The 57671-nt window shown below is 67.8% G+C and carries 42 protein-coding genes and 1 tRNA gene (1 of these 43 running past the window's edge); 27 read left to right on the top strand and 16 right to left on the bottom strand.

Going from position 1 to position 57671, the window contains the following annotated elements; genetic code table 11:
• The 4 genes from SPR02S_RS45625 to SPR02S_RS45610 all read left to right on the top strand — a co-directional run.
• A protein-coding gene (locus SPR02S_RS45625) for a metallophosphoesterase (protein ID WP_019063742.1) crosses the window boundary here: on the top strand, nucleotides 1–129 show its end. 798 nt of this gene lie to the left of the window's left edge; 129 of the gene's 927 nt are visible here — the last part of the coding sequence; its start codon lies off the left edge, out of view; the stop codon is at nucleotides 127–129.
• A gap of 144 nt (nucleotides 130–273) precedes the next feature.
• On the top strand, nucleotides 274–1053 hold the full coding sequence (locus tag SPR02S_RS45620) for a Pr6Pr family membrane protein (RefSeq protein ID WP_019063741.1): 780 nt from the start codon (nucleotides 274–276) through the stop codon (nucleotides 1051–1053).
• Nucleotides 1054–1107: 54 nt separating this feature from the next.
• Nucleotides 1108–1181 (top strand) — tRNA-Pro (locus SPR02S_RS45615).
• Between the two features lie 501 nt (nucleotides 1182–1682).
• The gene (locus SPR02S_RS45610) at nucleotides 1683–5003 is read left to right on the top strand and encodes a type ISP restriction/modification enzyme (protein ID WP_019063740.1); all 3321 of its coding nucleotides are present in this window, start codon (nucleotides 1683–1685) and stop codon (nucleotides 5001–5003) included.
• Between the two features lie 84 nt (nucleotides 5004–5087).
• Here SPR02S_RS45610 and SPR02S_RS45605 read toward each other — a convergent pair whose 3' ends face one another.
• Nucleotides 5088–6230 (bottom strand): hypothetical protein, encoded by a 1143-nt coding sequence (locus SPR02S_RS45605; protein ID WP_019063739.1) that lies wholly within the window; start codon nucleotides 6228–6230, stop codon nucleotides 5088–5090.
• A gap of 700 nt (nucleotides 6231–6930) precedes the next feature.
• On the opposite strand from SPR02S_RS45605, the gene SPR02S_RS45600 reads away from it, so the two are divergent.
• Nucleotides 6931–8154 (top strand): helix-turn-helix domain-containing protein, encoded by a 1224-nt coding sequence (locus SPR02S_RS45600; protein ID WP_019063738.1) that lies wholly within the window; start codon nucleotides 6931–6933, stop codon nucleotides 8152–8154.
• Between the two features lie 173 nt (nucleotides 8155–8327).
• On the opposite strand, the gene SPR02S_RS65355 is transcribed toward SPR02S_RS45600, so the two are convergent.
• From SPR02S_RS65355 to SPR02S_RS57850, 4 genes are read right to left on the bottom strand one after another with little or no spacing between them, the layout of a single operon-like run.
• A complete protein-coding gene (locus SPR02S_RS65355) occupies nucleotides 8328–8486 on the bottom strand; it encodes a DUF433 domain-containing protein (protein ID WP_245607741.1) in 159 nt (52 codons plus the stop codon).
• Between the two features lie 30 nt (nucleotides 8487–8516).
• Nucleotides 8517–10034, bottom strand: coding sequence for a LacI family DNA-binding transcriptional regulator (locus SPR02S_RS45595; protein WP_019063737.1), 1518 nt, complete (start codon nucleotides 10032–10034; stop codon nucleotides 8517–8519).
• Between the two features lie 39 nt (nucleotides 10035–10073).
• Nucleotides 10074–10466 carry a helix-turn-helix domain-containing protein gene (locus tag SPR02S_RS65350; protein WP_078623193.1) on the bottom strand — a complete coding sequence of 131 codons (393 nt, stop codon included), beginning with the start codon at nucleotides 10464–10466 and terminating at the stop codon, nucleotides 10074–10076.
• A 38-nt stretch (nucleotides 10467–10504) separates the two neighbouring features.
• Nucleotides 10505–10765, bottom strand: coding sequence for a helix-turn-helix domain-containing protein (locus SPR02S_RS57850; RefSeq protein WP_043258942.1), 261 nt, complete (start codon nucleotides 10763–10765; stop codon nucleotides 10505–10507).
• Nucleotides 10766–11243: 478 nt separating this feature from the next.
• On the opposite strand from SPR02S_RS57850, the gene SPR02S_RS45585 reads away from it, so the two are divergent.
• The 8 genes from SPR02S_RS45585 to SPR02S_RS45550 all read left to right on the top strand — a co-directional run bounded on the left by SPR02S_RS45585 (nucleotide 11244) and on the right by SPR02S_RS45550 (nucleotide 18166).
• A complete protein-coding gene (locus tag SPR02S_RS45585) occupies nucleotides 11244–12095 on the top strand; it encodes a DNA-binding protein (protein WP_019063735.1) in 852 nt (283 codons plus the stop codon).
• A 7-nt stretch (nucleotides 12096–12102) separates the two neighbouring features.
• The gene (locus SPR02S_RS45580) at nucleotides 12103–12789 is read left to right on the top strand and encodes a zinc finger domain-containing protein (protein ID WP_019063734.1); all 687 of its coding nucleotides are present in this window, start codon (nucleotides 12103–12105) and stop codon (nucleotides 12787–12789) included.
• Nucleotides 12790–13111: 322 nt separating this feature from the next.
• Entirely contained in the window at nucleotides 13112–14041 is a 930-nt protein-coding gene (locus tag SPR02S_RS45575; RefSeq protein WP_019063733.1) for a DUF2637 domain-containing protein, read from the top strand.
• A gap of 397 nt (nucleotides 14042–14438) precedes the next feature.
• Nucleotides 14439–14780: a hypothetical protein gene (locus SPR02S_RS45570; RefSeq protein ID WP_019063732.1), complete on the top strand. Its 342-nt coding sequence runs from the start codon at nucleotides 14439–14441 to the stop codon at nucleotides 14778–14780.
• Entirely contained in the window at nucleotides 14777–16504 is a 1728-nt protein-coding gene (locus tag SPR02S_RS45565; protein WP_019063731.1) for a relaxase/mobilization nuclease domain-containing protein, read from the top strand. The genes SPR02S_RS45570 and SPR02S_RS45565 overlap by 4 nt, the downstream gene beginning before the upstream one ends.
• A gap of 90 nt (nucleotides 16505–16594) precedes the next feature.
• Nucleotides 16595–16729 (top strand): hypothetical protein, encoded by a 135-nt coding sequence (locus SPR02S_RS65895; protein ID WP_019063730.1) that lies wholly within the window; start codon nucleotides 16595–16597, stop codon nucleotides 16727–16729.
• A 190-nt stretch (nucleotides 16730–16919) separates the two neighbouring features.
• Nucleotides 16920–17777, top strand: a complete 858-nt coding sequence (locus tag SPR02S_RS45555) for a hypothetical protein (RefSeq protein WP_026151477.1) — start codon at nucleotides 16920–16922, stop codon at nucleotides 17775–17777.
• A 164-nt stretch (nucleotides 17778–17941) separates the two neighbouring features.
• Complete coding sequence (locus SPR02S_RS45550) at nucleotides 17942–18166, top strand: hypothetical protein (protein ID WP_019063727.1); 225 nt, start codon at nucleotides 17942–17944, stop codon at nucleotides 18164–18166.
• A gap of 88 nt (nucleotides 18167–18254) precedes the next feature.
• Here the strand turns inward: SPR02S_RS45550 and SPR02S_RS45545 are convergent, their stop codons facing one another.
• A complete protein-coding gene (locus SPR02S_RS45545) occupies nucleotides 18255–19391 on the bottom strand; it encodes an ImmA/IrrE family metallo-endopeptidase (RefSeq protein WP_019063726.1) in 1137 nt (378 codons plus the stop codon).
• Nucleotides 19392–19440: 49 nt separating this feature from the next.
• Nucleotides 19441–19773, bottom strand: a complete 333-nt coding sequence (locus SPR02S_RS45540; RefSeq protein ID WP_019063725.1) for a hypothetical protein — start codon at nucleotides 19771–19773, stop codon at nucleotides 19441–19443.
• A 158-nt stretch (nucleotides 19774–19931) separates the two neighbouring features.
• Here SPR02S_RS45540 and SPR02S_RS64210 point away from each other — a divergent pair, with 158 nt between their 5' ends.
• From SPR02S_RS64210 to SPR02S_RS45520, 4 genes are all read left to right on the top strand, one after another.
• On the top strand, nucleotides 19932–20072 hold the full coding sequence (locus SPR02S_RS64210; protein WP_019063724.1) for a hypothetical protein: 141 nt from the start codon (nucleotides 19932–19934) through the stop codon (nucleotides 20070–20072).
• Nucleotides 20073–20163: 91 nt separating this feature from the next.
• Nucleotides 20164–21168 carry a nucleotidyltransferase domain-containing protein gene (locus SPR02S_RS45530; RefSeq protein ID WP_019063723.1) on the top strand — a complete coding sequence of 335 codons (1005 nt, stop codon included), beginning with the start codon at nucleotides 20164–20166 and terminating at the stop codon, nucleotides 21166–21168.
• A 134-nt stretch (nucleotides 21169–21302) separates the two neighbouring features.
• Nucleotides 21303–22631 carry a ThiF family adenylyltransferase gene (locus SPR02S_RS45525; RefSeq protein WP_245607739.1) on the top strand — a complete coding sequence of 443 codons (1329 nt, stop codon included), beginning with the start codon at nucleotides 21303–21305 and terminating at the stop codon, nucleotides 22629–22631.
• Nucleotides 22628–24406 carry an SAVED domain-containing protein gene (locus tag SPR02S_RS45520; RefSeq protein WP_019063721.1) on the top strand — a complete coding sequence of 593 codons (1779 nt, stop codon included), beginning with the start codon at nucleotides 22628–22630 and terminating at the stop codon, nucleotides 24404–24406. Before SPR02S_RS45525 ends, SPR02S_RS45520 begins: the two co-directional genes overlap by 4 nt.
• Here the strand turns inward: SPR02S_RS45520 and SPR02S_RS61140 are convergent.
• From SPR02S_RS61140 to SPR02S_RS45490, 5 genes are all read right to left on the bottom strand, one after another.
• Nucleotides 24381–24767, bottom strand: coding sequence for a transposase (locus SPR02S_RS61140; RefSeq protein WP_078623192.1), 387 nt, complete (start codon nucleotides 24765–24767; stop codon nucleotides 24381–24383). The genes SPR02S_RS45520 and SPR02S_RS61140 overlap by 26 nt on opposite strands.
• Complete coding sequence (gene fxlM / locus SPR02S_RS45505) at nucleotides 24764–25987, bottom strand: methyltransferase, FxLD system (RefSeq protein WP_019063718.1); 1224 nt, start codon at nucleotides 25985–25987, stop codon at nucleotides 24764–24766. The genes SPR02S_RS61140 and fxlM overlap by 4 nt, the downstream gene beginning before the upstream one ends.
• 87 nt (nucleotides 25988–26074) lie before the next feature.
• Nucleotides 26075–27250, bottom strand: a complete 1176-nt coding sequence (locus SPR02S_RS45500; RefSeq protein WP_063746316.1) for a lanthionine synthetase C family protein — start codon at nucleotides 27248–27250, stop codon at nucleotides 26075–26077.
• On the bottom strand, nucleotides 27247–30300 hold the full coding sequence (locus SPR02S_RS45495) for a lantibiotic dehydratase (protein ID WP_019063716.1): 3054 nt from the start codon (nucleotides 30298–30300) through the stop codon (nucleotides 27247–27249). Before SPR02S_RS45495 ends, SPR02S_RS45500 begins: the two co-directional genes overlap by 4 nt.
• Before the next feature lie 80 nt (nucleotides 30301–30380).
• On the bottom strand, nucleotides 30381–30584 hold the full coding sequence (locus SPR02S_RS45490; RefSeq protein WP_019063715.1) for an FxLD family lanthipeptide: 204 nt from the start codon (nucleotides 30582–30584) through the stop codon (nucleotides 30381–30383).
• A gap of 417 nt (nucleotides 30585–31001) precedes the next feature.
• Here SPR02S_RS45490 and SPR02S_RS61135 point away from each other — a divergent pair, with 417 nt between their 5' ends.
• Entirely contained in the window at nucleotides 31002–31562 is a 561-nt protein-coding gene (locus SPR02S_RS61135; protein WP_106437150.1) for an ATP-binding protein, read from the top strand.
• Here SPR02S_RS61135 and SPR02S_RS45485 read toward each other — a convergent pair.
• Together SPR02S_RS45485 and SPR02S_RS45480 are read right to left on the bottom strand one after the other, a co-directional pair.
• The gene (locus SPR02S_RS45485; protein ID WP_019063714.1) at nucleotides 31443–32147 is read right to left on the bottom strand and encodes a 2'-5' RNA ligase family protein; all 705 of its coding nucleotides are present in this window, start codon (nucleotides 32145–32147) and stop codon (nucleotides 31443–31445) included. The genes SPR02S_RS61135 and SPR02S_RS45485 overlap by 120 nt on opposite strands.
• Before the next feature lie 55 nt (nucleotides 32148–32202).
• Complete coding sequence (locus tag SPR02S_RS45480; protein WP_019063713.1) at nucleotides 32203–33543, bottom strand: tetratricopeptide repeat protein; 1341 nt, start codon at nucleotides 33541–33543, stop codon at nucleotides 32203–32205.
• Nucleotides 33544–33767: 224 nt separating this feature from the next.
• Between SPR02S_RS45480 and SPR02S_RS45475 the strand changes: the two genes are divergently transcribed.
• The 5 genes from SPR02S_RS45475 to SPR02S_RS45455 all read left to right on the top strand — a co-directional run bounded on the left by SPR02S_RS45475 (nucleotide 33768) and on the right by SPR02S_RS45455 (nucleotide 44828).
• Nucleotides 33768–34649: a Scr1 family TA system antitoxin-like transcriptional regulator gene (locus tag SPR02S_RS45475; protein WP_019063712.1), complete on the top strand. Its 882-nt coding sequence runs from the start codon at nucleotides 33768–33770 to the stop codon at nucleotides 34647–34649.
• A complete protein-coding gene (locus SPR02S_RS57845) occupies nucleotides 34646–34903 on the top strand; it encodes a DUF397 domain-containing protein (RefSeq protein ID WP_019063711.1) in 258 nt (85 codons plus the stop codon). Before SPR02S_RS45475 ends, SPR02S_RS57845 begins: the two co-directional genes overlap by 4 nt.
• 660 nt (nucleotides 34904–35563) lie before the next feature.
• Entirely contained in the window at nucleotides 35564–36769 is a 1206-nt protein-coding gene (locus SPR02S_RS45465; RefSeq protein WP_019063710.1) for a serine/threonine-protein kinase, read from the top strand.
• Between the two features lie 98 nt (nucleotides 36770–36867).
• Nucleotides 36868–39723 carry a DEAD/DEAH box helicase gene (locus tag SPR02S_RS45460; RefSeq protein WP_019063709.1) on the top strand — a complete coding sequence of 952 codons (2856 nt, stop codon included), beginning with the start codon at nucleotides 36868–36870 and terminating at the stop codon, nucleotides 39721–39723.
• A 23-nt stretch (nucleotides 39724–39746) separates the two neighbouring features.
• Nucleotides 39747–44828, top strand: coding sequence for a hypothetical protein (locus SPR02S_RS45455; protein WP_019063708.1), 5082 nt, complete (start codon nucleotides 39747–39749; stop codon nucleotides 44826–44828).
• 11 nt (nucleotides 44829–44839) lie between these two features.
• Here the strand turns inward: SPR02S_RS45455 and SPR02S_RS45450 are convergent, their stop codons facing one another.
• Nucleotides 44840–45361, bottom strand: a complete 522-nt coding sequence (locus SPR02S_RS45450; RefSeq protein WP_019063707.1) for a hypothetical protein — start codon at nucleotides 45359–45361, stop codon at nucleotides 44840–44842.
• 209 nt (nucleotides 45362–45570) lie between these two features.
• Here SPR02S_RS45450 and SPR02S_RS45445 point away from each other — a divergent pair, with 209 nt between their 5' ends.
• The 4 genes from SPR02S_RS45445 to SPR02S_RS45430 all read left to right on the top strand — a co-directional run bounded on the left by SPR02S_RS45445 (nucleotide 45571) and on the right by SPR02S_RS45430 (nucleotide 56890).
• Nucleotides 45571–46842 carry an AAA family ATPase gene (locus SPR02S_RS45445; protein ID WP_019063706.1) on the top strand — a complete coding sequence of 424 codons (1272 nt, stop codon included), beginning with the start codon at nucleotides 45571–45573 and terminating at the stop codon, nucleotides 46840–46842.
• On the top strand, nucleotides 46836–47531 hold the full coding sequence (locus SPR02S_RS45440) for a hypothetical protein (RefSeq protein WP_019063705.1): 696 nt from the start codon (nucleotides 46836–46838) through the stop codon (nucleotides 47529–47531). The genes SPR02S_RS45445 and SPR02S_RS45440 overlap by 7 nt, the downstream gene beginning before the upstream one ends.
• A gap of 114 nt (nucleotides 47532–47645) precedes the next feature.
• Entirely contained in the window at nucleotides 47646–54623 is a 6978-nt protein-coding gene (locus SPR02S_RS45435) for a DEAD/DEAH box helicase (RefSeq protein ID WP_019063704.1), read from the top strand.
• The gene (locus SPR02S_RS45430; RefSeq protein WP_019063703.1) at nucleotides 54620–56890 is read left to right on the top strand and encodes a UvrD-helicase domain-containing protein; all 2271 of its coding nucleotides are present in this window, start codon (nucleotides 54620–54622) and stop codon (nucleotides 56888–56890) included. Before SPR02S_RS45435 ends, SPR02S_RS45430 begins: the two co-directional genes overlap by 4 nt.
• A 235-nt stretch (nucleotides 56891–57125) precedes the next feature.
• Here SPR02S_RS45430 and SPR02S_RS45425 read toward each other — a convergent pair.
• A partial coding sequence (locus SPR02S_RS45425; RefSeq protein WP_218006605.1) for a CHAT domain-containing protein occupies nucleotides 57126–57671 on the bottom strand: 546 nt, incomplete at its 5' end.

Raw genomic sequence — 57671 nt, 5'->3', positions numbered from 1 at the left:
CGGCATACGGCGGAGGGCCGGACGTCGTACTTGCACGTATCGGCCGGGTGCGGGACGAACCGGTACACGCCGGTGCGGTTCGCCTGTCCGCCGGAGGCGACGTTGTTGACGTTGGTGGGCGAGGGGTAGGAGCGGGCGCGGGCGCGGGAGGTATCTCAGGACGTAGATACCGGGGGATACCGGGGGCTGCGGTGAGGTACCGGGGGCTGCGGTGAGTACCTCGTCCAGCCCACCCGTATCGCCCCTTTCGTCCCCGCTGCCTAGCGTGAGGGCATGACCGCCCCGATACCCAGGGACATCCCGGACCTCCCCGCGGTACCCGGCATGCCCGCACTGCTCGCCTCACCCGTTCCCGCCACCGCGGTGGTGGCCCCGTACCGTCGCCCGCTGACGGCGGCGTACCGACTGCTGGTCGCGTTGGTGGCGGCAGCGGCGGTAACCGTCGACCTGTTCCTCGGCAGCCCGATCCGGGTGCTGACCTACTTCACGATCCAGAGCAACATCCTGCTGGCCCTGGTCATGATCGCCACGGCCCGCCGAGCCTGGACGGCCCGCCGCCCCCTATCCCCCCTGGTCACCGGCGCGGCACTGCTCTACATCACGATCACCGGCCTGATGTACCACCTGGTCCTGGCGCACGCGTCGACGCCGTTCTCGATGACGGGCGGCCCCGTCAGCGGCTGGCAGGCGGTGACGAACCACGTCCTGCACACGGTGATCCCGATCGCGGCGGTGGTCGACTGGCTGTTCCTGACCGCGCCCGGCCGGCTGCATCTGCGGATGGCGGCGACGTGGCTGCTGTACCCGATGACGTACCTGGCGGTCTATCTGGCCCGGGGCGAACTGATCCTCCCCGGCACACCGGGGCGCTACCTCTACACCTTCCTGGACGTCGAACAGCACGGCTACAAGAGCGTCCTGGGCAACGCCCTCCTCCTCGGCCTCGCCTTCTACGCCCTCTCCGTCCTCCTCGTGGCCATCGACCACGCCCGCCCCAACCCGATCCGCCACCGCGCCAAAACCGGATTTCGTCTCCAGCCACCGGTGGGCTAAAGTAAACGACGTCGCCACGGTGAGCAGCAGCTCGGGCAGGACAAGTGGCGACATCGGGGTGTAGCGCAGCTTGGCAGCGCGCTTCGTTCGGGACGAAGAGGTCGTGGGTTCAAATCCCGCCACCCCGACAGTTACAACGCCAGGTCAGGGGCCTGATCCGCTTAGCGGGTCGGGTCCCTGAGTTGTTCCTGGAGATGGCTTGGGAGAAATCTGGGAGAAGATCTTGGTCCAGGTCTCCCAGCGAGCAGCAGCCGCACCCACCTGACCACCACATCCCCACACCCCTCTCATGTGCGCGTTCGTGAACTGGGCGCCATGCGCTCGGGAGTCGTGCTTCTGATTCGTCTCGGCAATCCGGCTGAACACCAGACGACCTCCCTGGACAACCGCCCGCCGCCTCGCGACGGTCTTGACCGAGCGCATCCAACGCCTCAGTGTCAGTCCGGCATCGGCGCATATTGCGCGGATACGCGCCTCCATGCACCCTCCTTGCGCCCCGCGCTCCCCTCCTACGGTCATGGAACAGCGAGGGCCGGAATGAAGTCCGACCCCGACAGGAGCAAGGTGCGGCAGATAGCCGCACCGACCTGACGTCGGCCGGATCTGCCCGCCTTGGGGGATGGGGCGATATGAGTGCCCGACGCAGGATCCATGACAGCTTCGAACAGGCAGTCCAGGCCGCTGTGTCCGCGTTTGGAGCGGAGGTCACGCCGAAGCTGAGAGGCAGCGGGTGGCAGGAGGACCAGCTCCGGGGACCGCTGGAGAACATGATCCGATCTGTATGCCGTGGCCTCGGTCTGGACGTCACCCTCATCGGCGAGGTACCGCTCGTCGACATGGGAGCCCGCCCTGACTATGCGGTTGAGGTCGGCGGCGCTCTCGTCGGTTACATCGAGCTCAAGAAGCCGGGCACCCAGGCCGACCCGTCCGTCTACACAGGCCGCAACGCCGGGCAGTGGGCGAAACTACGGCTGCTCAACAACGTACTGCTCTGTGACGGCAACGAGTTTTCTGTCCACCAGCAGGGCCAACAGGTTGGAGAAGTGGCCTACCTGCGCGGCTCGGTCCTCACCTCCGGCGCCCGGCTTGCTCCCGCCGACGGGGCGCTTGCGCGGGTGTTGTACGACTTCCTGACCTGGGAGCCGCAGACGCCCCGCACCACGAGCCAGCTCATCCGAGCAGTCGCAGGACTGTGCCAACTGCTGTCGGAAGAGGTCGGTGAGGCGATCGCGCAGGAAAAGAGCCGACGCCGTCTGCCAGCCTTTACAAAGCTGGCCAAGGACTGGCGACACTTGCTGTTCCCGGAAGCGACCGACGCCGAATTCATCGAACAGTACGGTCAAGCCGTCGTGTTCGCGCTTCTGCTCGCTCGGGTGGAGGAGATCACCTTCGAGGGCGAGACCATGCACAGTATCGCCACGAAGCTGGGCAAGAAGCACTCACTTATGGGCCAGGCGCTGGATGTCCTCGCCGGAGACTCGGTCGCGGGACTCTCCACCACTCTCAACACACTGCTCCGTGTCATCGGGGCCGTCAGATGGGACGTGCTGGACGACGGAACAGGCGATGCCTACTTCCTACTCTACGAACACTTCCTTCAGATTTACGACCCTGAGCTGCGGATACGTACAGGCTCGTACTACACACCACATGGCGTCGTCTCGGCCATGGCCCGGCTGGTCGAGGACGTCCTGAGGCGGGAGGGCTTCCATATTCCTTCCGGCTTCGCCTCCCCTGATGTGGTCCTTGTCGATCCGGCCATGGGCACCGGCACCTTCCTGCTGTCGGCACTGGAGCTCGCTGCCGAGACCATCGCTGAAGAAGAGGGACCAGGCGCGGTGGGCCCCCGCCTGCGAGAGATGGTGGGGCGTCGACTGGTCGGTTTCGAGATGCAAGTCGGCCCGTTCGCCGTCGCAGAACTGCGCATGCACGCCATGCTCAAGAAGTACGGGTCCGCGGCCCCCGCCCAGGGACTCAGGCTGTTGGTGGCCGATGCCCTGGACAGCCCGACAGCTGAGTTCAACTGGATCCCCCACACCTACCGAGCACTCGCAGAATCCCGCCGCCAGGCCAACCAGGTAAAGAGAGACGAGCGTGTCATGGTCGTCATGGGCAACCCGCCCCACGACGCCGTGAAACGGGGTGCGGGCAAGTGGGTGGAGCGAGGGGAACCCGAGGCAGACATCCCTGCCCCGCTGGGGGCCTTCCGGCAACCCGGTAACGGCAGGTACGAGTCGAAGATCGCCAACCTCTACGTCTACTTCTGGCGCTGGGCCACCTGGAAGGTCTTCGACGCACACGACGACGTACCTTTCGGCGTGGTCGCGCTGATCACTCCTAAGGCATGGCTCAAAGGGCGGGCGTTCGCCGGAATGCGGCGCTATCTGCGTGAAACCGCCGACGAGGGCTGGATCATCGACCTGTCGCCGGAGGGCCACCGAGCTGATGTCGCGACCCGTATATTCCCCGAGGTCGCGCAGGAGCTGTGCATCGCGATCTTCGTACGATGGCGGAACAGCCCCAGGCCGCGGACAGAGCAGCAGACCGCAAAAGTAAGGCACCTCAAGGTCGCCGGGCGCCGCAACGAGAAGATCGAACGTCTGACGGCCCTCAGGCTCGACGACTCCGAATGGCGCGAGTGCGCCACGGGCAAGACGGATGCTTTCCTGCCGCCCGGCAGCGACCTGTGGGAGTCCTGCCCGCAGCTGAGAGATCTGATGCCGTGGTCGTCGCGTGGCGTCACTCCGGGGCGCATGTGGGTCTATGCACCGGACGAGGACACGCTCCATGAACGGTGGCGGCGCTTTGTCGCTGCGGACACCGAGCGGCGCGCCAAGATGCTCGGAGACTCGGGAGAGCGAACGCCCGATGACAGTGTCCCGCCCCTGCCAGGGGTCGAATCGCATGGACGGACAACACTCGCCACCGAGCACAGGACAAACACTCAAACGGTGCGCATAGGATTCCGGTCGTTCGACCGGCAGTATGTCCTGCCGGACAGCCGATTGATGGAACGCGGCAGAGCAGACCTCTGGCGAGTCCGGAGCGACCGACAGGTCTACACCATCGAGCAGAATGCCCACCCGCTGGTCAACGGGCCGGCGCTAGTCTTCAGTGCCCTCATTCCCGACATGCACTACTTCAACAACCGCAGCGGTTGCGCCCGTCCTCTCTACCGCAACGCCGCCGGCACGCTGCCCAACGTCACGCCCGGTCTACTCCCCCTGCTCGCCAGGCGGTTCGGAGTACCGGTCGTCACTGAAGACCTCCTGGCCTACATTGCCGCACTCGCGTCCCATCCGGAGTACACGGCCCGATTCCAGGAAGACCTCGAAGTTCCTGGCCCGCGCATACCCCTCACCGCTGACCTCTGTCTGTGGGAGCAGGCGGTTGCCATCGGCCAGCGGGTCCTGTGGCTGCACACCTACGGCGAGCGGTATGCCGACGAGGCAGCCGGGAGGCCGTACGGCAGGGTATTGCTGCCACGCGACCGCCCCCGATGCGTCGCGGAGATTCCGGACGATACGGAAGCCATGCCGGAGAAGTTGGCGTACGACCCCGTGACACAGGACCTGTGGGTCGGCAGTGGACGGATCAGTCCGGTGCCTATCGCGGTCCGGGAGTACGAAGTGTCCGGGATGAACGTTCTCGACAAGTGGTTTGGCTACCGCCGAAGGAACCCCGCCGGCAAGCGACGCCTCGAACTGGACCATGAGTTCGCTCGGCGCTGGCTTCCCTCATGGACCACGGAACTGCTGGAGCTGCTGAACGTCCTCGGCCTGCTCGTGCAGGGGGAGCCGGCACAGGCCGACCTCTTCAATGAGGTGTGCGCGGGCCAACTGATCGCGGTGGCAGATCTGACCACGGCGGGCGTCCTCCCCGTGCCCACAGAGGCGACCAAGGCGCTGAAGGCGACATCGGACGCGGGCGACGCACTATTCGACCTGTGAGCGAAACAGCAGCTGGTTTCTACTGTCGGGTCCGTCGCTCCGGCAGAACCAGCCTGCGTAAGGAGCCTCAGGAAGCGGGACAACTCACTGCGCCGCCCCCTCTGGCTCATCAGCCGCAGACGGGTGGACGTACCTTCCCTCGTTGAACGGAGTGAACCACGCCTGGAACGCCATCGGCGCGACACCAAGAGCCGCTCCGACGGCACTCTCGTCGATGCCGTCCATGGAGTCGTCATAGAGCCACTCGTGGTCCATGTCCTCGTAGACGTTGTCGGCGAACGAGTCGAGCGCGGCCGAGACACCGTCGTCGAGCAGCCCGAAAGTCTCCAAGCTCACGTTCGTCTCGTTCAACAACAGCTTCAGCGCGAGCTCCTCGGCGACGCAGCTCAGCTGCTGGAAGCTGCCATCCGTGAAGCGGGTGGTCATGGCGATCACCGTCACAAGGAAGCGGCGGGCGAAACGGGCGTCGTACTGGAGGGCGTACCGCTCGGGAAGGTCCTCGAAGTGCCACAGGGGACCGTCGCATTCCGCAGCGGTGGTGTCCTCCTCTGTCAGAGTCTGCACGTCTTGGAACAGCTCGTCCACCAGGATGTCCGTCGCGTACACCAAGGCACCGGCAGCGAGTTTGGCGTCCTCCGGCGAGACAGCGAACTCGGTGTCGCCGTCTTCCCCCTCGTCGTCTTCGTCGTCCAGGACGCCGAACATCACGGGCGAGAAGGAACGTAGTTCATCTGCCAGTGCCAGCATCTGACCGCGTACCGCCTCAGCTTTCGCCTCGGCGTCGTAGCCCTCGCTGTCGTCCTCGGCCGTGGGGCGCTCGGTATGCCGAGCCTTACGGTCTGCCACATCATCGGGCGGGGCATCGGGACCGTCGGCGGCGGCGAGACTCTCCTGGGCGAGCCCCGGGTGCAGTTCGACCTCACATCGCTCGATCTGCCAGTCAGCCAACAGCTCGGACCGTTCCAGCAGTTCACTCACGACCGAGCGCACGGCCTCCTCGGCGAACTCCAGAGCCGGAGCATCCACGAAAACTTTCAGAAGCGCTCCGCCCGGGTAGACGGCCACGATGCTGTCGAGGAGATCGACTTCCATGCCGTCGGGTCCCTCGATAGCCCCCACCGAGTCGAATCCGTCCTCGATGAGCGCCACGGCGCCAGTGCGCTGAAGTGGATCCATCTCCGGAGTGCCCTCCGGGATGTGGGCGTCCACAGTCACTACGTATGTCACGGGTCTGATCCTGGCAGGGATATGCCGCACGACGGGGAGGAATTCGCTCAATCACGAGTACTACGCATTGAGGCAGGCAGTCGGCCCGGCTGATGTCGGCAACGAAGCCGACGTACAGGCCGTACTCCGACTTCGCCTCCCGCGACGATCGAAAACACAGATCACCGCTTACACCGTCCGCTACAAACGAACGGCCCGCGCCTACCGGTGGCGCTATGACGCCGACGCCGAACACGCCCCGCTACCTCGAACGCCACACTCAACACCCGCGCCGCCCCGACGCCTTCGACCGATCCGTATGACTCTCACCCACCGTCACAGGCAACCGGCAAAGAACCTGTGACGCGCTGCGCCAGCCCCTCCGGCTCAGGCGGTCCCAGAAGCTGAGCGTGTCGTCGTTGCCGTCAATGTCACCATAGTGCGGACACCACGCACTAAGTGACGCTATGTTGCACACGCGCAAGCACCATCAGCGACGAAAGGTCCATTGCCATGTCTCGCCTCAACCTCGACCACCTGGCCCTCGCTGCCGCCCGGATCCACGCCGCCGACGAAGTCCGTCGTGACCCGGCCGTTGTCAAAGCGGCCAAGCGGTTTGCGGAAGACGGCGCCCAGGCTCTCCGCTCCGGTGGTGCGCTAGCACGTGAGGCTCAGTCCTCCTGGCGTCGCCACAGCCCGCTGGCCAAAGGGACCGGAACCGATGAATGATTTCAGCGCAGAGGCGATGGGTCTCGTGATCCGCGAGCACCGCCAGGCCCAGAAGACCTCTATGACCCAGGAAGAGTTGGCCGAGCGGGCCGATTACGGGAAGGGTGGCGCGGTCTCGATCTCCCGGATCGAGCGTGGGCTCGTAAGCCCTGGGGAGCACCGTCTGGCCGCCATCGCCCTCGCGTTCCAACTGACACCCGAGCAACTCAAGCAGGAGGCGGAGGACCGAACCAGGTCTCTCGCTCGGCAGCGGGGCCAGCGGCCGGTGAAGTTGCGCGACCAAGTCGCAGAGACGAAAAGACGTCACGCCGAGATCAACGAGAAGGCGGCCCAGCGGTCGAAGATCACCCAAGAACACGGGGAAGCCTTCAACCATGTCCATGATGTTGCCCGTGACGAGTTTTTCCTGAGGTTTGTGGAGCTGGCCGAGAGCATCAGCGGGGCGCCCGAGCCAGAGAGGCCGAGTGAGGAGGAGATCGAGCGCACGGGCGAGATCCCTACCGCGATACGTATCGAGGCCATGTCCGTCGGGATCGCCAACGCGATCCGCGGTGCCGCCGCTGGAGGTGCGGCCGGGGTAGCAGCCGGCGGCGCCGCGGCCTACGGTGCGTTCACCGCCGCCGCGTTGTTCGGGACCGCCTCCACTGGAGCAGCTATCTCGACGCTGTCCGGGGTTGCCGCGACCAACGCGACTCTGGCCCTCCTGGGAGGAGGCACGCTGGCTGCAGGCGGTGCAGGCATGGCTGGTGGAACTCTCCTGCTCACAGGCATGGTCGCCGCCCCGGCAGCAGCGCTGGCGGCCGCCGGCTTCTACGTCTTGAGGCAGCGCCGGAACAAGAAGGAGGAGGAGCGTCTCCGAACTGAGGTCGAGGCTGCGGAGGCGGCTCTGGATCAGTCACAGCAAGGCTTCGACGCGATGATCGACGTACTGGATCGTGCCCCGGCCATCATGGAGTACGTCAGCGTCCACGGCACCCACGCCCTTGAGAAATGGAGAATAAGTCTGCCGCCGGAGCCCCGGGACTGGGAATCGCTCGGGCAGGAGGGGCAGGAACGGTACAAGGAGTTCCTGACCGTGGCTGGATGCCTCCTCGCCGTGAGCAGCATCAACGTCAGCGCTCTCCTCACGGCAAAGCCCGACGCTTTGCCCGAGATGGACAAGGCCATCGACGAGACGCTGCGGTACGCGGACAAAACCATCAAGTCGCTCGTCTGAGTCCCGAAGTCATTGCCACGCGCAGACCAGGCGCTACAGCGCGCCGCAAGTCCCTTTCCAGCTGGCGGTGACGGTGGGTGAGGGGCATGCGGCCTGGTCGAACCATTGGGGCTCCTCCGCGTCTTGGCCACCGCCGCCCTCATCCACCGCGCCGACTACACCAGGTGACTGAATCACACGATCCCGACCAGCAGATAACCTGCGACGCGCTGCACTAACCCCTGGATAGAAGCCGCTGCCCCGGTCCGGGGGACACCGTCCCTGACCAGGGCTGCTACCTCTGCAGCGGGAATCCGGGTTCCTTCGATGACCGGCTCACCGCCACGCAGCATTCGAGGTAACCGGATGCCGTCTCCCGACCATCAGGCCATCGTCGTGGCGCGAGCGCGCAGCAGCCGATCGAGTACGGCGACCGGTGAGCGCGGATGCAGGCTCCGCCGGGTATCGAGCGCTACCTCCCACTGCTCAGTCAGGCCGACCTTGAGACGCTCGCGCATGCCGGGGGTCACGTGGGCGTAGCGGGCCGAGACCGAGCCGTCGATGTGGCCCATGCGCTCGTCCATCAGCACCTTCTCGGTGCCGAGATCCTCCATGTGCGTGCGGTGGGAGTGGCGCAGGCCGTGCGGGGTGAGCCCTCTGGCGACAGGCAGCCAGCAGGCGTCGGCCCGGCCTTGGGCGTTGCGGCCTCGGACCGGAATGCCGGGCCAAGGCTCGCCGAGCAGCGGGACCGGGCGGGCCTCCTGAGGTGCCTTCTTCGGGTACCAGCCGGAGGTAGCCGGCGCGAACAGCCAGGTGGCGAAGCCGTTGCGGCGCCAGTGGGCGGCGTTCTCCGTCGGGACGCCTCCTCGGACGAACTTGAGCTCGGCTATGGCGCGTTCAACACGGACGCGGGTGTCCTCCCGTACCCGCTCGGGGTGGTTGAGAACATTGGACACAGTGCCGCTGGAAACCTCCGCGCGGCGAGCGACGTCCACGAGCTTGGCGCCCGTGTGCCCGCCGGTGCGAGCGGTGCCTTGGCCACGGAACACGTACCTCTTGCCGTGGCAGGCGCACGGCGTCGGCTTCGTACGGGCGATGTGGTCGGCGACCAGGGCCGACAACCACTCCGTCACGTCGATGGTGCGGTAGCTGTCGTCCTTGGGCGGGCAGCGGATCAGCTCGCCCGAGTCCAGCTCGTACAACTGGTGCTCCACCCGTACGGCGTCTGGTCGTGCGAACTCGGTTTCCAAGCCGACGATTTCGCCCCACCGCATTCCCGTGTATCCCTTGAGGATCACGGCGACGAACTCGTCGTCGCGCCCGGACAGCAGGGCCGCGCGTTCGGCGATGAGCAACAGGCCGAGCGGATCGGTGATGACCTTCTCGGGTCCCCGGTCACGGGAACGGCCGGCGCGCTTGCCGCGTCCGCGTCGTTTGGTGGCCGGGTTGGCGACGATGAGGCCCTCGTCCACGGCGTCGGCCAGGATGAGGTGGAGCGTCGAGCGCCAGGTCTTGACGCTCGATGCGGCGTAGACGGACTTCTCCCGCTTCTCCCAGGTGTCCACGTCTGTGCGGAGAATGCTAGCGAGAGCCTTGTCCTCGAACTCGGGGAGCAAGTGCTCCTCGATGTGGCGCCGGTAGTTCTGCATGGTGGATGCGGCCAGGTCCTGGGCGTCATACCAGCGGCTGGCGTACTCGCCGAAGGTCTCCTGTCCGGCGGACGGGTCGCGCCAGGTGCCGCGCCGGACCCTGGCCTCTTCCTCGTCTGCGGCCTGCTTCGCCTCGCGCTTCGTGGCGAACTTGACCACCGCACCCGTCGGGTCGGCGACGGTGCCGTACTTGCCTTCGCTGACCTTGTACCTGCCGCGCCAGTAACTACCGCGTTTCTCGGCGAAGCCCATGCCTCGTGCTCCCTCCTTCCTGTGGTCTGCCCTGTCGTGCTAGGCCGCGGTGCCGTATTGGGACCTGCGGGGCGGTCGGGCCTGGAGACGTTGTGCGGAGGGCATCGGGGCCTGGGGCACTCGGCCCGTACGCGATGACGTAGTTGTCGGCGCAGGCTGATGCGACCGCGGAGGGGTGCGCTGCGCGGACTGCGGGGCCGGCTCTTCGTGGATGCGGATGATCTCGGCGAGGTGTCCGGCGGTGAAGCGGTATGCGCGACCGACCCGCGTGTGCGGTATCAGGCGCCTTCGCGCACGGTCCTTGACCCACCAGGCAGAGCAGCCGAGCGTCTCGGCGATCTCCTCGGGGCGGTAGAGGCGGGGCAAGGCTGCTTCGCCCTCGGTGCGGGGAAGCGGGCGTGTGAGAGCAGGCGGCGTTGCGGTGTGGTGCAAGAGCGGTGGGTTCCTAACTCGGTGGCGGGCGTACTCGGTCAGCGGCGCTGAACGAAACTCGTCACTGGGCGCTCGGCCTCCTGAAGCAGCACGAGGGGCGAGACGAGGAGGGCTTGAGCGAGGGCGACGAGGTCGTCAATGTCGCAGCGGCGGTGGGCGCGTTCGATGCGGGACAGCATCGTGTTGGTCATCGGACGGCCGAGCTCGCGCTGGGCGAGGCCGCGTTCGGTGCGGAGGATTTCGATGGCACGGGCCGCCTGCATTCCTGCCAGCCCGATTTCCAATGAGCGTGGGGGCATGGCTCCAATTGAAAGGCTCAATCGCCGGTTTTGGTAACCGGCGATCGTCGGCTATGTTGCGCTCGCGTCGTACGCCGGGGACACGTTTCCGGGGGCCGAGATGGGGGCGCGGACGGATGCGTCGATCGATGCTGTGACGTGCGGTGTTGTGTTGTAGCTTCCCCCTCGGCGGCGCGTCAACGGCTTGCCGATGTGATGCTTCTGGCTTCGCCTGACGGTCCGTAATTTCGGCAGCGGCCGATCCGGGTTTATAATTTTGGGGATGCCCAGCTCGAAGTAAGCGTTCGCCGTCAGCTGTCTGAATTCCTTGGCGGAATGCTGGACTTGAGCGGCATTGATGTGGCTGTCTTGGCTACACGACGCCACCAGCCCTCCCCCGCGCCTTCGGCCGGGGCGGTGGGCCAACCCCCTCCCTGTGCACCGCCCGACAAAGGGCCGACTGCACCTCCATGCACTGACCCCCAGGAGCCGCCGCCCGATGAGCTACGACGCCCGCGAATGGGTGTGGGACCACAGCCACAGCAAGGGCACCGCCCGCATGGTCCTCGCCCTGATCGCCGACCGGTGCCGCGACCAGCACTGCGTCGCCTACGCGTCCGTGCCCACCCTCATGAAGCGTGCCAACGCCTCCCGCACCGCCGTGCGCGACGCACTCGCCAAGTTGATCGCCGACGGCGAGGTGGTGCAGCTCCCCGACCGCAAGGGGCCCAGGGGAGAGACGTACTACCGCCTCCCAATCGCCGCCCAATTCATCGCTGATGAGTCCCGGCAGGGGGACCGGAATCCGGCACCCCAAGGGGGTCGGAATCCGACCCTCGGAGGGTCTGAATCCGACCCTGCCGAGCCTTTCAAGGGGGGATCGGAATTCGACCCCGGGGAACAGAATCCGGCCCCCAGGGGGTACGGATTCCGACCCGAGGGGGGTGCAGATTCCGACCCCCAGATCAGAAGAGAACCGAAGGTGAACGGTAAGAGCAGCAGCAGCTCTGCCCCGCTCATCTCCGCCAGCGAGTGGCAGATCGACGGCAGCGCCCGCGCCTGGCTCCAGCACGACGGGCATCTCGACCGGCTCGGCGAGCACGGCCTGCATACCGCCGACGCGAAGTGGCGCACCTATCGGAGTTCGTGGGATCCCCGCACCGCCGACGCGTGGGCCGCCTACTGGCGCGCGTGGATCGCCCGGGAACGCACCCCCACCCCCGGCCGCCCGAACCTCTACGCCCTGCCCGGTGGCACACCCACCCCCACCTCGACTACCGGCATGACGCGCTCCGAGGCGCACATGGCCGCCCTTCTCGCCGCCCTCGACGAGCCGACCGGAACGGAGTAACCCGCCTTTGGACCGACGCGAAGTCGCCGCCGTCCTCGCCTACATCGGGCGCCTCGATCCCCGCACCGCCCGCACTGGCACGGACGAAGCCCGTGACCAGATCGTCCAGTGGCACGACCTGCTCGACGATGTGCCCTTCGCCACCGATCACGGCTGGGACGTCCGTGAGGCGATACGGGCCCACGTCCTGGAATCCCCGTACCCGATCCTCCCGGTGGACGTCGCCCGCAAGTGGCGCGCCTACCGACGCGACCGCCTGGACCGGCACACCGATCCCACACCGGTCGCCGACCCGGACAACCCCGCCGCCTGGCGCACCGAACTGCTCCGCACACGGCACGCCGTCGCCACCGGCATGGCCGCGCCCTCCCCGCACCGACAGCTCGCCGGGGGCCCGCACCGGGACATCGATGCCCGCCTCGCCGCCGTCGGATCGCCCATCCCGCCAGCCGTCCGCGCGGCGCTCGCCCCCTACCGGCCCGCGCGTGCGGCCCGCGAGGCTGCCGTCGCCGCCGGACAGCCCGACGCTCTCAGCGTCCCGTGCCGGTGGTGCCACGCAGACAAGGGTGAGCCCTGCCGCAGCCGGCGCCTCGGGCTCGACGGCCACTACCGGGGCAACGCACCCCGCACGAGGCCGCACCCCACCCGCGTGGACCTCGCCGTGGCGGAGCTGGCCCGGCAGGACGCCGCGTGACCGGCGGCTGCCGTATCGGCGCCGGTGCCTGACCAACGGCCTGTTCGCCGCACCCGAATCTCACCTTCACCGCCCGCTGGCAGCACCGATGCCATGCCCCGCCGGCTTCCTCGGAGACCTCACCTCACGCCCGCCTATGCCCACCCTGGAGATATCTGACTTGCCCTCCCCCACCCCGATAGCCTCGGCCGACATCCCCAGCGCCGACAGCCATCGCTCCCCCTTCGCCCGTCTCCGGGCTCGCTACCGCCGCCGCGCAGACGTACGAGCTGGGAGTCATCGTCCGAACCGCGGTGCACGATTCACCCTCGTCGTCGGCCTGATGGCCGTGGTCCTCATGGCCTTCCGGGTCTCGTGGAACGCCTTGTCCGACGTGGCCCGCGCCATCGGCGCCGACCCCACCGCCGCCCTGTTCTACCCGATCGTGGTCGACGGGCTGATGGCCCTCGCGCTGATCGCCACACTCGTGCTGCCCGATGCCGACCGGAAGTTCGCACTGCGGGTCCTGGCGACCTACACGATCGCCAGCCTCCTGCTGAACTACGTGCACGGCCTCACGCCGGCCCTGCACACCACGCCGACCCAGTGGGGCCGACTGACCGACTGGGACCCGGCGAACTGGGCCCTCGTACTGCTGGCGACCTCGCTACCGGTCGGGTCGATCTACTTCGGGTCGGACCTCGTGGCGAAGGTGCTGCACCACAACCCCGAGTCGGCTGACCCTGCCGAAGCAGTTGGTCGGCAACCCGACGAGCAGGCCGCACGGTCGACCTCTGATCAGGCCCGATCGGCCCCCGAGCCGCCGACCGAGTCGGACCCCGCAAAGGCCGCCAAGACGCCCGTGACAAAGCCGACCGAAGCCGACCAGGCGACCCGCTCTGCCCGACCGCTCCAGTCAGCCGCCAGGGTTGAGTCGAGCAGAGCCGCCCCACGCCGTGCGACCAGTCGGGTCCCCGCCACCACCAAGTCGGCCGCCGACCGCACGCGCACCAACGCCGAAGTCCTCGCCGAGGCCCGACTCCTGACCGCGAGCTGGAGCGACGACCGGCTGACCGCACAGCGCCTGCGCAACGAACTCAGGATCAGCCAGAACCGCGCCCGCACCCTGCGCGACCAGCTGCAGACCGAGCGCACCGACCGGCCAGACCCCGCCGCCCACGACGGCTCCGAGACCGAGCCTCTCGACGGACCCGACGAAGCCGCCTCCGAGCGCCAGAGGCAACGCGGCACAGCCGCCGTCGGCACCACCTGAGCCCCGCAAACACACCGACCGCCCCGCCCTTCCGGCTCACCCCGTGCCCCAGGCAGACAAGCCCGGGGCACGGGGATTGCGCACAGCGAAGCACCCGGCAACAGCACCCACGGAGAACCGACCCATGCACGACCCGAACTACGAACTCCCCACAGCCGAAGGGGAGATGACCACCGGCCTGAACAGCGCAGCAAGTTGTACCGGAAGCGATGCTTCCGGAATTCCCGCCCCGAGGGTGGCGGGAACAGCCCGGCGCCAGGGGGCACCGGGCAGTCAGGCTGCGACCGAGGGCGGACCGCAGCGAGGACGGAGGCAGCAGGCCGAGTCCGTGTCGACCAGACGTCAGCGTGCCCGTCTGCCGAAGTCCCGCAAGCGACTGAAGCAGCCCAGCTGCCGTATGAACGACACCGAGTTCCAGCGATTCACCGACGCCGCCGCCCACTGCCAAATGTCCAACGCCGCCTTCCTCGCCTACGCCGCCGACAAGGCCGCCCGCGACCTGAACCGCACCGCCGCCGAAATCGCGACGGAACGGGAAGTCATCAACGAGCTGTTCGCCGCCCGCAGGCACCTCGGCCGCATCCACGGCCTGTTCAACCAGGTCGCCAAAGCCCTCAACTCCGGCGCCGACGCACCCCACCTGGACGCGGCGGCCGAGGCCGTCGGCAACGCCGCCCGCCGCATGGAGGACGCCGCAGATGCCCTGCTCGCCCACCGCGACGGCGGTGCCCCTGAGTGATCCCCAGCATCCACGACCGCGGCAGCGAGACGATCGGCCTGATCAGCTACCTCTACGGCCCCGGCACCAAAGAGGAGCACATCGCCCCACACCTGGTGGCCGCCTTCGACCCGCTCACCCCCGACCCCGGCCGCGACCCGAAGGCCACGTACGAACAGCTCCAGCACCTGCTCGACCAGCCCGTCACCGCACTGCCCGCTGGCAAGCGACCCGAGAAGCACGTATGGCACCTGTCCGTACGGGCCGCCCCCGAGGATCCGATCCTGTCCGACGAGGACTGGGCAGCCATCGCCCGCCGCATGGTCGCCACCACCGGCATAGCTCCCGACGGCGACGAAGCCGCCTGCCGCTGGGCGGCCGTCCGGCACGCCGACGACCACATCCACATCATCGCCACGCTCGTACGCGACGACGGCCGCCGACCCCGCCTGCACAACGAGGCCCGCCGCGCCCAGGCCGAGTGCCGCCGCATCGAAGCCGACTACGACCTGCGCCGCGTCCCGGCCGGGGACGGCACCGCCGCCAAGCGGCCGACCAGCGCCGAACGCCACAAGGCCGAACGCGAGGGCCGAGACCGTACCGCCCGCGAGGAGCTGCGCGAGACCGTGCGCCGCGCAGTGGCCGGCGCGACCAGTGAGGAGGAGTTCCTCGGCCGCCTCAAGAACGCCGGGCTCCTCGTACGTACCAAGGTGCTGCCCTCCGGCAACTTGCAGGGATACAAGGTCGCCCTGCCCGACGACCGCAACAGCGACAAGGAACCCGTCTACTACGCCGGATCCACCCTCGCCCCCGACCTGTCCCTGCCCCGCATCCGCAAACGCTTCACCACGGACCCCGCCCCGCGAGACACCACCGACAGCGAACGGCCGGAACACCCCACAGCGTCATCAGCGCCTGCCTCGGCCCGGCGCACCGCCACTCATGCGGCCTGGGCAGCCCTGCTCGTCCTCGACGCGAACGGCGACGATGGCGCGGCTGCCGCCCAAATCGCTGCCACCAGCGAGGTCCTCGACGCCCTCGCCAAGACCTCTGCCCTACACACTCGCAACGAACTACGCCAGGCGGCCTGGGAGTTCGAGCGCGCCTCCCGCTCCCACACCCGAGCCGAGTTCCGCCACGCACAGGACCTGCGCCGAGCAGCCCGCGACCTGGTTCACAGCGGGCCCGCGCTCGGCCGGGGCGAGGACGGCGCCAGCACCGCGATGGTCCTGGACACGCTGATCTTCCTCATCATTGCAACCGCCCACTGGCACGCCCAGCGACAGCACGCCCAGCAGGCTGAGGCCGCCCGCCGGGCCGCCGTGCACCTGCGGGCTGCCTACCAGCAGGCAGCCGTCGCACCCCTCACCGTGCTGCGCGAACGTGGCCGCCGTATCGCCCCGTCCCTGCGCCGTCACTACGTCGGCACCGTGCGCGCCGCCCTACCTGACCTCGCCGAGACCATCCTGACCGATCCCGGCTGGGACGCCCTGGCCGCCACCCTCACCGATGTCACGCAGGCGGGCCACAACGCGCAGGCTCTCCTCGCCGAGGCCGCAGCCAACAGGGAACTGGACACCGCCGATTCCATCAGCGACGTCCTCGTCTGGCGACTGCGCAGCACGGCTGGCCTCCCCGCCTACGCCCCCGCCGCGGAACTCACCCCAGCCAGCAGCATCACGAACCGTCACGCCAGTGCACCACACTTCGCAACGCCCTCGGCATCACGCGCGCCGCGCCGCTGAAGCTGGCGAAGGGCCATCGCCGACACGCCAATGCCACCGAGTGCGCGCTGTACGTCGGGCCCGACCGGCTCTCCCGGTCGGGCCCGCAGCATGCGCCTGTACCAGGCCATCTATGACGTGCTGGAGGGTCAGGTCGAGCTCCTGGTCGGCGTGGTGGACGAGGTACCCGGGCAGGACGGTGGCCGGTTGTGGGCCGGCTACAGGAGCGGCGGCAGAACGCCGTGATCGGCACGACTACCTGCGCCGGTTCGTGCGCGTGACAGCGATCAGGCTGGAGATGCCGGGAATGGGCAGCGGTTCCGGTGCACCGGTACGCATCGCCCTCCAAACAGTCTGGTCCCGGATGTCGCCAGCCGCTGCCGCCCGCGCCTCGGCGACGGGCGCCTCCCGCCGCACCGCTGCTACGGTCGCGACCATGAGGCTCTCCGTCTCCACGGGTCAGGCTATTGATCTACGGGTACAGCCGGTTAACGACGTCCTTGATCGCGTCGAGCGGTCTCTGCAAGTGCACTTGCTCCCGGACACCGTGGTACGCAAACGCCGATCCGTGGGGGCCAGGACGGTCCGTGGCACCTGGGTGCGGATCGAGCGGCGCTTGCTCGACAAGATCCCCGATCAGGGGTGGAACGGCACTGAAAGTGCCGCCCGCCTGGAGGGCATCGCGCAGCCCGAATGGCACGGGTGTGTGGTCTGGCGGGACACGGACGCGCCGGCGATGTGGCGAGCCGACGAAACCGAGCTCCTGCCGGGAGACCCCGTCGGAAGCGCCATCTTGAGTGAAGCCCCGGAGCTGCCGGATGACTGGTGGGAGGCGTTGAACGCCTCGCTGGACTCTCTGGCGGCACAGAGCACAACGCGGGTCGCCACACCGGACACCGTCACCATCACCCAGACCCTCGTCACCGAGTCCATCCGCGGTGTCTTCTCCGGCGACTTCGATACGACCGTCGAGCGGTGGGTACCCACCCACGCGGACCTGAACTGGGCGAACGTGACCGCGCCGACGTTCAGCCTCTTCGACTGGGAAGACTGGGGTAACGCGCCGCGAGGGCTGGATGCGGCCTCGCTGTGGGCGAGTTCCATTGCTGTCCCGGTTCTGGCCGATCGCGTGCGGCACGAGCGTCGGTCTGACTTCGAGAGCCGGGAGGGCAAGGTGATGACGTTGTTCGCCTGCTCGAAGATCCTCGGCCCGTACGCGCATCCAGAGGATCCTCGGCTGGAACCCGTTCGGTGCATGGCAGAGCGGGTTATCCAGGAGCTTCAGGCAGGCTGAACGCGCGAGCGGTTCTGCAGGAGACTCCGGTACCACTGGACCAACCGTTCCTCGGCTTTGCCGACTAGTTCGTCGAGACAGGTGGTTTCGTCGGGTCCCACGGCGAGGAAGCCGAGCCGCGAGAGGTCATAGGCGGCGCTGAACGCCGCCTACACACAGGAGAGTTGGCTACCGCCCCAGCGGAAGTCGGCAACACCGCGTTCCGAGCGGTCATCATCCTGTTCGACGAGCACCTGCGGGAGGGACTGGTCGGCGTCAACTCCCGTGACCGCGGCCTGCTGTACGTCGACGATGTGCCCGCACTGGCGCCCTCCTCGACGTGCCCGAAAACTTCTTCTGCAGCGATCCACGGGCCTTCGGCACCGACGAGCGCGCTGACCACACCCTGACTGCTCCTGCCGGCCTGCGCGGTGGGAGGGGGCTCCGTGAAACGACTTACGGATCCCCAGGCTGCGAACGGCTGTTGCGCAGGAGTGGCTAGCCCGCGGTGAGATCGCCGGAGAGGCTGATCTCGATGGGGCGCTTCAACTTGCTGCCGTATTTCCAGTCCAGGACGCCGTCGTACTGGAGGCGTCCGACGACGATGCCCGGGGCGATCCCGGCCCGGCGGGCGAAGGCTGTGATGTTGATGAAGGGCATGGGGCGCTGGGCGAGTTGCTTGTAGGCGGCCGCGTGCTCGGGCGGGATGAGGGTTTCCCTGGCGAAGGCGTCGGCTTCATCCTCGCTGCGGTCTCCTTCGGGGGTCGTGTCGTCGTCACGGCTTGTGTTGTCGATAAAGGTGAGGCGTTTGCCGTGCAGGAGGACATGGCCGAGCTCGTGGAAGACGGTGAACCAGAAGTGGTCGTCCTTCTTAAACCGGCCACTGAGTGCGACTCCGACCTTTTCCGGGGTTAGCCATCGGGTGACGCCGGAGACGCGGCTGTTGGGGGGCGCAGCAACGAACACCACCGCGACGCCTGCTCGGGCGCACAGGCGCGGGATTTCGGTGCGCCAGACGGCGGGTTCCTCGATGGTCAGGGCGCGCAGCTGGGGAAGTAGCTCAAGCAGGGCCGCGCGGTCGTAGGGTGCGCAAGGGATTTCGCGTGCTCTGAGTTCGGCCTGGCGCAGCCAGACGGCGGTGGCGTAGTCGTCGGGCGTGAGGACGGTGGAACGCCGGAAGGCAGTCCGGTAGCTGCCCCACACGTTCTCTGCAACCTCGGGGTCGGCGACACCGAAGAACGCCAGCAGACGCTCGAGATTGTCCACCGTGCGCTCTTTGGTCGGCAGGATGCCCCGCTTGACCAACTCCTGCAGGGAGAAACGGTCGAGCCAGTCGAGGCGGCGACTGAGAGCTTCACGGCTCTGGGTGCGGCTGACGTGGGTGCGCCAGGTGGCCTCCATCTGGTTCCACAGGGAAGCCGAGATTCCGACGGCCCGCTCCAACAGAAGGGCAGTCTCGGGGGTGAGGACGGCGCTCCCCTGAACGATCTGGTTGATGTGCTTGGTCGACAGCCCGGTGCGGCGGGCGAGGTCCGCCTGAGGGATGCCGAGGACGTCGAGCTGCTCTTTCAGCGTGTCGCCCGGAGGCAGGGCTTCATCCGGTGCGAACGGGTGCGGGGCGGAGGGCCGAGTCACGTGAGTGCCTCTCGGTCGGCGATGCTGCGGGGCGGGCCTGGTGGCGGGGTCAGGGGCGATGGATTGCTGCGATGAGCACAGCGCGTACGGCGTGCTCGTCCAGGGCGCCGTCGTCGAGGGTGTCGGGCGGGTCGTCGCGCGGGCGGACCACGAGATCGCCGTGATCACCGAGCGACACCAGCAGAGTGAAGCAGTCCCCGTTGGTGGCGGGCCGCAGCCGCGCGGCCGCAACCTGCCGCAAGTCAGCCAGGTGAGCTGCGGCCGCCATCTGGCCAAGACGCCGAAGCAGGGTGGTCGCCCCGTCGAGGCCCAAACGGTCCCTGCGGGCATGGCCGTTGTTGCAGACGCGGGCGAGCTCGGCGTCCTCGAAGACGATCTCCACCAGCGACCTCAGAATCCTTTTCCGTGCACCTACTGCTTCCATGCTATCCTGCCGATCAAGCTCGGCAAGGTTTCATGCACCTATTGGGTAAATGAAACTTAGGGGTAGGGTGTGGTCTGTGCTACCGCAGACCACCGCAGGAGATCGGAGGGACAACCATGGCAGGCAAGAGCAGCGCATCCAACAGCAAGCGGGGCCGCAGTGCCATCACGGGCCGGTTCGTGAAGCAGGCCACCGTGAAGCGGCACCCGAAGACAACGACCAACGAGAGCACCGGCAAGGGCGGCAGGAGGAAGTAGGCCGCCAGCGCCTCGCGACGGACCACGCATTGTCAGTGGTGTGAGGCAGGCTCAGCAGACCAATGCAGTCACGACCAGACCGGAGGGCCCGATGGCTCACCTCAAGCAGCAGTTCAAGGATGCGCTGAGCTCCATCGAGCCCGGCGACGACAAGACCAACGCGCCAGAGGCGCATCGCCTCGTCCGTGACGCCCTCAAGGCTGACGCCAAGCTCGTCGAGTACGGCGTCAGCCCGGTACTGATCGGCTCCTACAAGCGCAACGTGTCGATCCGCAGGATCAAGGACGTCGACGTGTTCGTGCGCCTGCCCGATGTTCCGAGCGATGTCACGTCGACGGACATCCTCGACAGGTTCTTCAAGGTCCTGCATGCGGAGTTCGCCACCGACGCCGACGGGCACCGGCGCACCAAGCGCCAGGACCGGAGCCTGCAGGTCTCCTTCCCGGAGTACGACCTCTACGTCGACGCGGTGCCTGCCCGCCCCTACGGCGACGGAACATGGGAGATCCCCCAGAAGGGCGACGCGAACGAGTGGGTTCGCACCAACCCCGACGGGCTGACGGAGCTGTCGAGCACGATGAACGCGAACCACGACGAGTACTACGTACCGACCGTCAAACTGCTTCGCCAGACTCGTCGTGCCCTGCTCGGTAAGAAGAAACCGGGCGGATTCTTCATTGAGATGGCCGCCTACCAGGCGTTCGCCTCAGGCGCAGTCTTGGGCAACGATCAGGCGGAGTACTACGTCTGCGCGCTCCGGGAGGTCAGCAAGATCATAGAAAACTTCGTGGCCTACGGCATCGCGGTGACCGACCCGACCCTGCCCGGACACACCATCCGCATCCGCGCGACCGACGCCGAACTCGACAGCGCGCGTACGCGGTTCACCGATGCTGCAGCGTCGGCAGAAGCTGCGCTCGACGAGGAGGACGAAGGCAAGGCCGCGCTGGCGTTCCGGAAACTGCTGGGAGAGAACGGCGATGGAGACACGGTCTTCCCGATGCCCCCCGGCTTCAACGAGGACGGCAGCAAGAAGGCATCCGCGATCTCGCCCGGCGCCCGCGTCGTTCCTGCGGGCAAGAGGACCTTCGGGTGACCTCTGTCAGCTTCGACGAGTACGTCGCCTACGCACGGCTGCACTTCGAGGAGGGCCTGATCCGCGCCGGGTTCCAGGAGGTGGAAGCAGGGTGGGAAGGACCTGTCCCGCACTCGGCGGGCACGACCCGTGTAGTGATCGACCTGCCGCCCCGCTTCCCGTTTCGGCCGCCGAGGGTGGTGCCGATCGATCACGACGCGGTGCCCTGGTCCTGGCACCGTGACCCGGACGGCGCGCTGTGCCTGATTGCTGAAGAAGATCACGACGGGTTGTGGTGGATGGAGGCACCGGCGTTCCTCGAACACGTCACAGCATGGTTCGAGCACTCGGACACCGGATGGACGGACGATCGGCCCGACCTCGACCTCGACCGGTACTTCCATCAGTCTGCGGACCGGCGCCTCTACCTCTACGACGACCTCGGCCAGTACCTCAACCGCTCCGTCCGCTTCAGCCCGGCCAGCAACAACACGATGCGGATCAGGCACGGCATCCGTCCCAGGAAGGCCCTCAAGCCCAGCAAGGACCGCTTTGGGTACGTGGCCGATCTCGGCGAGGTCGACGTGCCGCCGCGAACCTGGGCAGACATCTGTGCCCGGCTCGGCTCGAACGCGGATCTGGACCGCAGAATTCGCCAGCAGTCGGTCGCGGTCGTCGTGCTGGCTTACCGACGAGGCACCCACGAGGGCGCGATCGTGCTGGACGTAACGCCCACGGAGGGCGGCACGGCCGTCACACGTCTGCGCTCGAGCGCAGACACCGAGGCCGCACGGTCCGCTCGCGCGGGCGTCCTCGCTGCCGAACTGCGTGAATCCAAAGTTGCCGTGGTCGGCGTCGGCGCTTTGGGCTCGTTCATCGCCGACATGCTGGTGCGCTCCGGTGTCCGTCACCTCACTCTCATCGACGACGATGTGGTCATGCCGGGAAACCTCGTCCGCCACCTCGTCGGCCCCGACGCAGTCGGACTGCCGAAAGCCGAAGCGGTCAAGCGACACCTCGTCAGGCACAACGAGGCGCCGGCCGCAGGCATCGACACCATCAATAGCGCCCTTACCTCGGGTGCCGACGCGGTCGACCATTTGCGGAACCACGACCTCGTCGTGAACGCCACCGCCGACTTCGCCACCACCGCGCTCCTGCATGTAAGCGCCCTGACACTGGGCACACGGGTCCTGTCTGCGGCGCTTCAAAACGACGGCAGGACCTATCGCATCGACGTACTGCCACCGATCGACGCTGCAGCACCGCTGCCGCCTTCGACGACCAGAGCCGACACCGAGGCACCGCAACTGTTCGAAGCAGGCTGCGGAAGCCCGATCTCCCCAACGCCGCCCCACGCGGTGATCGAGGCAGCAGCGGCAACCGTCCGCCACGCCGTCGGACTCCTCGTGGACCGCCCCCTCCATCCTGCAGGGGAGACGCGCCACCTCCACTCCGCACCACAAGGGAGCCACCACCAGTGACCCGGCCGGCACCACGGATCGAGCTGCGCCAGGAGGCATACGAGGTCATCGCGTCCGCGACCGCGCAGCAACTGCCGCGGGAAACGGGTGGCATCCTCCTCGGCTATCAGGAAGACGCCAACGTCGTTGTCACCCATGCCCTCGTGGTCGACGGACAAGAAGCGTCCACCCACAGGTACGTGCGCGATGACGTCAAGGCGAACACGCTCCTCGCAGAGTTCCTGGCCCAGCGAGCGGACGACGATCCAACCGGCTACGTCGGCGAGTGGCACAGCCATCCCGCACCGTCCGGACCGAGCCCGACGGACCTTGCCGCGATGCGGGCAATGGCCCGGGAGCACGACGGCCCGATCGCACTCCTCGTTTACGCTCCCGGCGGGACGGACCCCTTCCCCGGACTGATCACCCGGCGCCAACGATGGGGACGCGTCACCAGCAAGGCAGCAACGGTCCTTCCGCCACCACAGAGATTCAAGGCGCTGGGGCCACTGCCCAAGGGCGCAGTCCGGCCCGACGGCGCGGTGTTCATCTCCTACCGGCAGTCTGACGGGTCCCCGCAGGCCGAGTCGATCGAGAACCTGCTCAGGGCGGCCGGTCTCGTCGTGTGGAGAGACCATACCGACCTGCGCGCGGGCACAACGACCGATCGCCTCGAACAAGCCCTGACCCAAGGGCTTTCAGCAGCCGTGCTCGTCGTGACACCGGACATCGTCCACAGCGACATCGTCCGAGAGCGTGAACTGCCTCGGCTGCTCCAACTGGACGAGGACCCCGCCTTCAGCCTGTGCATCGCGAACAAGACCGCCAGAGCGGGAAGCGATACACGGTGCGACTACGACGCGCCGGACCGACTCCTAAGACTCGCTCCCTCCCGGACCCTCGCCGACAAGAAGCAAAGCAACATGCTCCAGCCGTCCGGCGAGAGCGAGATCGTGCGCGACCTGCTGATGCACCGAGTCGAACAACGCAAGCCCGCCATTCACAGCCAGAACCGCGCCTTCACGATCCGAGTCCAGACCCGCCCCGCGCCCTTCGCCATGGACGCGGGCGAGGACGACCTGCACATCCGCATCAGGGCAGCCAGCGACGGGCGTCTGCCGTATCGAGAGGGACTTCAGCTCCTGCAGACCACACTGCCCCTGACCAGCGACGCCGTCTATGCGGCCGGCGCGCAAACCGTACGCGTCTTTGGCGGAGCTCACCTGTCGGTAGCCCTGGCCTTGGGAGCCGCCCTGCCCGAGACCAAGATCGGCAATGTCGAGGTGGTCGACACCCGCGGCGCTCAGTGGACGTCTGCAGAAAGTGGTGACGACCCACTGACCAGCGAACTTCATACGCAACCAGTTGACCTCGAACAAGCGCAGACACCCGACAGCCACGACCGCGTCGCGATCTTCCTCAGCCTGACTGCCAATCCGGATCAGACCGCATTCGAGCAGCTCCTGCACGAGTCCAGCGACGGCTTCGCCGCGGCCGCCGTGATCTCCGTCGCCGGCGAAGACCGACTCGACCCGCGCGAGGCCGCACGCCTCAGCACGGCTGCCGCGCAACAGATCAAAGCGTTTGCCGCACACAGCGGCCGTGCGGAGGTGCATCTCGCTTTCCACGGCCCCTACACGATGGCTCTACTCGTAGGGCGATACCTCAACACACTGCGCACCGTCGTCTACGAGTGGGACGGTGCGACCCCTGGGAGGCCCCGCTACACCCCAGCTCTCGTACTTGAGCCAGGTGTCACCGGCGGACCGATCACCGAGGTCCTGCTCGACCAATAGGCGTGGCAATGCACACGCAGCGTGCCAGCCGGTCTTGCCCCGCCTGGCTGGAGTTGAAGCAGTGCACCACGGGAATGTTGTTGAGCCAGGCGTTGATCCGGACGAGGTTGATCGCGGCTCCGGTGAGCTGGTGCTGGAGGCTGGTCTTGGCCATGCCGCAGTAGCGGGATTTACGCAGACTATGTGCCAGGACAGCCTCGAAGGTGGTGCTTTCAATGCCCGCGCGGATCTTGTAGCGCTCTTTCCCTTGGACGGTCTTCTGCTCCTTGTGGGCCTGGTGGAGGACGTCGGTACAGGGCCCCTGCGCCGCTTCTCTTCGATGAGCACGGCCAGCCTGGGCGACCGCGTCCGCCCGCGTCAGTAGGTGATGGCGAGCCGCACGGAAGGCCGGTCGATCACGGCCGCGTCGGCGAGTTCACTGTCCGGTGTGTCCGCGGGGTAGGCGGTGATCGTAGGTTCAACGGTCCTGGCCAGGCTCCAAGCACCGATCTGCGTGCAGATCCGCTCGGCGAGATCAGCGCCGGCCGGGCCGTAGCCGACGGCACCGAGTCGGAACCGGGGTTCGGCACCCGGGTCTTCGGCGGTGTGCTCCAGGGTGAGGTACGCGATCGAGTCGCCCTCGACGAGGGCGGGGCTCAGGGCGGGTGAGGCGGGGCGGTGAAGGCCGGCCTCCATCGCCGCGGGCTTCGCGGTGATACGACAGGTCGCTCGCTCGGTGGCGCTCAGGCGCAGCCATACACCGTCGAAGGACTCGACGGGGCCGACCATCGCTTCGGTCCAGACGACCGACTTCGGTCGGGTGAGGGCGTTGCGCAGGAGTTCCGGGACGATGGGTTGGTCCTCGTCCCAGTAGAGCCTGACGAGCCGGTCGTCGTCGATGTAGTCGTTCCGCTCTCCGTCCTGGCCGATCACCGGGAGGAAGCCGCACATCTTCACGGAGTCGGACGTTATCCGGGCCTTCTCGCGTCGGAACGCCACGGACCGCGACAGCCCGCGCCATCGCAGCGGGACCACGAGGCGTCCGCCGACGGCGAGTTGGTCCCACCAGGTTCCGGGGAGGTCCCACATGCCGACGGCGGCGATCATGCGGTCGTAGGGGCTGAACTCCTCGGCGCCGAGGGCGCCGTCCCCCGTGACCACGCGAACGTCACCGTATCCGTTCGCATCCAGCATCCGACGGGTGTAGGCGGTCACATCGGGGGCGATGTCACACGTGGTGACCTGCCCCGACGGTCCGGCGAGGTGTTTGAGCAGGGCGGCGTTGTAGCCGGTGCCGGCCCCGATCTCGAAGACGTTGTCCCCTTCGCGGACCGCGAGTTGGACCAGCATGAAGTGCACGACGTCGGGCTGGGAGGCGCAGCTCAGCGGGAGTGCGTCCTCGTCGGGGTTCTCCTTGATCGTGACGCTCTTGTTGGCGTACGCCTCCTGGAGGGACGCGTCGGGGAGGAAGGCGTGGCGGGGTACGGTCCGCATGGCGGTTTCGACGCGTGCGTCGCGGAGGCCGGAAGGGTCCTGTTGCAGGATGGCGTCAACCAGGCGGTTGCGCAGGTCCTCGGGGGAGGCGCCCGTGTCCGTGTTCATCGCGTCCTTTCGGAAGGTGCCCGGCCGTGCGTACGGCGCGGGCAGAGCGTACTCATTTGCTCTGGTGTGCGGGTGTCGATCGCGACGTCATCCAGCGAGAAGCAGGCAGTGGTCCCAGGGGACCGAGACCGCCGTGTTGACGGCGGTGGTGAGACGGACCAGGTGGATGCCTGCCGTGCCGTCCATGAGACCGGCTCCATGTGGTAGTCCGTTGTGGTCCAGGTGCTCCTCAAGCCGGATATTCAGGTGGGGCAGACGCGCCGCGAGTTCGTCGTCGATGGCGTCGGCGGCGGCACGGGAGACGGTCTGTACGAGCCCCGCCCAGCCGTGGCAGAGGGATGCATCCGTCAGCTGGGCGAGCTGCCGATCGTCGGCCAGGCATCCGCAGAGGGCCTGTTCGGCCTGACGTTGCCGGTCGCGGTCGCCGAGGGCGAGGCCGGCGAGTTGTTGGGCGCGGGCGATGCCGGGGGTGCCGTAGCACCAGGACGGGCGTGTCGGTCCTGGGCTCTGGAGCTTGCCGCGCCGGTGTTCGTCGCGGGTGATCAGGCTCGGCCACCAGGCACGCGAGCCGGTGCCTGTGCGCCAGCGATCCAGCCAGTCGCAGATCCGAATGATGGCTCGCGTTTGTCCGGGCACCGTGTGACCGCGGCGCAGAGCCGTGGCCAGCAGCGCAAGTGGTCCGGTGATGCCGTGGGCGACGCCGAGGTTGCCGTGCCCGCCAGGCCATCGTGGCGAAGGTTTCAGATCGGGGCTGTCGCTGGTCCACCAGCCTGGCAGCGGCTGCGCGTCGACGGTGATCGGTTCGGTGAGTCGCACCAGGTAGGCAAGGGTGTCTCCTAGTTCCGCCTGGTTGCTGCGGTGCAGGTGGTACGCGCCCAGCCCGGTCAGTCCGCTGATGATGTCGTACTCGCCCAAGGTAGGCAGGGCACCGCCGTCTATGCGGGTGTGTGCCTGCCCGAGGCGGTCGCGCGTGACATCGGCGAGGTACCTGTCCAGGGTCGCCAGGGAGCGCTCAGCGGTGTTCGTGTGCGAGAAGCTGAGGACGTAGGCAACAGCTGGGGCACCCTCGTAGAGTCCGCACGCTTCGGGGACTGCCTGGATCGGGCCCTTGAGCATGGCGGCGGCCCACGGCCGGAGCGCGTCCGGATCCTCTTCACCGGTGTGCGCCCTGACTGCGTGCAGCAGGGCGACTCCCGCCGCGCCTGAGTACAGCGATTGGCCCCAGCCCGACCGGGTAGGCGTCGGCAACGCGTCGATGTTCATCGACTGCTCTCCCCCGGCCAAGCGGCCCATGCGACGGCGGACTGCCGTGCGAGGCGCCGGCAGATCCTTTCGTCCTCCCGATCCACGCCGCGCAGACGGTTGTGGTGCATGTGGAGGAGAGACTCCAGGACGGAGTCGAGGTCCATGCTCTCGGCAAGGCGTTCGCGGTATAGGGCCAAGGCAACGGTGCGCCGGTGCCACGCCTGGGCGAGCGCGTCACCCCAGCCGCGGGCACGTGGCGTGCTGCGGCGAATGAGGTCGATGGCCTGGTCGCTGGCGTCTCGTTCGACGTGGGCGGGAGAAGCAGGGCGGTTCGTCAGCCACCGCATGCCCTCGTCGGGGCCGAGCAGGGCGCAAGCGATATCCACCATGCCGGCCGCGGCCAGCGCGCGACCGTCCACGCCGTCGGTTCCCAGCCTCTGCAGGGCGGCGAGGACGTAGGCCGAGTCAGCCGCGAACACCGTCTCGGCACTGCGCAGGGCGGCGCCGGGGCCGTAACGGCCTGTCTCCGGGGTGTACGTGTCAAACACGAGCCTGCTGCTGAGCCCCTCACGGCGCAGCCCGGCGGCCCATCGGGCGACCAGCTCGGTGCAGGTGGTGTGCTGCCCGGGGCTACGGGTGCGGATGCGCAGGCGCAGGTGGTCGAGGTCGTGCGGGGCACGGTAGCGGACGAACCACCACTCCGGTGCGTCGGGGAGCTGGGCCACGAGCCCCGCGAGGTGAGCGCCGATCAACTCCTCGAACTGGTCAGGGTGGGTGTAGATCTTGGCGTTCAGCCAGGGTGCCTGCCCCGACCCCGGTACGGGTCCGAGGGTGCTGTTGGTGACCACGGGGAGGAAGCCGGAGAGCGGGTCGGGGACCGGCGGGCAGGTGTTGGTCATCGGCAAGGCGATCTCGTGGACATGGCCACCGATCCAGCCGTAGCTCTCCTCGGGCGGCGCCTCTGTGAGCACGGCCTCGCCTTCCCGGTCCAGGTGGGCGCGCAGGACGGCAGCATGGGCCAGCACGTCGAGCTGCAGCCGCCGTGTCCGGTCGTCCTCCCTCAACTCGACAGCACCGTGGCAGTGCCACCGCTTCCTCCACCAACCGAGGGCGTCCGCCCACTCCCCCGTGTCAGCGCCACTGCCCGGCAGCGCGTCGGCGGTGAGGTTCCAGCGGCTGGGAGAGAGGATCACCCGCCTGTAGCGGACGCGCGGCAGGAACGGCAGCCGTGCGCCGTGCGGCCCCCAGTCGAAGCCGGTCCAGGCAGGACCGAAGGCGCGGGTCAGGTGGGCGAGGAACCGGGCAAGGGGCGGGGGTTGCTTGTCCAGGGCCATGGCGTGGAAGACCTGCGGCTCCACCACACGGCGGCGGGAGATGCTGACCAGGTAGAGGCGGGTGTGCGTGGCCGTGACTGCGAGGTCGTCGACGTCGATGAGTGTCGGCGCAGTGTCGTCGAGGCCGCGGTGCTCGCCCAACGGGATCACGTGCGGGAGATACGCGGGGACGCGGGCGACGTTCTCGGTATGCGGGTACAACGGCGGGAAGGACAGCTGCGCGGTCAGCGCGTTCTCGACGCCGGCGGGGACTCGGCGGTACAACTCGTCCAGTCCCGTGCCGGTGGCTACCGGAGTGAACCGGGAGGTGAGCGTTCCCGCGGAGCGTGCCGGTGTCACCGTGAGCATGAAGTTCCCGTGCTCCAGGGTGGACAGGCTGTCGGCGTGGAGGCGCGCACACATCTCCACGTGGGGCGGTGCCTCCTGCCAGATCTGCCCGTCGTCGGCAATGCGGTCGATCAGTTCGTCGGTGAGGACGATCTCCCTGCTGCCGTCGGCCAGTGCCTGCCAAGCCAGTGCCAGCAGCCTCTCGTCTCGCCCGGAGAGCTCCGGTGGCGGCGCGGTCATACGGCTGCCGGGGTACTCGGCCGGGTATCCGAGCCCAGTCGCCGGGTCGACGACCTCCTTCACCGGCACGAGGGTGCCGGTGCCGTACCGCTCCCAGAATGCGACCTGATACTCTTTCCATACGCCCTGGCCTGTCGGCCGACGCGTCAACCGCAGCAGCACGTCGGCCGCCCTCTCCATCTCTTGCGCGACGCTCTCGGGGATCCGCGCCTCCGCGTCCAGCACCAGATCGACAGCCAGAGGGCTTCGGCCCGCGTCGGAGAGCCGGCGCAACTGCGCTGCCAGCGCCTGCCGTTGAGGCTCCTGGCGGTTCGCAGGCAGTCGGTTGTGCTCGTGTACGGCGCGTTGCACCGCTTCGAGCTCGTGCAGAACCTGTGCGGCTTCGGGAACCGTGTCCGCGTCGGCGCCGTGCAACCGCGCGATCAGGTAGGCGAGCGGATCGGTGTCCGTCATCGGCGCGCGCAGGTTGGTAATGAGGAACTTCTCGCGTATCAACGCGCCGAGCAGGGTGCCAATGGTCTTCGGCTCAGTTCGGGGGAAGGAGGCGGCCAACTGCTCAGCGAGAGCGGCGAAGCGGACCGGCCCGCACGCAACGTCCTCGATCACACGGACCGCGCTGGTGCGTCGGACGGTGGCCCCCATCGGTCCGCCGTGCGGAACGTGCAGGCGTCCGCCACGACGCACCGCCAGGTTGTTCAGGACCACGTCCAGACGCTCCAGTAGGTCGGGGCACGCCTCCAGACGGACGATGACGTCGTCCAGCCACTCGGTGTCCACCCGCGCCACAGCCCGGTGCACGTCTCTCCATCTCGCGTACGGTCTGGAGCCCACGCTGACCGGGGCCACCCCCGCGAAGAGGCCGAACGGAGTCGGCCGCCCCGCGGCGCGCAGCACGTAGCGGACGGTGGCCATGGCGGCGCGCCGGACCTGCTTGGGGCGTGCCAGCACTCCGGCGCAGATTGCGTCGACGCGTGTGGCGAGATCACCGCTCGCCTGCCGGACTGCGTCGGCGAACCGCGCATCGGCCCACACCTGCATCAGCCACCTGACGCACGCGTCCGTATCGGACGGATCGGGCCACCATCCCGGTAGATCGGTCAACGGCATCGCGGCGGCCCGGAGCAGGGCGGTGCCCGTGTGCTGGTAGAGCTTTCCGTCGCTTCCCATTTCCAGTTCCTCCGCCATCAGTGCTGTGAACTTGCGGGGTCGGGAGCGGCAGCGCTCCCGACCCCGTACCCAAGCCGCCGTTAGACGGCGCTCGCGCAGGACGATGCACAGGACGGCTTACATCCGTCACCGGTGCCACATGCCTTGGGGAGCAGGTCGGAGTCGATCTCCGTGACGATGGTCAGGTCGATGTCGAATGGGTCGGCGGGCACCTCGAGAACGGCCGTCACAGCAGACGCCTCGGTGGTGGCGGTCGTGATCGGGCTGAGCGTGGTTGCAGTCATTGCAGTTCCTCTTCTGTCGGGATGATCCGAACGGTTCGTTGTGCTGCCCGGCCGACGTGCGTCATCGACCGTCTCCCGGCCGGCATCGGCGACATACCGCCGTGTGCTGGCCACGCTGTGGTCGGCTGCCTTACCGAGCGACGCGGGCGGGCAGGCAGGCGGGCAGGCGGGCAGGCGGGCAGGCGTAGAGCACCAGGCGCACGCCCGGAGGCACCTCGTGTGGTGTGGTCTGCCGAGACGCCAAGGGTCGGCGCCTCGGAGAAGAGCCTCGCCGGGGGCAGTCGGCGGCGGTACGCCGTCAGCACGCCGTTCGTCCGCCGTCCGGCCACGCGTGAAGGGCGGAGCCGCGGCGTACCGCCGCGGCTCACACGTGGCGAGGCTGATCGGTCTAGTGCCTACCGGAAACGAGAAGCGGCGATGGACGCGGTAGACGAAGAGCGCCTCTGCAGGCGGACACCACTACGACGCCATTGGGTGAAACTCGCCGACTGCGCTGAGCCTTCGGGCCTCGCGCGCAGGTACGTACGCGAGACCCTGGAGGGATGCGCTTCGCCGGAGCGGGTCGACGACGCCGTTCTGGTCGTCTCGGAGCTGGTGGGCAACGCGGTCAGACACACAGTCGGCGGACCGGACTGCATGTGCGTGGAGGTCTACCGGACCGTGGCGGTGCTCCGAGTCCACGACGCAGGACGGGATGTCTCCAGGGTTCGGGCACGGCCGACGGAGGAGGCACTGGATGAGCTGACGGACAGTGGTCTCGGACTGCTGCTCGTCGAGGAGTTGGCGGCCAGGTGGTCGGTCCGGCCGACCGCGATCGGCAAGGAAGTGGTCGTGCTCCTCCCTCTGGATGCGTGCGGGCTACCCGAGCAAGACGCTCTTCCGCACGTCCCACCGGTACGTACGCCCCTCGCGGCGGAGCTCCACCAACTGGACGGCAGCCACGGCGAGTTCGACGGCCGGGAGAACACGGAGTCCTGAAACCGCATCCACGACGGGGGCGGCGGGACGCCGACGGTTGTTGTAGGCAAGGCTCAGATGCGGGCGGAAGGCGGACGTCGGCTTCTTCGGCGCGAGACCGGCACTGTTTCCAGCCTTGGCCAGCGCGTGGTGCAGCCGAAGCAGGGGTTCCCACGGGCCGAGGGACAAGCGGACGGCGCCGCGGGAGCCTGCCAGCGGCATGGCGCGTACGGAGAACGCTGAGGGCAACAGCGCCTCGGCGTCCCGTGCCAGGTTGTCCAGCTGATCGGGGGCGACTGTGCCCGGCCTGCCCACGCGGGCGAGGGTGATGTGCAGTCCGTCCGTCGGTACCGGGTCGAGGCCGAGGGGCGCCAACTCCTCCTGGCAGTGCCGGGCGAGGGCAGCGAGCGGCTGGTCGTCCGGGAAGGTCAGCATCCAGTAGTACGCCCGGCTGCCGTCCGGCCAACCAGGGCGTGCCCAGTGGTCGGTCATCTCGTCGAGTGCGCGGAACGCCGCCCAGTCGTGGGCCGCCGTGACCGCCGGATCGTGCGTGTCGGCGGGGGGCTCGGCGGGGAACGCGGCGGGGTCGGCGCTGAGCAGGGGCACCCGACGTACTCCTTCGGCTTCACACTGCCCCGGAGTACGACGACACCAACTGCGCCTACGACGCGGACGACGCCATGGCCAGGGCCGCTGGCTGCGAGCTCCAGGTCCGGAACTCGTCGCCATAATCGCGTACCGCCGGGTGATCACGCCATGGCCCGGCCTGTTCGTGCAGGTCGCGGGAGCGTTGGTAGACGGAGCTGATCGGCGTATCTCCGCACAGCCGCAGGGCCTCACGGCCCAGCGCCATCGAGTGATTGATGTCGGGCGTGCGCTGCTGCAGCAACGCAGTGGCGACGTCGAGGCGTACGAGCGAACGGCTCCAGGAGGAGGCCGAGTGCTCCACCAGATCATCGATGTGCTCGGCGTCGCGCAGTACCTGGGCCGTGTTGCGTAGCGCCACATGTGACGTGACGGCATTGGCCAGCGTTCGGGCCCGTCCGTAGGGCTCGAAGGAGATGCAGGAGGTCAGCCCAACGGGTACCTCGTGGAGGTCGGAGAGGCGGAGTGCCTGTCCGATGGCTTGCTCAACGGCCCGGCGGTCACCGGTCTTGGCAAGGGCCCGGGCCCGTCCGTTGGCCAGCAGGCGAATGGACTGGGCATGGCCTGGGGCGCGTTCGACGGCCGTGGCGGCGCAGGTGTCCGCCTCGTCGTACCGGCCGGCGTAGTAGAGGCCGAAGGAAAGGGTGCCGGACGCCCACAGCTCTGTGTCCAGGTCGCCGATCTCGCGGCTGAGATCCCGGGCTTCGGTGCAGTACGCCTCCGAGAGCACGAAGTCGCCCGTGTTCACCGCCATGTAGCCGAGCAGGCCGGAGGCCCAGGCGGCGAGGCGGAAGAGTTCCCGGCGCGTGCGTGGGGGCTGGCGGCCGTCGAGGAGAGTGTGGGCGAGCTGCCGCACCTGGCGGGCTTGGGGGCGAAGGACGTATGGCCCGTCCTGTTCGTACCGGCTGGTGATGCCTTCCAGGGAGGAACCGAGGAACGAGAGCGTCGCGTCGTCGGCGTTGCTGGCAGTGAGCTGCCGGGTCCGGGCGACGATATCCAGTGGGTTTTCGTCGTCGTCGCGTGGCGAAGGAAGCCTGGGTGCCGGCCCACGCCCGTGCGACTCCGCGGAGAGGTCGGGCTCTGAGTCGTCGGTGTACGCCGTTGAGAACAGCTCTGACACGGGTCTGCCCAGCATGTGTTCCAGCACCCGGCAGGCGTCAGGGCGGGGCAGAGTCAGTAACTCCCCTCCGTACCACCGGTCGAACTGCCGTGGAGAGACCTGGAGGGACGCCAGGCGGGGGTCGCGGTCGAGCTCCGCGAGTCGGACGGCGGATCGCTCGTACTGGGCGGCGAAAGCCTCGTGCGTAGTCAGGTGCCGCTGCTGGAGCAGCTGCCGAAGCAGCGTTGTCCGTGGCATGGCCCACCCTCCTGGTGCGGCGTGCGGGACCGACGCGGAGGCGCGTGCCGGTAGTGGAATCGTGGCGATGCCTCGCCCGTCGGTCGGCTGCGGCGGATGCATGTACGAACCGCGCGCCGCGACTCCTGACAGCATGCCGACGCAACCACCAACTAGGCAATATGTCTTGCGAAGTTGACCCGTATGGGTTGTAGAGGCGTCCTCGGTACGGAGAGACTTCCGGCATGGCCTTGAAGAGAAGCCTGGTCCCGCGGTCGGTGTACCGGCGACAGCTCGCGGCACGGCTGAAAGAGCTGCGCGACGCGACCGGGCTCACCCTCACCGAGGTCGCCGATCAACTGGAGGTCAACCAGGGATCACTGAGCCGGATCGAGAACGGCGAACGCGGCACAACACCCGTCCTCGTCCGAGCTCTGCTGGACCTGTACGGCGTCGACAACGAGGACCGGCGTGCCGACGTGCTCGACCTCGTGCGGGCGGACAAAGAACAGCAGAAGCCCTGGTGGCGGAAGTACTCCACGGTGCTCACCCCGACCCGCTACGACGGGTACCTCGCCCTGGAGGCCGATGCGACGCAACTCGCCAGTTACCAGCCGATGCTGGTGCCTGGGCTGCTCCAGACCGAGGACTACGCGCGTGCCGTGATCTCCCAAATGAGGAAGGACCTCTCCCCACCACAGGTCGAGTCCCTGGTCAGGGTCCGCATGGAGCGGCAGAGCAGCCGCCTGGGCGGAGAGACCCCCGCCAGACTCTGGGCAATCCTCGACGAAGCCGTGCTGCGAAGGACAGTCGGCTCCGACGAAGTGATGCGCGACCAGATGCGAAAACTGGTGGAGGCGGGCGAGCAGCCGAACGTCACCGTGCAGCTGCTGCCGTTCTCACTCGGAGCGCATCCCGGCCTGTACGGCCCGTTCGTCATCCTGACCTTCCCGCACCCCACGCCAGACTTGGTGTGGCTGGAGAATCCCAAGAACTCCGTGTATCTGGAGTCCCCAGAGGATGTGGGCAACTACACGGACATTTTCGACCAGTTGAGGAGCACCGCTCTCGACCCGTCGGAGACCAGCACCCGCATTGCACGCATCAGCAAGGAGCTCGAAGAGTGAGCACGCCCAACATGGCCGCCCGACACGACGTCACGACAGCCCCACACGGCGTCGATCTCGCGCACGCGCGGTGGCGGAAGAGCTCGTACAGCGGAGGCGCCAACGACTGTGTGGAAGTCGCGGAATTGGGCAAACACGCCGTAGTGCGCGACTCCAAGGACATCGGCCGTCGTCCGTTGCTGTTCTCGAAGGCTGCGATGTGCGCGCTGGTCGGCGGGATCGCCTGCGGGTCTATGAGTGAGCATTGGGGTTGAGAAGAGAGCTGAGGTCCGCAGGGCAGCGGTACTGTCGCACAGCTCAGCAGCATCTCCTCTCATGATCGCAGTGGTCGTCACGATCGGGCTGGCGTTCGTTGGCTACGTCGCCACCTATGTCAACGGCCTTCGCCTGACACAGCGCCAAGACGCCTCGCCCGCGCGAATCGGCAACTCAGCGACTTCCACGGCCCGCTGTTCGCCCTGACGGAAGCCAACAGCCGCAACGGCTGCCCATCGGCCAGTGAGCCGGAATCCGGCACCCTTGGAACTCGCGCGAAGAGTTCCTGGAACTCCGCCGTGGTCTCGAACGCGGCTGACTCCAGGGCCTGTAGATCGCCGCCCAGAACGAATACCCCCTGATCCAGTCACTTGCTCCCCTACCCCCTGTGATCTGACGACGATGCTCAATGATCGCTTCCGCATCGATTGATTTCTGAAGCCACCGATAACTCTCGGCGTCGGCCGAGAGATCAGCCGCCGCCCGTCACGCTCCCGTCCACGGGTGCCAAGCCGCTTCCCTGGCAGCCGCGAGGGTGTTTCTCGGCACGTGAACCACGGTGTGCATCCCAGCTGAACGCGCCTGTGACCCGTCCCTCATCGACTACCGTGGTGAGAGCCATTCGCGCAGATCAGGTACAACCAGGAGCGAGGAGAAACGTGCGGATCACCCCCCTAAGTCCCGAGGACCCCACCGAGCTCGGTGGGTTCGATCTGCTCGGACGCATCGGGCAGGGGGGCATGGGGCAGGTCTACCTGGGAGAGTCGCCGGGCGGTGAGCCCGCTGCTGTGAAGGTGATCAAGCCGTCGGTCGTCGACTCCGAGTCGCGGCAACGCTTCGCTCAAGAGATCGATGTCCTCAAGACGATCTGGGGCCCGCGTATAGCCGCATTCCTGGACTCAGACGCAGATGCCGAGCGCCCCTGGCTCGCCACCGAATATGTGGAGGGACCGGACCTGCGCAAGCAGGTCGCCGCGAACGGCCCGCTGCCCGACATACTCGCGGCGTCACTCGGCGCGACGCTAGCCGAGGCTCTGGCCGCCGTGCACAAGCAAGGTCTCCTGCACCGGGACCTCAAGCCAGCGAATGTACTCCTTGGCCCTAACGGCCCGAAGATCATCGATTTCGGCCTCGCGGTCTTCGCCGAGTCGAATGCTTCTCTCACCGCGCCGAATCAGGTGGTCGGCACACCTGCCTGCATGGCGCCAGAGCAGGCGAACGGCGTCAAGCCGCTGACTGAAGCCGTCGACGTGTATGCGCTGGGCGCCGTGCTTCTCTTCGCTGTCACTGGGCACTACCCGTACCAGGCCCCGAACGTCGGTGTGGCGTTCCATATGGTCACAGACCCGCTGACGGCTCCGGACCTCTCGGGAACTCCCGACGAGATGGCTCCGCTTCTCACCGCGATGCTCGCGTACGAGGCGACTGCGCGACCCTCCCTCTCCGAGGTTGTGGCGCGATGTCGGGCGATCATCGAAGCAGCAGGACTGAAAGTCGCGCAAGCCCGCCGTCGCCTCTCGGCGTTCACTGCTGCGCAAGATTTCGGCGCGACGGAGGCGATTCAACTCCCCGCGACGCTTGACTTCGCCGATCTCCGGACGGTTACGGCCATGACTCCGACCCACAGCGATCCTTCTGGGGCCCTCACGATCGCGGAGGTATCGCCGCAGCCCACAGCCCAAGAACCCGTGAATCGCGCCAGCCCACCTCCTACGCTCGTCGATGCGCCTCTGCCGACTCAAACGCCCGCTACTCCACACCGTCGCCCTGGCAAATCCGCACCGCGCTCGCTGCGTCATTCCGCGCAAGCACGCCGGACTGCAGAGCAGCTGCGTATCGCCTACGCGGCACGCGCCCCGTTCTGACGCGGACTGGCCGACTGATACGTAGCAGCATCACGTGGTGCTGTAGGTACCGCGCACAATGACACCAGCAAGACAGACGGAGACGGAGGAGGCCGCGGGTGACCGCCGAGCAGAGCAGCGTCATCACACCGAGTGACGTCGAGGATGCGCAGTTCCCGCCGGGCGCCCAGATCCTCGTCCGCGACGAGGAGTGGCTCGTACGGAACACCACCCGCACCAGACACGACGGCGCCCGCATCGAGGCCGTAGGTGCCTCGGCGTTCGTGCGCGACCAAGAGGCGGTGTTCCTCACCGCTTTGGACCGGGTCGAGCTGATCGACCCGAAGGACACCCGGCTCATCCTGGATGATTCGCCGAACTTCCGGCGCTCCCGGCTGTTCCTCGAGGCGGTGCTCCGCCGGACGGCCCTGCCGCAGTCAGAGCGGGGCCTGGCCCTCGCGGACTCGTTCCTCCTCGACTCGCTGCCCTACCAGCAGCGCCCCGCCGAGCTGGCGCTCTCCGGCCGTAACCTGCGCCCGCGTCTGCTGATCGCGGACGTGGTCGGCCTCGGCAAGACCCTAGAGATCGGCCTGACACTCGCCGAGCTGATCCGGCGGGGACGAGGGGAACGCATCCTCGTGGTCACCCCGCAGCACGTACTGGAACAGTTCCAGCACGAGCTGTGGACGCGATTCGCGATCCCCCTGGTGAGACTGGACTCCGTGGGCATCGAGCGCATCCAGCGCGAGATTCCCGCGGGGCGCAATCCGTTCACGTACTTCAAGCGCGTCATCGTCTCCATCGACACGCTGAAGAACACCGACCAGTACAAGCACCATCTGGAGCGCGTCAACTGGGACGCGGTCGTGATCGACGAGTCCCACAACCTGATCAACCGGAGCTCGCTGCGCAATCAGCTGGCCAAGACCCTCGCCCCACGCACCGACGCCCTGATCTTGGCCTCCGCAACACCGCACAACGGCGACGCCCGTTCCTTCGCCGAGCTGATCTCGCTCCTCGACCCGGCGGCGATCCGCGACCCGGAGCACTACCGGGCCGAGGACATCGAGCACCTCTTCATCCGACGTACGAAGATCAGCCCCGAGGTCCGCGACCAGATGAAGGGCCAGTGGGCGGACCGCGGCCCCTCGCAGGCGGTCCGCTGCGCGGCGACCCCCGCCGAGGAGAAGGTGTTCGAGGAACTCACCGAGGTCTGGCTCCCCACGGACGGGCGCACGTCCGTGAGCGGTGTCCCCCTGTTCCCCTACACCCTCCTGAAGTCGTTCCTCTCCTCCCACGAGGCGCTGAAGGCCACGGTCGCGGCACGAATGAAAACGCTGGAGAAGAAGGACGCCGCCCCTTCAAAAGAGATCGCGGCCGAACTGGTGGCTCTGCAGCAGCTGCGCGAGCTGACCGCCGGCATGACGGAAGCCGACTCGGCGAAGTTCGGCGCACTCGTCCAGACACTCAAGGCGATCGGAATCGGCCCGAAGTCCGACACCCGCGTCGTCGTCTTCTCCGAGCGGGTACACACCCTGGAATGGCTGCGGAAGACCGTCCCGGCCGCGCTCGGGTTCACGGGCAAGGCGGCGCGCGAGGCGGCGCGCGTCATGCATGGCGGGCTCTCCGACGAGCAGCAGATGCAGTGCGTCGAGGACTTTGGCCTGGCTGACACCCCCGTACGCATCCTGTTCACCGGCGATGTAGCCTCCGAAGGCGTCAACCTGCACCGCCAGTGCCACCAGTTGATCCATTACGACGTCCCGTGGTCGCTGATCCGCATCGAGCAGCGCAACGGCCGCATCGACCGCTACGGGCAGACGTTCCAGCCGCAGTTCCGAGCCCTGATCCTCACCAGCGGCCTCACAGACGCGAAGGACGACACCCTCGTCGCCGAGCGGCTGCTGGCGCGCGAGGACGAGGCGCACCAGGCGCTGGGCACGGCCGAAGCGGTCACCGGCCTGTACCGGGCGGAGGCCGAGGAACGCACCCTCATCCAGGATCTGCTGCGCGGACGCACCGTCGAGGAGTCCCTGGAAGCGCACCGCGGCCAGGAGGGCGCCGAGGACGCGGGCCTGGACGACTTCCTCGCGGACTTCTTCGGTGCCGTCGGCGACGACCCCGCCAGCGGGGTGGCGGGCGGCGACGCGAGCGTGCCCAAGGCGGACGTGCCACGGCTGTTCACGTCCACAAGGGAGTTCTTCGACGAGGCACTGCGTGAGGTGTTCCCGGATGCCCGGGACCGGCTCGATCTGTCGGCGGACCCCGAGTCGGGCCTGATCTCGTTCGTTCCGCCTGCCGATCTCACCCACCGCCTCCGGGCCCTGCCCCCGGACTACGTGCGCGAGCAGCGCCTGCGCGAGCGACTCCTGGTCACCATGAACCGCAGGCTGGCCGATCACGCGTTGCGCCGAGCGCGAGAGTCGTCCACGTCCAGCTGGCCGGAGATCTCCCTCCTCACCGATCTGCACCCTGTGGTGGAGTGGCTGACCGACAAGGTCTTGGTCCGCCTGGGCCGCCAGGAAGCGCCGATCATCACGGCTGGGGTGGATCGAGCGACCTATCTGGTCCAGGGCATCTACTCCAACGCCCTGGGACGCCCGACCGTCGTCAAGTGGATGGCCGTCACCAGCGACGGGACGGTCAACGACGACATGGTCGCCATACTGCACCGCGCCGGCGTCAACCCATCGATGGCCAACCCGCTGCGCCCCCACAGCACCGGCCGCCTGAGCGAGGCCATCCCTGCTGTCCTTCAGGCCGCGGAAACCTTCCTGGAGCGGCACCGTGCGGCCTGGGACGAGCCCCTGCGGGAGCCCATCGAGCGATATAAGCAGCGCCTTGGCGCCTGGGAGCAGCCGACGCTCGCGGGCGAGCGGACCAAGGAGAACCTCGCCTCCCTCGCCGACTCCCTGCTGACCACGGGCCGGCCCATGCTCCGTGTCCTCGCCGTCCTCGCCCCCGCGGCCGTCTGAACTCCTCGCGAAGGTCTCTCACGATGACGTACGACTCCCTGGTCAACCGCGGTGACTACTTCTCCGCGCACTACCTGGCCGAGGTCCTGCCGAAGGACCTCAAGTCCGGCCTGCTGGCCGAGTGGAAGCAGCGCGAGGGCACGGCCGTCGACACCGCCGATCCCGAGGGGCTGCCCGTCACCCCCCGCATGGGCCTGCGCGCCCTGCGCCGTCCGTACTTCCGCGCCCGCTCGTTCTTCGCGATCCCGGAAGAACGCGAAGTCACCGAGGACGAGGAAACGAAAGAGGCCGGGAGCGACAACACCAACACCTACGCCTCCCCCGTCTGGCGTGAGCGCGTCCGCGCCCTGAATGCCGAGGTACTGCGCGCCTTCGGCTACGACGCCAAGCCGGGCACGCTCACGGTGGAACGCGCGGACCACTCCTACGAGGTGCAGGTCGCACACGCCGAGCATGGCCTGATCGCCCTGGACTGCGGCTGGTCCGCGGAGGCGGACGACGCCCTGGACCCGGAAGGCATGGGACGCCTGCTGGACACGCTCGTGCTCGACGGGCAGCAGAAGCTGACGACGGGGGCGAAGCTCGCCTCTTTCCTGTTCGCCTGCGAGGACGCGCCGCGCTATGTCCTGCTGCTGGTCGGCGGCGTCGTCGTGCTGGCGGACCGGGCGGCCTGGGGCGAGGGGCGCTATCTGGCGGTCTCGCTGGACAGTGCGCTGGAGCGCAACGACACCAGGGTGGGCGGCGAACTCGACACCCTGGCCGCCCTGTTCGGCGCGGACTCACTGCGCACCCCGCCAGAGGGCGGCGAGAACGCCCTCGCGGAACTGGTCGACAAGTCCACCAAGCACGCGGTGGGCGTGTCCAGCGAGCTGCGCGACGGACTGCGCACCAGCGTCGAACTGATCGCCAACGAGGTCCTAGAACGGCTGCGGGAACAGGGCATACGCCCCGAGGAAGTGAAGGAACTCCCCGAACTCGGACGCCAGTTGACTCGCGAGTCACTGCGCTACCTCTACCGGATCCTGTTCCTGCTGTACGCGGAGGCCAGGCCCGAACTCGGCATCCTGCCCTCCGACTATCCCGAATACCAGCAGGGATACGGCCTCGGGCGTCTCGGCGAACTGGTCGCCGACCGCGACCTGACGGACGAGAAGGCACGGCAGGGCGTCTACCTCTACGAGTCGTTGGACCTGCTGTTCCGCAAGGTGCAGGAGGGCTACCGCCCCCGGCGTACTCACGGCGCGGAAGCACTCACGGACAAGACGTCCGAGGACGCCGGTCTGCGCTTCGAGCCCCTCCACTCCCAGCTCTTCGAGTCCTCGGCCATCAAGCTCATCGGCGAGACGGCGATCGCCGACCCTCACGACGATACCGACGACAGCGTCGAGGAACGCTTCCTCGACACCAGGCTGCGCAACGCCACCCTGTACCGGGTACTGCGCCTGCTGATGCTCACGCGCGGCAACAAGGGCCAGCGTGGCGGCTTCATCTCCTACGCCCAGCTCGGCATCAACCAGCTGGGCGCGGTGTACGAGGGCCTGATGTCGTACACCGGGTTCGTTGCGGACGAGGAGCTGTACGAGATCGCCAAGAACGGCGACGCGAAAGACGGTTCGTGGCTGGTGCCGGCGTCGAAGGCAGACGAGTACACAGACGCAGTGTTCGTACGGCAGCGCGACGAGGACACCGGCGAGGAACGACGCGTGCGCTACGCCCCCGGCTCGTTCATCTACCGCCTCTCTGGCCGTGACCGCCAGACCTCCGCGTCGTACTACACGCCGGAGTCCCTGACGAAGGTCACCGTTCAACTGGCGCTGGATCACCACCTTGACCAGGACGGCACCACCACCCCGGCCCGGGACCTGCTGGAGTGGCGGATCTGCGAACCCGCCCTCGGTTCGGGCGCGTTCCTGAACGAGGCCATCAACCAGGTCGCGGCCGAGTATCTGCGGCGCCGGCAGGACGAGCTGGGCATCGCCCTCGACACAGAGCGCTACCAGATCGAGCTGCAGAAGGCGAAGGCGTACATCGCACTGCACAACTCCTACGGCGTGGACCTCAACTCGACGGCGGTCGAGCTAGCCGAGGTGTCCCTGTGGCTGAACACCATGCACCCGGGCATGGAGGCCCCGTGGTTCGGCCTGCATCTGCGGCGCGGCAACTCCCTGATCGGCGGACGACGGGAGGTGTACGCGGGCGAGAAGCTGAAGAAGGGCGACTGGCTTGGGGCGACACCGGAGCGGTTCCCGCTAACGGACGCGGTGGCCGGTGCGGAGCTTCCGAAAGGGGCAGTCCACCACTTCCTGCTCCCGGCGAAGGAGTGGGGTGCGGTCGCCGCTGAGAAGGAGGCGAAGACCCTAGCGTCGGAGGAAGCCAAGACACTGGGCCGCTGGCGCAAGACGATCACGAAGTCACCAAGTGCCAAGCAGGTGGCGAAACTTCAGGGGCTGGCGCAGCGCGCCGAGTACCTGTGGGGTCTGGTCGTACGCAGGCTGGAGATCTCGGAGCGGGACATCTCACGCTGCATCGGCGTGTGGGGCGCGGAGGACGACTGGCTGCGGTCACCGGCGATTGCCGTCCCCAGGGAAAAGGTGCTGGCAGATCTTGAGGCGGTCGACACCCCGTACTGGCGCCTGAAGACCCTGATGGACACGTGGTGTGCACTGTGGTTCTGGCCGGTGCAGGAGGCGGGGCTGTTGGACGGTTCGCACGAGCAGTACGTGCGGACCGCTGAACTCCCTCACATGGTCAGCCAGTTGGGGCGCACCGCATCCTCGACCTCGGCCGAGACGTACGAGGTCGAGGACCTGCTCGGCGAGGTGGCGGTCGTCCATGCCGCGGGCCGCAAGTCCGGAGGCGGACGCAAGAGCGAGATCAAGGGCGAGCGCCGCCCGGTCATCCCCCTGGCCACCCTGGACGACTGGCTGGACTTCGCGGAGTCACTGCTCGGCACAAGCGACGTGCGGCCCAACTCTCTGGTCTCCCACTTCGAAACGCTGGACGAGATCGAGCGCTACGAGGACCAACTCCCCGACTGGATGGGCATGGAGGGCTTCCAGAGACTGGAGGAGCGGTATCCGTGGACGTCGGTCGCGCGCGATGTCGCGGCCCGGCAGGGCTTCTTCCACTGGGAGCTGGAGTACGCGCAGGTGTTCGCGCGGGGCGGGTTCGACCTGCAAGTGGGGAATCCGCCGTGGGTGAGGCCCCGATGGCAGGAAGACGGGGTGCTCGCGGAGCTGGAGCCCTGGTTCATGCTGGCCGACAAGCCGAGCGTGGCGGAGTGGCGACTGCGGAAGGGAGAGGTGCTGAGGGAAGAGACGAAGGCGCGGGAGTACTTCCTCGACGAGCTGGCCTCGAATGCAGGGATGGTCGCGATGCTGGGGGGCGTGACGACGTACCCTCTACTGGTCGGGACGCAGCCGGATCTGTACCGGGCGTTCATGTGCCGAGCTTGGGGAAATCTTGATGCGGTGGGCACGGCGGGGCTGATCCACCCGGATACGCACTTCAGCGGCGTCAAGGAAGGACCGCTGAGGGGGGCCGCCTACGAACATCTAAGAATTCATGCGCATTTCGTCAACGAATATCAGTTGTTCACGGAGATCGACCATCGCGTCCACTTTGGCTTGCATATCTATGGCGGCCAGCAGTCACCGAACTTCAGGCACGCCAGCTGGATCTTCTCCCCGGTGACACTGAGTGAATCGATCGAGCATGACGGGGCCGGGGAGGTTCCCGGTATCAAACACAAGGGAACGTGGGATCTGCGCCCGCACCGAGCGCGCCTGGTGACCGTTGACGCGCAACGCCTCGCGGAGTGGAATCGCTTGGCTGGCGACAACATCGCTCCTGACCTCCAGGGGGCACTTCTCTACCCGGTTACGGTCTATGAGGAAGGTGCCATCGGGGCGCTGGCGGCTGTGCCGACTCGCCTGGCGGCTCAGGACCCCCAAATTAGTTCTGGTTTCCACGAGAAGATGGGCAAGGATAAGGGTCTCATCCGCTGGCAGTCTTCGGCGCCCGATCTCTTTTCAGAAGTTGTATTGCAGGGCCCCCATTTCACCGTCGCCACGCCTTTCAGCAAGCAGCCAAACATTCCCTGTAAGGGCAATCTGGACTATTCCGCCTGGGATCTCACTACATTGCCCGAGGATGCGGTGCCGCACACGAACTATGTGCGTGCCACGGATCAGGGCAGCTACATCACCGAGCAGGATCACTGGAGAGATCGGCCATACTCCGACTACTTCCGGCTGGCATGGCGAGAGATGGTTCCCCTCGCAAACGAGCGGAGCCTATTCGCTGCCCTAGTGCCCCCTGGCCCCACGCACATCAATGCCGTGTGCAGCATGGCGCTCGGCGACAACTCTCTGACGACTCTCACCGCCGGGTTCTGGACAGCGCTTCCTCTCGATTACCTTCTACGTATCACGGGCCGTGGTCATCTCAACGTGGCGGAGGCCCGCAAGATGCCAACAGGCGATCTCGAACATCCCCTAGCAGCCCCCCTCCTCCTGCGCACCCTCCGCCTAAACGCCCTTACCCGCGCCTATGCCCTCCTCTGGGAGGAGCTGTATGACCCCACTTGGCCAGGCTACGAGGACTGGGCAAATCGGGAATGGCCCAACCTCAAGCCGCTCTCATCCAGTCTCACCCCCACATGGGAGTACGACACCCCTCTGCGCACCGAGCACGAGCGCCGGGCAGCACTCGTCGAGATAGACGCACTCGTCTCGGTGTGGCTTGGTATCACCGCCGATCAGCTGGCCGCTATCTACCGGGGCCGCTACGCGGTGCTGTCTGAATACGAATCGGAGATGTACTTCGACGCGAAGGGCCGGAAGATCGCAAAGAGCTTCCACGCTCAGGGAGTCGGCCAGGCCAAGGACGCCTACCCGACCCTTCTCGACCACCTCGAAGACCCCTCCGCCACGCCACCCCCCGCGGGCTACACGGCCCCCTTCTACAAGGCCGACCGCGAAACCGAGATGCGTGCTGCCCACGCCTACTTCCAGTCCCGCCTGGACGCCGAAGTAGCGGCGGGCAGGTGGACCCCGCCTTCCCCGGCGGACACGTCACCCCCCAAGCCGGGAGCCCGCGCGTGAACTTTGCGGCACTACCCCGACACCGCGCCCCGGCCCGTGACCGGCTTGATGGCCTCCAGATACCCGTCCACCAGCTCGTCGGCCGGGGACTCCGCGCCGGCCAAGCACCCGCGCAGCAACTCGGCGTCCCCCACCGGAAGTTCAAGCAACGGCCGACGCAGCCGAATGCTCCAGCTCGACTTCGCGGGGAAGGCTGCCAGCCGTTCCACCAGCGGCGCCAGCTCCACGCCTGTGAGGTAGGGAGTCAAGGTGCGTACGTCGAGTTCGCAGACAGACTCGAAAACACGACCGGCGATCTCGACAGGAGCCTGCAGTGGCCTCACCGGCGACGTTGCATACGCCCGGCCGATAACCCGCCCTCGGTCCCGTTCAGGGTTATGCCAGCAACCACGCGTCGTATAGATCAACAGCTCGTCCGCGGCCTCAAGTTGGCCCACCTCGGCCCGGCGGCGCGCTGGAAACGCCATTCGCTGATGCCGAAGAATCCAGGCCACGGCTTCGCGCTCGCCGAGAATCAGCAGGTAGGAACGCATACCGCCAGTCTACGGACGGCCCGCGGTCCCCAAGGCACCGAAGACGGTTCCGCTGGACTCCGCGCCACCCTCCGGCTGCCACCGGACCGACCGGAGCCCGCCCCGGAAACCTCATCCCTCACGCACATAGGATGATTGGTCGCAGCACCGTCACCTGCCCTTCCTCCTCATGCGTGACACACCGTCACCCGTCTCGATTGGCGCAGTGATTGAACCCCCGCCTCCTCCAACTGACCGTGGAGAACTTCCGCACCCTCACCGAGGTGGAGCTGCCCCTGGGACCGCTCACCGTGATGGTGGGGCCCAACGCGGCAGGAAAGTCGAACGTCCTGCACATCTTCGAGTTCCTCGGGGACGTCGTCGAGTCCGGCATCGTCGGCGCGCTTGACGCTCTCGGCGGTTACCCGGAGGTCTCCTACCGGGGCGGGTCACGGTTCCCCGCCGAGATGCGCATCGGCGTCGAGGGTATCTGGACTCAGCACGCCACCGAGTCGAATCCGGACCGGTACGAGTTGTCGCTGCTGTATCGCCGTCGGCCCGACAGCGCCCGCGACGACGACTACGTTCTGTCGCGCAGGGAGCGGTTCGTTCAGCACACCGCGCCCGGAGCACCGAGCGAGATCCTGCTCCAGAGCGACACGGTGTCCGTGAACAGCAGTGATCCAGCAGACGAGCCGCCTCCCGGACGCCTGCTCGTCAGTCGGCAGGCCAGCGCGCTGCACGGCGGCACTGATCTACCGCTCTCGCCGAACAGTCCCGCTCTGTCCGCCGTACGAGCACTCGCCGGTCAGCTGCACCGCGTCCGGATCTTCGACGTCGATGTACGCGCTGCCCGCCGCCCGGCACCCATCGTGTTCCCCGAAGGGGTGGTCTTCGCCGACAACGGCTCCAACCTCGCCGACTTCCTCAAGGAGCTGCACGACATGCATCTCAGAGAGAAGCCACAGAAGGAACAAAGCGGGGACCAAAGCCCCACCGTCTGGGAAGCACTGATGAGGGACATCACCAGGGTGCTCCCTCATATCGAGGACGTCGAGGTGCAGCCAGTCGCCGGCCGGGGCGACCGCGTCACAGTGGCGCTCAAGGAGCGAGGGCTTCGGGGCATGACCCGGCTGGCCGACGCCTCGTTCGGCACCGTCCGGCTGCTGTGTCTACTCGCCCTCTTCCACGATCCGCGTCCACCCCTCATGACCTGTATCGAGGAGATCGACCACGGCATCCATCCGCACGCACTCGAACTCCTCGCCCTGCGCCTGAGAGAGGCCAGCGAACGCGCCCAGTTCCTCGTGACCACGCATTCCCCGGTCTTCGCCGACCAACTGCACCCCGAGGAGGTCGTGGTCTGTGAGCGGGACGAGCGGGGACGCTCCAGAATCCCCGCGCTCACCGCCGAACACGTTCGGGAGATCGTCGAGGCATCCGAGGGCGAGCCCATGGGATCGCTGTGGTTCTCGGGCGCTCTGGGCGGTACGGCGTGGTGAAGCGGAGCGGGAAAAGCGACAAGAAACAGCAGCCACTCATCGTGGTCGCGGGTGAAGGCGACTACGACAGGGAGGTGCTCCGGCACCTCCTGCCCGCGCTGCTGCCGGTACCCCATCTGAAGGTTGTGCCGATTCGGGGCGACAAGACCGACCTCAGCAAGGCAGACAGACAGCTTAGCCCGCGTGTCGAGAAGCTGCGCAGACTGGCTCAGGCCATGGCGGTGAAGGAGAGAGCCTGGCTGATGGGCATCGTCGTCCATGTCGACTTCGATGCCGTCATCGACGAGCGCTACCACAGCACACGCGAGCGGATCTCGGACGAGCTGGCCCGTGCCTTCTCAGCTCAGTGTGAGTCCGCGCTGGCGTTGGCAGTGTCTTCGACGGAGGGCTGGCTGATGCTGTTTCCCGAGGCGTTTCCCGAGGTCAACAAAGGCTGGCGGCTGCCGGACAACATATGCCATCGAGATCTGGGAAAGATCGGAGACGCCAAGAAGCACCTCAAGACCATCCTCAAGCAACCCGCGTATTCCGAATCCGATGCTCCGGACCTGATGCGGAAAGCGGTCGCGGTGATGCGGGAGCACCAGCGGGCGGGCAGGAAGGACGGCCTCGACATCACCAGCCCCAAGGGCAAGAACCAGTCGTACACGGACTTCGTGCGCGACCTCGGGGGTTGGAAGACCAGCTGACCCCGCCGTGCACCCGCCCACAGCCCACGACCGTGGAGAGCCCGGCTGTCCGTGACCGGTATTACCGTGGTCCGAGATCGCCCCCCCCCGCACAAGTTCACGAAAGGGTCCGTCGTGAAGCCCACCCTGGCCGCCGCGCAGCTGCGCGGCAGTCTGACGCAGTACCTCACGACGACCTACGCCCTGGCGGACGAGGACACCCGGCTCGCCCTTGAGAGGTTCCTGGACGATCCAGAGACGGGGATCTTCCGCGGTCCTTACCTGCGGATCCGTACCCCCTTCCACAAGGCGGACGACGGCTGGCAGCAGGCTCTGGAGTGGCGGCCGGGGTTCACGCCGTACCGGCATCAGGCACGAGCCTGGCAGCGGCTGAGCACACTGGCGAAGCCCGCCGAGCCGACCCTGGTGACCACCGGCACCGGCTCCGGAAAGACCGAGTCGTTCCTGATCCCCGTCCTGGACCACTGCCGACGGGAGAAGGCGCGGGGCCGGTCCGGGGTGAAAGCCATCCTCCTGTACCCGATGAACGCGCTCGCCACCGACCAGGCGGGACGTATCGGCGACTACCTGGCGCAGCCCGAACTGGCGCAGGTGACAGCTGGCCTGTACATCGGTGACCGGCCGGACACCGACTTCCGCCGCGTCATGACCCGGCGCGAGGAGATGCGCCAATCTCCGCCGGATGTGCTGGTCACCAACTACAAGATGCTCGATCTGCTGCTGCAGCGGGCCGAGGACCGGCCGCTGTGGGAGGGCGCGGAGATCGCCTATGTGGTGCTCGACGAGTTCCACACGTACGACGGAGCGCAGGGTACAGACGTGGCGATGCTGCTGCGGCGGCTCGCCGCGACCGTGGGCGCCTCGCGGCCCGGGCGGCCGCTGGGGGACATCTGCCCGGTGGCGACGTCGGCGACGCTCGGCGAGGGGCGGCCGGGGCCCGGCGCAGGGGGGCTCCTTGAGGTTGCCGAGCAGGTCTTTGGGGCGCCCTTCGACCGAGACGCGGTCATTGGGGAGGAGCGACAGAGCGCTGACGAGTTCACCGGGGTGGTGGACTACGAGCTGCCGGAGCCGCCCTCTCCCAAGGAGATCGTCGAGGTGTCCGGCGGTCCCGGCGTCGAGTCGCGGCCCGAGGCGCTGGATCTGGACGGGCTGGCCGAGCGGTTGCTCGGTCGGCGTGGGCTCGACGCGTTCCAGATCGGGCGACTGCTGAAGAGGCACGACTTCACGCACGGTGTGCTGGCCCTGTTGAACGGGGAGCCGCTGGACGAGTGGGGGCTACGCGACCGGATGGCGCGGTTCGGCTATGCCTGGGCGCGTACCGCGCGGGAGAACCCCCGCCTCGCGCTGGAGGCTCTGTCGAGGTTCGTGGCGCTTCTGTCGGCGGCACGCGCCCCGGACTCCGACGAGAAGCAGCCCCGCCCCTTCCTGCACATCGAGGCGCATCTGTGGGTGCGGCCGGTCAGCCGCGTCCTGCGCGGGGTGGGCTGGGCATCCGAGTTCCGGTGGTATGAGGACGAGCGCACCACCGCCCGCAGGGCGGTCCTGTCCGCGGGATCCGCGCGTAGCGATGAGGATGCCGAGCAGTCGGACAGTGCGAGCTGGCCCGGCTCCGACTCGCTGCGCCCGGCCGCGCTGCCGGGATCCGACACGGCCAAGCGGCCCGCGCAGAGTCATCTGCCCGCTGTCTACTGCCGTCACTGCGGGCGGTCGGGATGGGCGGCGCTCTCGCCCGAGTCCGATCCGCAACAGCTGGTGATGAGCGCCGACAAGATCTGGCGGGCCGGGGTCGGCCGGGACAAGCGGCGCATCCGGTACTTCATCGCGGCGACCCCCTCCGAGACGGGTGAAGCGCTCGCTGCGCTGACCGGAGCCAGGCCGTCCACCGGCGGCGGCACGGATCCCCTGTCCGTCGTGGTCCTGGACGGGGGCCGCGGAACGTATCGCCTGCCGGTCGCCGAGGACGCGGGCGAACTCCAGGACGCCTGGTTCGCTCTGGCTGTCCTTGACCGCAAGAGCGCGGACACGGCCGCCAGGGACGACCGGTGCCCGGCCTGCGGTACGGACAACGGCATCCGCTTCCTCGGAACCGCGCTGGTCGCGCTGGCCTCCGCGTCGGTGACGCAGCTGTTCACAGGGGGTGATATCGCGCTCGTGCCCGAGGAGCGCAAGACGCTGCTGTTCAACGACTCCACCCAGGACGCCGCACACCGCGCCGGCTATGTCGCCAACGCTTCGTACAAGTTCTCGCTGCGGTCGCTGCTCGCCCACAACATGGACGAGCCGGGCACCCCGCTACCGCTCAACGCTCTGATCGGCAACATCCTCGACTCGGTGGACGACCCCCAGGCCCTGGCCGCCGTGGTACCGCCGGACCTGCACGACGAGCCGGGGGTGGACCGGCTGCTGTCCGGGCGCGGCACAGGGGATGCGAGGACCTGGAAGCTCATCGGCGAACGGCTGGCCTTCGCGACGGTGATGGAGTTCGGGCTGCGCTCCCGGCTCGGGCGCACGATGGAGCTGACGCGGACGGCCGCTGCGGAGGTCGTCGTGGCGGAGCCGGACCGGATCACGGCCCTTGCCCGTGATCTGCATCTGACGCTTCCTGGCCAGTTGGTCGTGGGCGAGGGGCTGCCGTCGCCGGAGCGGTATCTCGCCTTCGTTCGGGGCCTGTTGGAGCGGCTGCGGCTGCGCGGCGGGGTGCGGCACCGGTGGCTCGATCCGTGGATCAGGGACGCGGGCGTGACCCGGTTCAAGATCTGGGGAGGGCGGCCGGACGGCATGCCCGCCTTCCCGGACGGGATGGCCCCGCCACGCTTTCTGCTCGATGCGCCGAAGGACAGGACCGCTTTCGACACAATCACGGGCCGAGGCGGCTGGTACCAGGACTGGGCCCGCCGCTGCCTGGGCCTTGACGCGGCCGGCGCGACGGAGTACCTGCGGCGGCTGCTGCCCGTCCTCGCCGACGAGGGCGTGCTGTCGGTGCGAGCCGCGCAGGACCGCACGACACGGGTGTACGGCCTGCAGCCGGGGCACATCGAGGTGCGCCTCCTCGACGACGCGGTCGTGAACAAGGCTTTCGTGAGCTGCGCGGTGTGCGGCTGGCAGCAGGTTGTGCCGCCTGAGCGGCGCACCCGCTGGTACGGGCATCCCTGTCCGCGCTACCGCTGCAAAGGCATGCTGACCCCGCCGCAGTACGGGATGTCCTCGACCGGGGCGGGGTCGGGCGGTTTCGGCGGCACTCTGGAGCGTGACTACCAGGGGGACTACTACCGGCGCCTGTATCTGACAGGCGGCACGTTCCGGGTCGTCACCGCCGAGCACACCGGCATGCTCACCCGGGCCGAACGCGAGCGGGTGGAGCGGACGTTCAAGGACGGCACGCATTACACGGATCCCAACGTGTTGTCCTGCACGCCCACGCTAGAGCTGGGCATCGACATCGGCGACTTGTCGGCCGTGCTCCTGGGTTCGCTGCCGAACGGGCCGGCGAACTACGTGCAGCGGGCCGGACGAGCCGGACGGAAGACGGGCAACGCACTGGTCGTGGCCTTTGGGGGACGCCGCGCACGGGACCTGTATTACCTGGACGAGCCGCGCGAGATGATCGCCGGGGACATCGTTCCGCCGGGCTGCTATCTGTCGGCGGTGGAGATCCTGCGCCGCCAGTACACCGCGCATCTGCTCGACTTGGCGGCGCGCGGCGCACTGACCACAGGGGATGGCGAGCCGCTGCAGCCGATGCCGCGGCGGGTGTCCGCGCTGTTCGGCACCACGGGCTGGTGCCAGGATCTCGCCGACGCGGCACTCGCCCATGGGGCACGCCTTGTCGAGGAGTTCCTCGGCCTGTTCCCGGTGGGCACGGGCGATGACACCGGAGTCTCCGAACACGCGGCCGCCGAACTCAGGGCCCATGCGAAGGGTGGCATCAACCGTGCCCTGCAAGAGGCCGAGGAGGAGTGGACCGCCAGGCGGGAGGAGCTGCGCCGTCGTATCGCCGCGATCGACACCGCGATGGACAAACTGCTCGCGGGCGACCGGGAGCAGGACCAGGAGAAGCGGGAGCTGCTGGCCGAGCGTCGCTCCACCGGGGATCTGCTGCGGGAGCTGAGCCAAGCCAGTGCCCACGGAGTGCTCGTGGAACTGGGCCTGCTGCCCAACTACAGCCTCACTGACACCACCACCTTGCTGGAGGGCACCCTCTACTGGACCGAGACGCCCGAGAGCTCAGAGGACTCAGAGGACGGTCAGGCGCAGAAGACGTACCGCAGTGAAGTGCGGGATTATGAGCGGTCCCGCAAGCTGGCTCTGACCGAGTTCGCCCCTGGCAACAGCTTCTATGTCAACGGCTACAAACACCGGGTGCGCGCCCTAGACATCGGCAGCCCGGAGCGCCGGGCATGGTCGGTGTGGCGGATGTGCCCGGCATGCGGCCACTGCCGTACGCACAACGCGCAGACGGACACATCCCCCTGCCCCCGCTGCGGATCACGGGAGATCGCGGACGCCGGCTGCGTCCATCACGTACTGGAGCCAAAGCGGGTCATCGCACGCGACAAGCGGGACGACGCCCGGGTGCGGGACGACCGGGACGAGCGCGACCGGCAGCGGTACGCGGTGCTCACCACCGTCGACATCGACCCGGATCATGTGGCACCGGGATCCTGGCGCCACGACACGGCTGTGTTCGGGGCCGACTTCACCCGGCGGGCCGTGGTGCGCACCCTGAACCTCGGCATCGACCGGCAGGACGGCAGCAGCACCGTGCCCCTGGCCGGCGAGGACGTACGGATCAATCCCTTCTACGTGTGCACGAGTTGTGGTGGCGCGACGGCCGACGGTCGGCCGGTCGTCGAGGCGGCACAGCACGCGTTGAGCGAGTCGATCGGCAGAAGCACCAAGGCCAGCGCCCACCACCAACTGTGGTGCCCACGCCGCAGGCTGCGCGGCGGCGGCGAGGAACAGGGCAAGGGGCAGGACGTACCGCTAGTACTCGCGCACGAGCTGGTGACGGAGGCGGTACGGATACTGCTGCCCGCATCTGTGGCCCGTGCCAAGGAACGCCTCGCGTCTTTCACGGCCGCACTGTTCGCCGGTATCGCCGCCCGCTATGGGGGCGACCCGGACCACATCGACATCGCAGCCGCCTCCATGCCGGACCGCGGTGACGGCGACTGGCCGCGACGCTTCCTCGTGGTCTACGACAGACTGCCCGGAGGCACGGGCTATCTCCACCGCCTTGCCACACCGGAGGGTTTTCGCGAGGTACTGCTCAGAGCGCGCGAGGTCATCGAGACCTGCCCCTGCATCGAAAAGGGCCTGGACGGCTGCCACCGCTGCCTCTTGCGCCGTGTACCTCCCGGCGACTACGACAAGGTGAGCCGTCAGGAGGTCCGGCAGATGCTGGACGAACTCCTCGGCACCGACGGCGAACGGTGGAGAACCTCACCAGTCGCGACCACGCACGTGATCCCGATGGACCGCCAGGCCGAGAGCGATCTGGAGGTCATGTTCATCGACACTCTGCGGGAGTGGGCCACACTTGCTGACTCCCGGTCGAGCGCTGACGCCTATACCACTCCGGCCGGCACCCACGCACTGGACCTCCGGCTGACGGGACCGAACGGCACGACCCTGAGCTGGCGGGTCTCCCAGCAGCGCGTTCTGGACGGCACGCGCCCTGACGTGCTGTTCGAGCGGCTCGACGCGTCGGGCCCGCGGGTGGCGCTGTATCTCGACGGCTACGAATACCACGCGAGCCGGACGCACAACCGTGCCGCGGACGACGCCGCCAAGCGAACCCGGTTGCGCGCGGAAGGGCTGCGGGTCTTCCAGCTGACGTACGCCGATGTCAGGGAATGGCAGCGGCGGGTGCGGGACACCGGATACGCGGGCACCGGGCCAGCCAACCCTGTATGGCGACCTTATGGGGAACAGGGGCAGGCGAAGGCGCGCGGCTATTACGCGAGCGTACGCAAGGGATTGCCGGGTGAGCTGTCCGAGCTGGTGTGGGTGAACCCAGCTGATCTGCTGCTCGCCTACCTGCGGGCCCCGGACGCCGAGTTCTGGCAGTGGCGCGCCGAGGCCGCACTCGCAGGGCTGACCGGTGCCGGGGCGCAAGGCGGAGCGCTCGCGTCCGACGCGGTGGGCACTCAGATCGAGGCGGCCCTGCGTGGCGCCCCACCGCAGGGGCCGCGCGGCCCGGTCCAGGTGTTCTCGGCGGCGGATGGTGTGGGGTGCCTCGTGGTCTTCGCCGCAGACGCCCGCGTCAAGCCTCCCGCGTGGACGGCGCTGACCGTACTCGACGACGGGGACGGGGCGTTCGCGGACGAGGACGCGCACAAGCGGCGCTGGCGTGCCTGGCTGTACTGGAGCAATCTGCTGCAGTTCCTGGAGCACGGCGGCGGCGACAGCGCACAGCTGACGTCCAGCCAGGTCGGTGGGTTCACCGCAGAGGCACTGGGCGTGGCCGGCGGCGCCGGGTGGCTGCCGAGCGTTCGTATCACCTTGGACGGCCAGGGTGATACGGCCCAGGACACAACTTCGGCCGCCTGGGACGTGCCCGCCGGGCACGGCACCGTGCCAGCCTCGCCCCCCGCGAAGCAGGGCACTGCATCGGTGGCGCCCTCGGACAGCCACGGACATGGGCAGGAGACCGGATCAGAAGCGGAAGCCCCTGCCGCGGACGTAGTGGCCCCCGTACGGGATCCGCGCTGGGACCAGGTGATCGAGTATCTCGACCCGGACGAGCCAGGGCTCAGCAAGCTGGCCCGAAAACTGGCCGAGCATCGGGTGCCCCTGCCGAGCGACGGGTACGAGCTCGACGATCACGGCTGGATGGCCGAACTGGCTTGGCCCCACGCACGAGTTGGCGTCGTCCTCGCGCACCGCCCAGCGGCCGGTGAGGACACCGATCCGGAAGCGGCCGACCGTGACCGGGCCTTCACCGCGGCCGGCTGGGAGGTCAGACCGGCGACATTCTGGACCGCCGAGGAGATCGCCGACCGACTCCACAGCACACCGGCGTCAGCCACCGCCGTGCACCACGGCCGGAGGAACCACCGCAGTTCAAGCAACGGGGAGACCACGGCGTGAACACCAAGAGCGCGACCCTGCGCCTTCTCGACAAAGCGGACAAGGAGATCCTCAAGCTCCCCCGCTCGGTCAAGGGCGCGATCTACGACTTCCAGCACAAGTTCAAGAGCAACCCCAACGCCACCGGACTCAAACTCCAGCAGCTGAAGGGCCACGTCAGACTCTGGTCCGCACGCGTCAACGACGACTACCGCGCACTGCTACTGCGCCTCGCCGACGACGACTGGCTGATCGTCTCCGTCAAGCACCGCAAGGACGTCTACGACAACCTCGACCGGCTCGCCTACTCAGTCAACCAGGTCACAGGCGGCATCGAATACGTCGATCTGCAGGTCGTGGCGGACAACGTCACCGCCCCGCGGCCAGCGACCCCGGCGGCCCCTCCCACACCCCCCACTCCCGCGGTTCCCGAGGCGTCGGCGCCGCCGTCCCGCGAAACGGTCCCGCTGGCACCGCTGTTCGCCGCGTGGAGCGAGGAACAGCTCGCCTCCCTGGGTGTGGCCGACTCTCTGATTCCGGTTATCCAGGCCCTCACCACCGAGGACCAGCTCCTCGGCCTGGTCGACCATGCCCCCCAGCTCACCGGCGAGGTTCTGCTCGCCCTGTACGACGGCAAGTCGTACGACGCGGTCCTGGAGCACGTCACAGCCCCTGTCGCCGCACCCGAACCGGTCGACACCGAGGACTTCCAGGCCGCGGCGGAGCGTCCGGCCACCATGGTCACCACCACGGACGAAGCCCTGCGCGAAGCACTCGAGGGCGGCAGCTTCGGGCGCTGGAAGGTGTTTCTCCACCCCACCCAGGCCAAGCTCGTCGAGCGGGACTACTCCGGCCCTGCCCGGGTCGGTGGTGGCCCCGGTACTGGCAAGACGATCGTGGCGCTGCACCGCGTCAAGCACCTGGTCGACCAGCTGCCCCAAGGGGTGAACAAGCCGGTTCTGCTCACCACGTTCAACAAGAACCTCGCCGCCGATCTGCGCTCCCGTCTCCTTGAACTGGGCGGGGAACAACTGCTGGCACGCGTCGAGATCAGCCACGTCGACCAGCTCGCCCTGCGCGTCGTCCGGGAGGCGGAGCCCGGCAGCAGCAAGCAGACCATCGACGACAACCAGGCCGTGCGCGAGTGGCGGACCATGCTCGACGAGCTCGACGAATCCGCCTGGGACGCGGAGTTCCTGCACGACGAGTGGACCCAAGTCATCCTGGGCCAGGCGGTCACCTCCCGCAGCAACTACTTCCGGGCCCGGCGCGCGGGCCGCGGCAGGAACATCAGCCGCGCCGAGCGCGCCGACATCTGGCAGCTCGCCGAACGCTTCACACAGCGCCTGGACCGGCTCGGCCGCCAGACCTGGGACCAGGTCTCCGAACGGGCCGCCCGCCTGGAAATGCAGCGCGAACAGCGCATCCAGACCATCGACCGCCAGCGCGAGGAGGCCGGCGGCCTCGACAACATCCACGTACAGGACGGTTCGGGCGGCTGGCTGCGCTATCGCTACCGCCACATCGTCGTCGACGAGGCGCAGGATCTGCGTCCCGCGCACTGGAAGATGCTGCGCGCGATGACCGCGCGCGACCGCAACGACATCTTCCTGGTCGGTGACACCCACCAGCGCATCTACAAGAACCAGGTCACGCTCGGCAGCCTCGGCGTCAACATCCGCGGCAGGTCGGCCAAGCTCAGCCTGAGCTACCGGACGACCCGCCAGATCCTGCGCTCCGCACTCGACGTCCTGAGCCAGGAGAAATACGACGACCTCGACGGCAGCCAGGAAAACCTCGCCGGATACCGCTCGGTACTCAGCGGAGGACTTCCGGGACTGCACGGCTGCGCGGACTGGACCGCCGAGCGCGAGGCGATCGCCGCGCTCATCAGCGACTGGTCCGACATCCCACCCGAGCAGATCGCGATCTGTGTACCCACCAACCAGATGGCGAGTGAGACCGCCTATACGCTGGCGCAGCTCGGTGTCCGGGCCGTGGAGATCGGGCCTGACGGCCCACGAGGCGACGGCGGGGTCCACATCGGCACGATGTTCCGCTTCAAAGGTCTCGAATACCAGCGCATGATCATCGCCGGAGTGACCGACGGCCTGGTACCGCGCGATGCGGTCAGCCGCCTGCGAGCCACCGATCCCGCGCGCTACCGGCGGGAGGTACAGCGGGCCCGTTCACTGCTGTTCGTCGCGACGACCCGAGCACGCGACAGCCTGGACATCTTCTGGCACGGAGCACCAAGCCCGTTCTTGAAGCCCCTGCTGTCAGCCTGACCCTACTGTCGCGGCACGTGGATCGTGGGACGTTGCGGCACAGCGGAGGACGAGCCGCACAACAATCTGCAGGCCCCAAGACAGCCAGTGCATGCAGGTAGTCGTCTGGCCGACCTCGCATCGCGGACAAGCTCGCAGATGTCAGGGTCGGCACCGGGCCGGGGAAGCAGGCCAGCGCCCATGCAAACCCATCGATCGCGACGAGTCTTGAGGAGAAGGCCAAGTTCGCGCGCAGTCAGATGCCTGCGTGCAGGTAGGCCGCCCAGAGATAAGGAAGCCTTGGATCTCGATCACGGAACCTGCGCACAGTCTGGTGCAAAGCACCCGCCGCCTCATCCGTGGTGAGGCCACCACGTTGGCTGGTGAGCCTCCCGAGCTCGGCGTAGAAATCAGCTGCCATCTGTGAGGCCACCTCGTCGTTGATCTCCCAGAGAGTGCCGATGACCTGGGGAAAACCCGCGAGCTGAAAGGCCGAGGTGAGATGGATGGCCTCGTCGATCAGCTCTACGGAGTCCATGAAAGCTGTTCGGCAGGCTGACAGGTAAGCCAATTGGGACGAGTCCAGCCTCATTTCGGCAAGATTCGCCACAGTGAGCGGATCATGTTCGTGGTCATGCAGAAGCAACAGACTCCTGGACGGGTCGGTGGGGTCGTGGGCACCGTGGCACGCGAAGTGAACGATTTCGCAATCGGAGAGATTCGCCAGGACCCGAGCCTTGGTCGGTCGTGTCTCAACTGTCAACGGCCACTCAGTTCTCCCCGGAGACGGCCAGTAATTCTG

Origin of the sequence: Streptomyces prunicolor NBRC 13075 (assembly GCF_000367365.1) — a bacterium.
GTDB classification, from domain to species: Bacteria; Actinomycetota; Actinomycetes; order Streptomycetales; family Streptomycetaceae; genus Streptomyces; species Streptomyces prunicolor.
Note: the sequence above shows the minus strand (reverse complement) of the source record. Positions and strands in the feature narration are given on the sequence as shown.

What these genes read in the sequence shown, in the direction of transcription:
- SPR02S_RS45620 (WP_019063741.1), top strand. Translation starts at nt 274, where the DNA reads ATGACCGCCCCGATACCCAGGGACATCCCGGACCTCCCCGCGGTACCC.
- SPR02S_RS45610 (WP_019063740.1), top strand. Translation starts at nt 1,683, where the DNA reads ATGAGTGCCCGACGCAGGATCCATGACAGCTTCGAACAGGCAGTCCAG.
- SPR02S_RS45600 (WP_019063738.1), top strand. Translation starts at nt 6,931, where the DNA reads ATGAATGATTTCAGCGCAGAGGCGATGGGTCTCGTGATCCGCGAGCAC.
- SPR02S_RS65355 (WP_245607741.1), bottom strand. Translation starts at nt 8,486, where the DNA reads ATGCTGCGTGGCGGTGAGCCGGTCATCGAAGGAACCCGGATTCCCGCT.
- SPR02S_RS45595 (WP_019063737.1), bottom strand. Translation starts at nt 10,034, where the DNA reads ATGGGCTTCGCCGAGAAACGCGGTAGTTACTGGCGCGGCAGGTACAAG.
- SPR02S_RS57850 (WP_043258942.1), bottom strand. Translation starts at nt 10,765, where the DNA reads ATGCCCCCACGCTCATTGGAAATCGGGCTGGCAGGAATGCAGGCGGCC.
- SPR02S_RS45585 (WP_019063735.1), top strand. Translation starts at nt 11,244, where the DNA reads ATGAGCTACGACGCCCGCGAATGGGTGTGGGACCACAGCCACAGCAAG.
- SPR02S_RS45575 (WP_019063733.1), top strand. Translation starts at nt 13,112, where the DNA reads ATGGCCGTGGTCCTCATGGCCTTCCGGGTCTCGTGGAACGCCTTGTCC.
- SPR02S_RS45570 (WP_019063732.1), top strand. Translation starts at nt 14,439, where the DNA reads ATGAACGACACCGAGTTCCAGCGATTCACCGACGCCGCCGCCCACTGC.
- SPR02S_RS65895 (WP_019063730.1), top strand. Translation starts at nt 16,595, where the DNA reads ATGCGCCTGTACCAGGCCATCTATGACGTGCTGGAGGGTCAGGTCGAG.
- SPR02S_RS45555 (WP_026151477.1), top strand. Translation starts at nt 16,920, where the DNA reads ATGAGGCTCTCCGTCTCCACGGGTCAGGCTATTGATCTACGGGTACAG.
- SPR02S_RS64210 (WP_019063724.1), top strand. Translation starts at nt 19,932, where the DNA reads ATGGCAGGCAAGAGCAGCGCATCCAACAGCAAGCGGGGCCGCAGTGCC.
- SPR02S_RS45530 (WP_019063723.1), top strand. Translation starts at nt 20,164, where the DNA reads ATGGCTCACCTCAAGCAGCAGTTCAAGGATGCGCTGAGCTCCATCGAG.
- fxlM (WP_019063718.1), bottom strand. Translation starts at nt 25,987, where the DNA reads ATGAACACGGACACGGGCGCCTCCCCCGAGGACCTGCGCAACCGCCTG.
- SPR02S_RS45500 (WP_063746316.1), bottom strand. Translation starts at nt 27,250, where the DNA reads ATGAACATCGACGCGTTGCCGACGCCTACCCGGTCGGGCTGGGGCCAA.
- SPR02S_RS45495 (WP_019063716.1), bottom strand. Translation starts at nt 30,300, where the DNA reads ATGGGAAGCGACGGAAAGCTCTACCAGCACACGGGCACCGCCCTGCTC.
- SPR02S_RS45490 (WP_019063715.1), bottom strand. Translation starts at nt 30,584, where the DNA reads ATGACTGCAACCACGCTCAGCCCGATCACGACCGCCACCACCGAGGCG.
- SPR02S_RS61135 (WP_106437150.1), top strand. Translation starts at nt 31,002, where the DNA reads ATGGACGCGGTAGACGAAGAGCGCCTCTGCAGGCGGACACCACTACGA.
- SPR02S_RS45480 (WP_019063713.1), bottom strand. Translation starts at nt 33,543, where the DNA reads ATGCCACGGACAACGCTGCTTCGGCAGCTGCTCCAGCAGCGGCACCTG.
- SPR02S_RS45475 (WP_019063712.1), top strand. Translation starts at nt 33,768, where the DNA reads ATGGCCTTGAAGAGAAGCCTGGTCCCGCGGTCGGTGTACCGGCGACAG.
- SPR02S_RS45455 (WP_019063708.1), top strand. Translation starts at nt 39,747, where the DNA reads ATGACGTACGACTCCCTGGTCAACCGCGGTGACTACTTCTCCGCGCAC.
- SPR02S_RS45450 (WP_019063707.1), bottom strand. Translation starts at nt 45,361, where the DNA reads ATGCGTTCCTACCTGCTGATTCTCGGCGAGCGCGAAGCCGTGGCCTGG.